Genomic DNA, 57671 nt, shown 5'->3' with positions numbered 1-57671 from the left:
CGCCGTGTTCCACCCCCAGCCCGGCCGCCGCGAGGTCCGGGTGCGCCCGGCGCACAAGGCCAAGTCCCGCCGTGTCGCCGAGGCCGTCCTGGCCGCCCTCGGCACGGCGGACGGCGGCCTGCTGGAGGTCGCCGGGGACCTGCCCGAGGGCAAGGGCCTCGCCAGTTCCTCCGCCGACCTCGTCGCCACCGTACGGGCCGTCGGGGCCGCCCACGGGCGCGCCTTCACCCCGGCCGAGACGGAGGACTTCCTGCGCGGCATAGAACCGGCCGACGGGGTCATGTACGACGAGATCGTCGCCTTCCACCACCGGGAGGTGCGCCTGGGCCGCCGCCTCGGGGTGCTGCCGCCGCTCACCGTCGTCGCCCACGACGAGGGCGGCCAGGTCGACACCGTCGCGCACAACCGGGGCGCCCGGGCCATCGACGCCGCCGACCGGGAGGAATACGCACGCCTGCTGGACCGGCTCACCGACGCCGTGGCCCGCGGCGACCTCGCCGAGGTCGGGGCCGTCGCCACCCGCAGCGCCGAGATGAACGCCCACCGCCGCCGGCGCGCCGGATTCGCGCAACTGCACGCCCTGTGCCGCGAGGTCGACGGGCTGGGCCTGGTCCTCGCCCACAGCGGCACCATGCTCGGCGTCCTCCTGGAGGCGAACGACCCCGCCCTCGCCGGCAAGACCGAGCACATCCGGGCCGGCTGCGCCGCACTCGGCGGCGAGGTGTCCGTACACCGCTCCCTCGGCGCCGACGACAGCTGGAGCCCGCAGGCCCCGCCCGCCCACCCCACCGAGCTGGAGATCTGAGCATGCTGTTCGACACCGTGACGGACGCGATCGGCGGGACCCCGCTGGTCCGGCTGCGTCTGGGCGAGGCCCGGGGCGTGGAGGTCTACGCCAAGCTGGAACTGCAGAACCTCTTCGCGATGAAGGACCGCGTCGCCCGCAACATCCTGCTGGAGGCCCGACGGCTGGGCACCCTGAAGCCGGGCGACCCCGTCATCGAGAGCTCCTCGGGGACCATGGCCCTCGGCGTCGCCCTCGTCGGCCGCTCCCTGGGCCACGAGGTGCACATCGTCACCGACCCGCGCATCGACCCCGTCACCCTCGCCAAACTCCGCGCCCTGGGCTGCCGGGTGCACGTCGTCGAGGCCATGACCAGCCACGGCTGGCAGAGCGCCCGCCTGGAGCGGCTCGCGGAGCTGCTCGCCGAACTGCCCGGCGCCTTCTGGCCGCAGCAGTACACCAACCCCGACAACCCCGGCGCCTACCGCACCCTCGCCGGGGAGCTCCTGGCGGACCTGGGCCGGTTCGACACCCTCGTCGGAGCCGTAGGCAGCGGCGGCTCCCTGTGCGGCACCGCCCGGGCGCTGCGCGAGCGGCTGCCCGCCCTGCACGTCGTCGGCGTCGACTGCGTGGGCAGCGCCCTCTTCGGCCAGCCCGACGTACCGCAGCGGCTGCAGAGCGGGCTGGGCAACAGCCTGCTGCCCAAGAACCTGGACCGCACCCTCGTCGACGAGGTGCACTGGCTCAACGACCACGAGGCCTTCGCCGCGACCTGGGACCTCGCCCGCGAGCAGCAGATCTTCGGCGGCAACACCTCGGGCTCCGTCTACCGGGTCCTCACCGGCCTCGCCGACCGCGCCGAGCCCGGGACCCGGATCGTCGGCATCCTCCCCGACCGCGGCGACCGCTACGCCGACACCGTCTACGACGACGGGCACTGGGACGCGCACCGGCTGCGCGAGGTGCCCACCGCCACCGCGCCGGCCGCCCTCGGACCCGACGGGATCGCCCGCACCTGGTCCACCGCCGCCTACAGCCCGCCCGCCGGGATCCGCCGGCACCTGCTGTTCGTGGAGTCCAACACCACCGGCACCGGCATGCTCGCGCTGGAGCGGGCGCGCGAACTGGGCACCGTACCCGTCCTGCTGACCGGCGACCCCGACCGCTACCGGGGACTCGCGGAGACCGGCGCCGAGGTGGTCCGCTGCGACACCAACTCCGACGCCGCCCTGCGCGCCGCCGTACAGGAGCGGTTCCGCCGCGAGGAGATCGCCGGGGTCACCACCACCAGCGACTTCTACGTACCGGCCGCCGCCCGTACCGCCCAGTGGCTCGGCCTGCCCGGCAACCCGCCCGAGGCGGTGGCCGTCTGCCGCGACAAGTCCGCCCTGCGCGAGAGGCTGCGGGCCGCGGGCGTCCGCCAGCCCCGTTACTCCCTCGTCCGCGAGCCGGCCGGAGCCGCGGCCGCCGTCGCCCGCACCGGACTGCCGTGCGTGGTCAAGCCCGCCGACGACTCGGGCTCCACCAACGTCCTGCTCTGCGCCGACGAGGCCGAGGTCCGCGCCCAGATCGAGCGGATCCTCGCCATCGACACCAACGTGCGGGGCATGCCCACCGCCCGCACCGTCCTCGTCGAGGAGTACCTGGACGGGCCGGAGTACAGCGTCGAGATGTTCGGCGGGGACGGGCAGGCCGTGTGCGTGGGCATCACCGCCAAGACCGTGACCACCGGCCCGCACTTCGTCGAACACCGCCACCTCTTCCCCGCCCCGCTGCCCGCCGACACCGCCCAGTCGATCATCGACACGGTGACGGCGGCCCTGGACGCGGCCGGGATCCGGCTGGGCGCCACCCACACCGAGGTCAAACTGACCGCCGACGGGCCCGCCCTCGTCGAGATCAACCCGCGCCCGGCCGGCGGCATGATCCCCGAACTGATCCGGCTCGCCACCGGCGTCGACCTCCTCGACGCGCAGCTGCGCGCCGCCCTCGGCCTGCCCCCGCACCTGAAGGCGGAGGAGGCGGGCCACGCCGGGATCCAGTTCCTCCTCGCCGACACCGAGGGCACCCTCACGGCCGTCCACGGCGCCGAGGCCGCGGCGGCCGTCGAGGGAGTCGAGTCGGTGCTGGTCACCGCCGCCCCCGGAACTCCCGTACGCACGCCCCGCAGCGCCTCCGACCGGCTCGGGCACGTGATCGCCCGCCACGCGGAGCCCGCCGGCGTGCACGCCGCCCTCGACGCGGCGCATGCCCTGGTCCGCCTCGACGTCGAGGCCGCCCCCCGCTCCTGATCCTCCGCCGTACCCGTTCCGACGACGCGCCGTACGACCCGTACGGCCGCACCCGACCCGAAAGGCGAACCGCCATGAGCAACCCCTTCGAGAACGACAACGCCTCCTACGTCGTGGTCCGCAACGACGAGCTCCAGCACTCCCTGTGGCCCGCCGCCAACCCCGTCCCGGCCGGCTGGACCGTGGTGCACGGCCCCGACGGCCGCCAGGCCTGCCTGGACCACGTCGAGCGGGTCTGGACCGACATGCGCCCCGCCTCCCTGGTGGCCGCCCTCGCCGGGAACGCGCCCCGTGGCTGAGCCCCTCCACCGCACCGGGCACCCGGCCGGACCCGACCCCGTACGGACCCTGCGCACCCTCTTCGCCGAGGTGCTCGGCCGCGCCGAGGTCGACGCGGGCCACAGCTTCACCGGGCTGGGCGGCGACAGCATCCAGGCGATCCAGGTCGTCAGCCGTGCCCGCGCGGCCGGCCTGGTCGTCAGCACCCGCGACGTGCTCCGCGCGGAGAGCGTGAGCGCGCTCGCCGCCACCGCCCGCGCCCAGGGCCGGGTGGGCGAGGACGCCGGGCCGACCACGCCCGCGCGCCGCCTGGGCCCGCTGGCACCCACCCCCATCATGGGCTGGCTCGCCGAACTCGGCGGTCCCGTCGACACCTACAACCAGTCGCTCGTCCTGCGCACCCCGCCGGGCTTCGGGGCGGCCGCCGCCGAACGCACCGTCCAGGCGCTCCTGGACACCCACGAGATGCTCCGCCTGCGACTGCCCGACGGGATCGGGGCCACCGGCGCCGAACCGGTCGTACCGCCCGCGGGCTCCGTCGCCGCGGCGGACCTGCTGGAGCACGTGGACGCCCGCGGGACCGGCAAGGCGGAACTCCCCGCCCTGACCCGGGAGCGGATGCGGGCCGCACGGCGGCTGCTCTCGCCCCGCGACGGCCACATGCTGCGCGCCGTACGCCTGGACCGGGGAGCCGGACAGCAGGGACGGCTCGCGCTCGTCATCCACCACCTCGTGGTCGACGGCGTCTCCTGGCGGATCCTCCAGGACGACCTGCGCAGCTGCTGGACGGCCCTCACCGAGGGACGCGAGCCCGTCCTGGAACCGGCGCCGACCCCCTTCGCGCACTGGGCCGACCTGCTGCGCGCGGAGGCCACCTCCGGCCGCCGGACCAGCGAGGCCGACCGCTGGGCCGCCGTCCTGCGTGAAGCCCCCCAGCCCCTGGCCGGGGTCCGCCCGGCCGGCGGCCTCGACCCCGAGAGTCCGGAGAACACCCTCACCCTGACCCTCGGGCCGGACGTGACGGGCCCCCTGCTCACCACCGCGCCCGGCCTCGTCAACGGCACCGTCAACGACGTGCTGCTGACCGCCCTGGCCCTCGCCGTGCTCGGCCGGCGCGGCGCCGACGGCGCCGACGGGGCGGACGGGGCGGACGGGGCGGACCAGGAGGGCGCCGTCCTCATCGACGTCGAGGGCCACGGCCGGGAGGACATCGTCGACGGCACCGACCTCTCCCGCACCGTCGGCTGGTTCACCACCGTGTTCCCCGTCCGCCTCGCGCTGGGCCGCCCCGACCTCGACGAGGCCCGCGCGGGCGGACCCGCGGTCGGCGCCGCCCTGCGGCTGGTCAAGGAGGAACTGCGCGCCGTACCCGACAAGGGCATCGGCTTCGGCCTGCTGCGCCACCTCAACTCCCGTACCGGGGCCGATCTCGCCGCCCGCGGCATCCCCCAGATCGGCTTCAACTACCTCGGCCGGTTCCCGATGGGCGGCGACGCCCCCTGGGACGCCGCGCCCGGCCACGCCTTCGCCCTCGACGACGCCGACGAAGGCCTCCCGATGGCCCACGCCGTGGAGGTCAACGCGGCCGCCCACGAAGGCCCGGACGGCCCCATGCTCAGCGCCACCTGGACCTGGGCGGGCAACGCCCTGCCCGGTCCGTGGGTCCACGACCTCGCGCGGGAGTGGTTCACCATGCTGCGCGCCGTCGTCACCCATGCCGCCCGCCCCGACGCCGGCGGGCTGACCCCCTCCGACGTCTCCCTCGTCCAGGTCAGCCAGGCCGACCTCGACACCTTCGAATCCCAGCTCGGAGCCCTGTTGTGATCCCTCTGTCCCACGCCCAGCAGCGGCTGTGGTTCCACGCCCGGGACGGCGCCGACGGCGCGCTCTACCACATCCCCGTCGGACTGCGGCTGCGCGGCGCCCTCGACCGCCGGGCCCTGCGTGCCGCGCTCGCGGACGTCAGCGGCCGCCACGAGGCACTGCGCACCGTCTTCCCCGACCAGGCGGGCCGCCCCCACCAGCGGGTCCTGGACCCCGCGGACGCCGCCCCGGTGCTCACCGTCACCGACTGCCCGCCTGCCGAACGCGCCCTGCGGGCCGAGGAGGCCTCGTCCCGGCCGTTCGACCTCCGCTCCGAACCACCCCTGCGCGCCGACCTGTTCACCGACGGAGCCGAGGACCCCTACCTGCTCCTGGTCCTGCACCACATCGCGGGCGACGGCCACTCCGTGAACATCCTCCTCCGCGACCTCGCCGCCGCCTACACCGCCCGCTGCGCCGGCCGGTCGCCCGAGTGGCCCGAACTGCCCGTCCAGTACCCGGACTACGCGCTCTGGCAGCGTGAACTCCTCGGCCCCGCCCAGGACCCCGCCTCCCTGCACGGCCGGCTGCTCACCCACTGGGCGGCCGTCCTCGACGGCCTGCCCGAGGAACTGCCACTGCCCGCCGACCGGCCGCGCCCGGCCGTGGCCGGCCACCGGGGCGCGCTGGTGGAGGCACGGACCGACGCCGCCGTCCACGCCGGACTGGCCGCGCTGGCCCAGGGCGCCCGCGCCACCCCGTTCATGGCCGTCCAGGCCGCTTTCGCTGCCCTGCTCACCCGCCTCGGCGCCGGCACCGACCTGCCGCTGGGCTGCCCCGTCGACGGCCGGGACGACGAAGCCCTCACCGAGCTCGTGGGCCTCTTCGTCAACACCCTGATCGTGCGCGCCGACACCTCGGGCGACCCCACCTTCACGGAGCTGCTGGGCCGGGTGCGCACCGCCGCCCTGGAGACGTACGCGCACCAGGAACTGCCCTTCGAATCGCTGGTCGAGCGCCTCAACCCGGCCCGCTCGCCCGCCCGCCACCCGCTCTTCCAGGTCGCCGTCTCCGCCCAGCGCGGCGAGCCGCTGCCCCCCGCCTTCGCGGGCCTGCGGGCCGAGGTGGAGGCGGTGCGCACCGACACCGCCAAGTTCGACCTCACCCTGGAGGTGGAGGAGCTCCACGACCCGGCCACCGGGCAGCCCCTGGGCGTGGCCCTCGGACTGGAGTACGCGAGCGACCTGTTCGACGGGGCCACGGCCCGACGCCTGCTGGACCGTCTCGTTCACCTCATCGGCGCAGTCGTCCGCGAGCCCGGCGTCCCGCTGTCCGCACTCGACGTCCTGCTGCCCGGGGAGCGTGCCGACCTGCTGGAGCACTGGCAGGGCGCGCCCGTCGACCCCGACGCCCGGACCGTCCACGGGGCCTTCGAGGAGCGGGCCGCCGCCCACCCGGGCCGCCCCGCCGTGCTCTGCGCCGGCCGGGAGACCACGTACGGCGAACTCGACGCCCAGGCGGACCGGATCGCCGGACGGCTGCGCGCCCTCGGCATCCGGCCGGGCGAGTCCGTCGCCGTACTGATGGACCGCTCCGCCGACCTCGTCGCCGCCTGCCTGGGCATCCTCAAGGCGGGCGCCGCCTACCTGCCGTTGGACGCGCGGGCTCCGCGGGCCCGTACCGAGGCCGTGCTCACCGCGGCCGGGGCCGCCGTCCTCGTCACCGACGTCCCGGACGGGCAGCCCGTACCGGCGGGTCCGCGTCACGTACTGCGGCCGGACGGACGGTCAGCCACGGAAGCCGGGACGGCCGGGACGGCTGGGACCACAGGGACCGCCGGGCCGAGCGGGCCGAGCGGGCCGAGCGGGCACGCCGACGCGCTCGCCTACCTGATGTACACCTCCGGCTCCACCGGCACCCCCAAGGGCGTGGCCGTCTCCCACCGCGAGGTCGTCGCCCTCGCCACCGACCGGCGCTGGCGCGGCGGCGCGCACGAGCGGGTGCTGTTCCGCTCGCCGCACGCCTTCGACGCCTCCACCTACGAACTGTGGGTGCCGCTCCTGAACGGCGGCCTGGTCGTCGTCGCCCCGCCCGGCGAACTCGACGTCGACGCGCTGGCCCGGCTGATGGCCGAGGAGAAGGTCACCGGGACCTTCCTCACCGCCACCCTCTTCAACGTCCTCGCCGACCGCTGCCTGCCCGCGCTCGGCACGCTGCACGAGGTGATGACCGGAGGCGAGGCCGCCTCGCCGTCCATGGTCCGCCGGGTCCGCGAGGCCTGCCCCCGCACCACCGTCACCAACGCCTACGGACCCACCGAGACCACCACCTTCGCGGCGACCTTCGCCGTCGGCCCGGGCCAGGAGGCCCCCACCGGACAGGTCCCGATCGGCCGCCCCCTCGACGGTACGCGGCTGCACGTCCTGGACGAACGGCTCGGCCTCGTACCGCCCGGCGTCACCGGCGAGCTCTACATCGCGGGCGCCGGACTCGCCCAGGGCTACCTCGGCCGGCCCGGGCTGACCGCCGAACGCTTCGTCGCCTGCCCGTACGGCCCCCCGGGCAGCCGCATGTACCGCACCGGCGACCTGGCCCGCTGGACCGCCGGCGGCCATGTCGAGTACCTCGGCCGCGCCGACCGGCAGGTCAAGATCCGTGGCCTGCGCATCGAACCCGCCGAGATCGAGCACGTCCTGGCCGGCCACCCGGCGGTGGGCCAGGCCGCCGTCACCGTCGTGGACACGGCCGCCGGCCCCGCGCTGGCGGGCTACGCCGTCCCCGCCGAGGGCACCCCCGCACCCGACCCGCGGGAACTGCGCGAGCACCTGCGCGCCCGGCTGCCCGACTACATGGTGCCCGCCACCCTCACCCTGCTCGACGCCTTCCCCGTGACCGCCAACGGCAAGACCGACCTGGCCGCCCTGCCCGTGCCCGGCCCTGCGACGACCGGCACCGCGGGGCGCCGCCAGGAGCCGCGCACCGACGACGAGCGCGCCCTGTGCGCAATCTGGGAGCAGGTCCTGGGCGTCCCGCACATCGGCGTCCACGACAGCTTCTTCGACCTCGGCGGACACTCCCTGCTCGCCACCCAGCTGCTCGCCGAGGTCCGGGACCGGTTCGGCGGTGCCGTCGGCATCCGCCAGTTCTTCACCGGCCCCACCGTCGCCGAACTGGCCGCCGCCCTGCCCGCGGCCACGGCCGCCGGAGCCGGTGCCGAGGACCCGCCGATCGTCCGCCGGGCCCGCCGCGCCCAGACCGCCTGACCACCGAAGGAACACCACCGTGAACCACCCGCTGTCCACCCCTGCCGCCGCCGCACCCGCCGACACCCCGGCCCGCGCCGCCCGCTCCCTGGTCGAGGACGTCCTGCCGCTGTCCCCGCTCCAGGACGGCATCCTCTTCCACGCCCTCTTCGACGAGGAGGAACGCGACGTCTACGTGGCCCAGCTGCTCCTCGACCTCGACGGCCCCCTCGACGCGGACCGGCTGCGCGCCGCCGCCGACACCGTCCTGGACAGGCACGCCAACCTCCGAGCCGGCTTCCTGCGCCGGGCCACCGGCGAACCCGCCCAGGTCGTCCGGCGCGGCGTACGGGCCCCCTGGCAGCAGGTGGACCTGTCCGGGCTCGGCGAGAGCGAACGCACCGCCGCCGTCGACACCCTCCTCGCCGAGGACCGGGCCACCCGCTTCGACCTCGCCCGGCCGCCGCTGCTGCGCTTCACCCTCGTCCGCACCGGCCCGCTGTCCCACCGGCTGCTGCTGACCTACCACCACATCGTGATGGACGGGTGGTCCTGGCCGGTCCTGGTCCGCGAACTCCTCGCCCTGCACCACGCCGACGACGCGCCGCTGGGACCCGTCACCCCGTACTCCGCCTTCCTGAGCCGGCTCCACAGCCGCGACACGGCCGCCGCCCAGGACGCCTGGACCCGCGCCCTGGACGGCCTGCCCGGCGGAACCCGTACCGCGCCCGTGTCCCCGCCGCCCGGCTCGGTGCTGCCCGACCGCGTGGAGACGTACCTGCCCGAGTCCCTCACCGAACGGCTCGGCGCCCTCGCCCGCGCCCACCGGATCACCTCCGGAACCCTGCTCCAGGGAGCCTGGGCACTCCTGCTCGGCCGGCAGATCCGCTCCGAGGACGTGGTCTTCGGCGCCATCGTCAGCGGCCGCGACCCCGAACTGCCCGGCGTCGCCGACATCGTGGGCCTGTGCATCAACACCGTGCCGGTCCGGGTACGGATCGACCCGGCCGAGTCCCTCGTCGCGCTGTTCGAGCGGCTCCAGGACGAGCAGGCGCGCCTGATCGACCACCACCACCTGGGCCTGGTCGAGATCCAGCGGCTCGCGGGAGCGGGCGAGCTCTTCGACTCCTGCGTCGCCTTCCAGAACTACCCGGTCGACGCGGCCGGCCTCGCCGCACTCGGCGCGGGCGGGCTCCAGGTCACCGCAGTGGACCCGTACGACGCCGCCCACTATCCGCTCTCGCTGACCGCCATCCCCGGCGACCGGCTGCGGCTGCAGATCGACTACCGGCCGGACGTCTTCGACCGCGCCACCGCCCAGGCCATGGTCGAACGCCTCGCCCGGCTCCTGGAAGCCGTCGCCGAGGACCCCACGTGCCCGGTGGGCACCGTGGACCTGCTCTCGCCCGCCGAACGGCACCGCGTCCTGGTCGAATGGAACGACACGGCCCGCGACGAGGAGTACGCGGAGGTCGTCGAGCGGGTCCGGCAGCAGGCCGTGCGCCGCCCCGACGCCGTCGCCACCACCGACGACACCGGCCGCGAACTGGGCTACGCGGACCTCGTGGCCCGCGCCGACGCCCTCGCCCTGGCCCTGCTCGCCGACGGGGTGCGCCCCGGCGACCTGGTCGCCGTACTCAGCGAACCCACCGCCCGCGTCCCCGTCGCGATGCTCGGCATCCTCGGCTCCGGTGCGGCCTACGTCCCCCTCGACCCGGAGGGACCCGTCGCCCGCACCGCCGACCTCCTGGCGAGCGGCGGGATCGCCCGCCTGCTGGCCGCCCCCGAACAGCGGGCGCGTGCCGAGGAGATCGCCGCCGCGGTCCCCGGCGGGCTGCCCGTCCTGGTGATCGACGACGCGGCCGCCGTGGCCCCGGGCGAGCGCCCGGCACCGGCCGGCGGACCCGACGCCCTCGCCTACGTCTGCTTCACCTCGGGCTCCACCGGCAAGCCCAAGGGCGCCATGGTCCACCGCCGGGGCATGAACAACCACCTCCTGGCCAAGGTCGAGGACCTCGGACTCGGCGACGGCGACCGCGTGGTGATGAACGCCCCGCTCACCTTCGACATCTCCGTGTGGCAGATGCTCGCCCCGCTGATCACCGGCGGACAGGTCCACCTGGTCACCCGCGACACCGCCCGCGACCCGGCCGCCCTCTTCGACGACGCCGCCCGCCGGGGGATCACCGTCCTGGAGACCGTGCCCTCCTTCGTCCGCGCCGCCGTCGACCTGTGGGACACCGGCGTGCTGCCGCCGGCCCTGCCCGAGCTGCGCTGGTTCATCGTCAACGGCGAGGTACTGCCGCCCGAACTGTGCACCCGCTGGTACGCGCGCCACCCGCAGGCCGCGATCGTCAACGCCTACGGCCTCACCGAGTGCTCCGACGACAACACGCACGCCTTCATCGGCCCCGACGTCCACGCCCAGCTGGAACACGGCCGGCTGCCCGTCGGACGGCCGCTGCGCAACAACTCCCTCTACCTGCTGGACGCCGCGCTCGCCCCCGTACCGCCGGGTGTGCCCGGCGAACTCTTCATCGGCGGCACCGGCGTGGGCCCCGGATACCTGCGCGATCCGCGCCGCTCCAGCGAGCGCTACGTCCCCGACCCGTTCTCCACCGTGCCCGGCAGCCGCATGTACCGCACCGGCGACCTCGCCCGGATGCGGGCCGACGGCCAGCTCGACTTCCTCGGCCGCCAGGACCACCAGGTCAAGGTCCGCGGCAACCGCATCGAACTGGGCGAGGTGGAGACCGCGCTGCGCGCCGTGCCGGGCGTCGGCGAGGCCGTGGTCGCCGTCGACCGGGACCACGCGGGCCAGCAGCGGCTCATCTGCTACTTCACCGGCACGCCCACCGCCGAGGAGGTCCGCACGGAACTGGGCCGGAACCTCCCCAACTACATGGTCCCGTCGCTGTTCCTGCACCTGCCGCGGTTCCCGCTCACCGTCAACGGCAAGCTCGACCGCAAGGCGCTCCCCGACCCGGCCACCGTGCACCGCCCGGCCGGACGGCTGCCCGCCACCCCCACCGAGAAGACGGTCTGCGAGATCTTCGCCTCCGTCCTCGGCCTCCAGGAGGCCGGGATGGACGACGACTTCTTCGCCCACGGCGGCCACTCGCTCCTCGCCACCCGGCTGGCCGGCCGGATCGGCACCGAACTCGGCGTACGGCTGAACATCCGCGATCTCTTCGAGACGCCCACCCCCGCGGGCATCGCCGCCCGCCTCGCCGAGGCCGCCACCGCCCCCGCCCGGCCCGCGCTGCGCCCCCGCTCCCGTGAGCGGGCGTAACCGGCCCCACCAGGCCTGACCAGGCCTGACAAGGTCCGACCGCGCCGCGAAGAGCCCGACCGCACCCCCAGGAGACACCACCACCATGAGCCCGACCGAGACCACCCCCGTGCCCCTGCGCATCGCGCACCGGGCGGGGCTCACACCCGAGGCCACCGCCGTCCGCGGACCCGAAGGCCAACTGACGTACCGTCAATTCGACCGGCGGGCGCGCGCGGTGGCCGAGGAGCTGCGCGCGGCCGGCGCCGGGCCGGAGGACACCGTGCTCCTGGGGGTGCGCCGCGGCGTCCACTGGGCGGTGGGGCTGCTGGGCATCTGGTACGCCGGCGCGGCGCCCCTCCTGGTGGACCTCGACGCCCCCGACGAGCGGCTGCGCACCCTGCTGCGAGCCGCCGGCACCCGGCACGCGGTCGCCCCGGACACCTACGCCGCCGCGATGCTGCAACGCCGCACCGGGAGCGAGCTGTTCTGGGCGTCCACCACGACCCCGGCCCCCACGTCGGCGGCGCCGCCCGCCGACGTCGCACCGGGGTCCCTCGCCTACGTGCTCTTCACCTCCGGATCCACCGGGCAGCCCAAGCCCGTGGCGGTCGGCCACGCCGGACTCGCCGCACAGGTCGCCACCCTGGCCGAACGCTACGGGCTGACCGAGCAGGACGTGGTCCTGCAGTTCGCGGCCCCCGCCTTCGACGTCAGCCTGGAGGAGGCCCTGCCCACCTGGTGCACGGGCGGCGCGGCCGTCTTCGTCAAGGACAACGTCCTGTCGCCCGCCGAACTGGAGCCGTTCCTGGCCGCGGAGCGGATCAGCCTCGTCAACCTGCCCACCCCGTACTGGTCGCAGTGGGCCAAGGACCTGGAGCGCGCCCCCCGGCCGCTGCCGTCCGCACTGCGCCGGGTGGTGATCGGCAGCGACGCGGGCCGCACCGCGGACCTCACGCGCTGGACGACGGCCGGCCGGCCCCCGGTGATCAGCTGCTACGGGCTCACCGAGTCCACGATCACCGCCACCTCCTACGAGCCGGCACCGGCCGAACTCGCCGGCTTCACCGGCGAGGAGCTGATCCCGCTCGGCGAACCCCTGTCCGGTGTGCGGGCGTACGTCCTGGACGAGGAACTGCGCGAGGCGCCCCCCGGCACCGCGGGCGAGCTGTACCTCGCGGGTTCCTGCCTGGCGCGCGGCTACCACGGCCGGCCGGGCCTGACCTCCGAGCGGTTCGTCGCCGACCCCTTCGCCGACTCCCCGGGCGGGCGCATGTACCGCACGGGCGACCGGGTCGTCCGCGCCTGTGGCGGCGGCCCGCTCGTCTTCCTCGGGCGCGCCGACGACCAGGTCAAGATCCGCGGCCACCGCGTCGAACTCAAGGAGGTGGAGGCGGCCGTGTCCGCCCACCCCGACGTCGTCGACGTGGTCGTGCGCGCGGTCGCGGCGGCCGACGGACCGCAGCTCGCCGCCTGGGCCGCCGTCACGGTGGACAGCCCCCTCACCCCGGACGAACTGCGCCGTCACCTGCTGGCCAAGATGCCCGGATACCTCGTACCGGCCGTGGTGACACTGATGGAGCGGCTGCCCCGTACCCCGGGCGGCAAGCTCGACCCCAAGGCGCTCCCCGCGCCCGCCCTCCGATGAACCCGCACCCCGCGGACCCCGTCCGCGACCAGACAAGGAACGCACCCGTGTCCGTCACCACCGACGAGTCCGCCGAGACCGGCCAGGCCGTGGAGCGCCGGCAGCGCAGCGACTTCCGTCTCTTCATGTCCTCGCACATCTGCAACGAGCTGGGCGGCAGCATCACGTACGTGGCCCTGCCGCTGATGGCGGTGCTCACCCTCGACGCCTCGGCGATGCAGGCGGGTCTGCTGTCCGCGGCGGAACACGCGGCGTTCCTGCTGCTGGGCCTGCCCGCCGGGGCCTGGGTGGACCGGATGCGCAAGCGCCGCGTGATGATGGCCGCCGACCTGGCGCGCGCCCTCCTGCTGACGGCGCTGCCGGTGGCCTACCTGCTGGACCTGCACTCGATGCCGCTGCTGTACGCGGTCGCCCTGCTGCTGGGCTGCGCCCGGCTGTTCGGTGACGTCGCCGATCAGAGCTATCTTCCGACCCTCATCGGCAAGAACACCCTGATCGCGGGCAACTCGAAGCTGGAGACGGTGCGTTCGGGGGCCGAATTCGCCGGCCCCGGCATCGCCGGATTCCTGGTGCAACTGCTGGGCGCGGCCGGGACGCTGGCCGGCCAGGCCGTCACCTCAGTGGTGTCCGTGGTCCTGCTGGGCCGGATCGGGGCCCGGGAGGAGAAGCCGGAACCGGCCCCGCGCCGGCACCTGCTGCGTGAGGTCCGCGAGGGGCTGAGCTACGTCCTGAGCCACCGGATCCTGCGGCTCATCGCCCTGAACACGGCCGCCGTGAACCTGTTCCTCAGTGCGGTCATGGCCATCGAGGTGCTCTTCCTGACCCGGACCGTCGGGCTGCCGCCCGCGGCCGTCGGCTGGGTGCTGACGACGGCCACGATCGGCTCGGTGCTGGCCGCCACCGCCGCGGACCGGGTGACCCGGGCCGTCGGCGCGGCCCGGCTCACGTGGCTGTCCCTGCTGGTGACCATGCCCTTCGGGCTACTGCTCCCGCTGGCCGACAAGGACTGGCGGATCGGCCTGTTCGTGCTCGGATCGCTCGTCCAGTCGGCCGGCGTCACCCTGTACAACATCTGCCAGGTCACCTACCGGCAGACGGTCTGCCCGCCCCACCTGCTCGGCCGGATGACCGCCACCATGCGCTTCCTGGTGTGGGGCGTGCTGCCCCTGAGCGGACTGCTGGCGGGACTCCTCGGTGAACTCCTGGGAGTGCGGGACGCGCTGTGGGTGTGCGCCGCGGCCCTGTCGGCGGCCCCGCTGGTCCTGCTCCGCTCCCCGCTGCGGCGGATGCGCACGTTCGAGGACGATGCCCCGGTGGTCGGGGCCGAGGCGGAGGTTACGGGCGCGCGGCCGGCTCAGTAGCCCATCCGGAAGGCGATGTGGGTGAGCTGGGTCCGGTTCGCCGCGCCGGTCTTGCTGCGCAGCCGGCGCAGATAGGTGTCGACCGTGTGCGGGCTCAGCCCCATCCGGCACGCGATCATCCGGTAGGTGTCCCCCTGTGCGAGGTAGGCGAGGACCTCCTGCTCGCGGGGGGTCAGGGAGGGCAGCTCCGGCTCCGGCGCGCGGGCGGTGAGCGTGGTGGTGTGCAGCATGTGGGCTCCGGATTCCGGATCGAAGGAGTGGGGGAGCGGCGGGGCTCGGCACCCCCGGTGGCGGTGCGATCACTTTGGGTGTGATCGCACCGTTTCGGACGTCCGGGGCCTGAAGTGGCCAAACACCCGCTGCTGTTCGTGTGGTCCAGCCTTTCGCCCTGCTTATCCTGGCGCCAGGGGGCGGGCACCTCACCAAAGTGCTTGGCAGTAAAGCGACCAGGGGCGAAAAAGGCAAAGTGGGGCAATGCAAACATCTGACGTGTCGCCGGATTCGAACAATGCCGATGTCGACATCGATGTCTACGGCTGGGTGCTCGAACACCGGACGGTGGACGTGGACGCGGTGGCCGCCGGTACGGGGCGCGAGGCGGACGAGGTCCGGCACAGTGTGACCCGCCTGCGCGCCTCACGCCTGCTGCACGTGAGCCCGAGCGACCCGGCGGTCGCCTTCGCGGTGGCTCCGGACACGGCCGCCGAGCAACTCGTCGCGCCTCTGGAGGCGCAGATCCGCGACCAGCAGCGCGCGATCAGCGAGATCCGCGAGGAGCTGGGTCGCTTCCTGCCGCATTATCTGGGCCGCCGGGCCCCGGGGGAGTCGCTGGAGGTCCTGGAGAGCCTGGAGGACGTGCGCGGGGCACTCAACCGGGCCTCCCTCAACTGCACGACCGAGATGATCAGCTCGCAACCCGGGGGCGGCAGCAGGGTGCCGGAGGCGATGCAGGAGGCGCTGCGGCGGGACGAGACGATGCTCCAGCGCGGGGTCTCGATCCGGACCCTTTACCACCACACGGCCCGCTTCAACGGGCCGAGTCAGGCCTACGTCGCGGCCGCGTCCGTACTGGGGGCGCAGTACCGCACCGCGCACGAACTGTTCGGCCGGCTCATCGTCTTCGACCGGGAACTGGCCTTCATACCGGTCTCCGACGGCAGTTGGGGCGCCGTGGTGATCCGCGAGCCGTCGACCGTCGCCTACCTGTGCAGCATCTTCGACCAGACCTGGGACCTGGCCTCCCCGTTCTCGGCCGCCGCGGGTCAGGGGCTCGAGGAGGTGGCCCGCGAGATCCACGAGACGATCATCCGGCTGCTCGCGGCGGGGCTGAAGGACGAGGCCATCGCCCGTCGCCTCGGCATGTCGCTGCGCACCGCCCGGCGCCACATCGCCGACATCATGCAGGAGCTGGGGGCGGGCAGTCGCTTCCAGGCCGGTGTGGCCGCCGCCGCGCGCGGACTGCTGGACCTCGAGGGCCAGGTGGACGGGGAACTGGTACAGCCTTCCTGACCTGGTGTCACGCGTTTTCGTGTCTGTCGCGGTCGGCGGGCGTGTCGCATGCTGCTGGGATGGGAGCTGTGGAGCCGCCGAACAAGAGGGGCACGTGATGGACATGCCGGATGAAGCCTGGGAACGGGCGGCCCCGCATCTGCGGGAGATCGTCCTGTTCCTCTCGGTCCACCTGGACCGGGCGCCGGGTGTGCTGTGGCCCGAGTACGACAACCCGGCCTTCGGTGACGTCGACGGCAATGACGCCGGTGACGACGTCGGTGACGCCGAAGAAGTCGACGAGGTCGAGGACGCCTGCGACACCGGGCGGGCGGGCTCGGCGGGCCGCGGTGTGTGCCCGGCGCAGGTGGACCGGTTCACCGCCGAACTGGCCTCGCTGACGGGCCTGTCCGTGCGGCTGGACCGGGTGGAGACGGCCGTGGCCGCCCCGGCCGTCGGTGCGGGCGCGGCCGGGACCGGGCAGCCCGGGGGCCGGGAGCACCTGCTGATCCACCAGATCGCCGGGGCCGTGACCTGGCAGCTGACCGGGACCGGCGACAGCGGCGGGCCGGAGTCCTTCCAGTGCCGGCTGCTGCCCGGCGAGCTGCTGTACGTACCGGCCGGCTGGTCGCGTCGCCGCGTCGGCGCAGCGCGGGCCCGGTACGCGGTCATCTGTCTGGGCAGCAAGGTCGGTTGACGGCGCGCGGGGTGAAAGGGGGGAGGGAGGATCGCGATGCGATCCTCCCTCCCCCCTCTTTTCCGACGGCCCTACGGGCCAGTGGGATCAGCCACCCCAGGAGCTGTCGTTCGTGTCGCGGCCCCGGCCGCCCGGCGGCGTGTTGCCGACCGTCGCCGCCCGGCCGCCCGGCAGAACGATCTGACGCGGCGTCTGCGTGGTGGTGCTGCCCTCGCTCCCGGTGGTGGTCGTCACGGTCGTCGTGGCCGTGTCGCCCTCGGCGGCCTGTGCGGCGCCGGCGGTGGGCAGCAACAGCGCGGACGCGGCTATGGACAGGGCGACGACGTAACGCTTGAGCATGGGATCCCCCCAGGGGTACGAGCGGTCGGGTCCGGGCGTGGACCACTTCGTGGGCCGTCCGCGCCGGTCGGTGCAGGACCAACCTTGCCGTGCGGAAGGTCCCCCGGTGATCGATCAGGCTGCTCATCAAGCTGCCTGGCGCGATGGTGAGGGGCTGCAAAACCTGATGGACCGGGACTATTCAGTCACAAAACCCGCGCCCACAGGGGCCGCAGACCTCTGCTCGGCCGACGGCTCCGTGCGCTCCGCCGGGCCCCGGCCGTCGAGCTCCTGCCACACCGGGAAGACCAGCGGGGCCAGGGTGACCGTGAGGTACAGCGCCCCCGTCCCCAGCAGCGCCGGCACCAGCCCCGCCGCGTCCAGGGCCAGCCCCGCACCGAGCATGCCCAGCGGCGTCGCCGCCAACGCGGCGGCGACCAGCAGACCGAACACCCGCCCCCGCACCGCCTCGGGCACCCGCTCGTAGGCGACCGACATCATCAGCGGGCCCACGATCCCCGACCCGACGCCGGACAGGGCCAGTACCGCCAGCAGTACCGCCGCCGGGGGCTCGGCGGCCAGCGCGGCACACCGCACCGCCCCGACCAGGACGAAGGCCCCGACGAACACCGCGCGCCGCGGCATCCGGTGCCCCGCCCAGCCGTACAGGGCCGCCCCGAGCAGCGCGCCGGCCCCCATGGCGGTCACCATCGCCCCGAACAGGGCGCTGCTGCGCAGCACCTGGGTTCCGTACGCCGGGTAGAGCACCCCGTTCAGCGCCCCGTCCAGGGCGTTGGTCAGCATCAGGACCCCCACCATCGCGCCGAGGAGCCGGTCCCTGCGCAACTGTCCGGTTCCGAAGCGCAGTTCCTGCGCGTAGGAACCCCGTGGTCGCCCGTTGCCGACCGGGTGCGGACGGGCCGTCGCCGGTACCAGGGTCGCCACGACGAGGGCGCACAACGCCATCGCCGCCAGGTCCGCGAACAGGGTGCGTACGGGGCCGGCGGTCGAGATGAGCAGGCCGGCCAGCGGCGCGCCCGCCATCATGCCGATCCGGCGGGCCCCCTCGACCGCTCCGGTTGCACGCTCCGCCGTGACGCCCGCGCGTTCCATCGCGCCGGGCAGGAGCAGTTGCTTGGAGGTGTCGGACGGGCCGCGGGCCGCCCCGACCAGGAAGACCAGGACGATCAGGACGGGCAGCGGCAGGGCGCCCCAGGCGTGCAGGAGCGGGATCAGGCCGATCGACGCGGCCGTCAGCAGGTCCGCTCCGACGCTGGTCGCACGGACGGGCAGTCGGTCGACCACCGGACCCGCGAGCACGGCGGAACACAGCAGCCCCAGCACCTCGGCGGTGGCGACGAGCCCCGTCCGGGTTCCGCTGCCGGTGCTGTGCAGGACGAACCAGGGCACGGCGACCAGTGTCGCCGCCATGCCGAGCGAGGAGATCCCGCAGGCCGCCACCACGGCGCCCAGTGGGGTGCGGCGGCGCGATGACGCGGAGCCGCCGGGGTACGAGCTGGTCATACGGGGTTCCTTCCGGCACCGCCGCGCCGCCCGGCAGCCCGCGGTGGGTCTGCCGGGCGGCGTGGTGCCCGGGGATCGTCGGGTCAGCCGGCCATGCTCACGCGGAGGCTGAGCGGGCGCATGTCCGTCCACACCCGCTCGATGTGCGCGAGGCACTCCTCCTTGGTGCCGTGTACGTCCTGGTCGTGCCAGCCGGGCGGGACGGGCCGGCCGGCCTCCCAGAGGGAGTACTGCTCCTCGTCGTTGGCCACGACCAGGTACTGCTGCGGGGGCGCGTCGTTCATGGTGTTCTCCTCGATGGATTGGTGGTGGAGTGGGGTGGAGCGGGTCAGGAGGGCAGGGCCGTGGCCAGCAGCCCGGCCAGCGCGGCGCAGTGCGGGGGGTCCACCAGGTCGTGGTGGTTGCCCGGGACCGCCGCCCGCAGGACGTCGCCCGCGGTGCGCGCATGCCAGGCCGCGGGGTCCACCAGCGGGGTCGCGAGTTCCGGGTGCCGCTCGTCGACGGTGAAGAGGTGCAGGCCGATGGCGAGGACGGCGTCGGTGCGGTAGGCGGCGGAGGCCGCTCCGTTCGCCTCGGCGACCCGCAGCACTCTGCGCAGGGCCTCCGTGGGGGCGGTACGGGGGAGGGTGCCCTCCGCGCGGCCCCGGCGCACCAGGACGTCGAGCAGTTCCTCCTCGTCCAGTTCGCGCGCCGAGTCGGCGTCGATCCCGGCGGCGATGCCGTACCGCAGCAGGTCCGGATCGCCCGGCCCCGCATCCGTACCGGCCCGGTTGCCGGGAGCCGCCCCCGGCGCGGCCGTGTCGATCAGGCCGAGGAAGGCGACCTCCTCGCCGGCGGCCTCCAGCCGGGCGGCCATCTCGTAGGCCACCGTCCCGCCGAACGACCAGCCGGCCAGCAGGTACGGGCCGTGCGGCTGCTCCTCGCGCAGGGCGGCCAGGTAGCGCTCGGCCATCTCGGGCACCGTCTCCAGCGGCCTCTCGCCGGTGTTGTAGCCCACCGACTCCAGACCGAGGATCCGCCGGTCGCCCCCGGGACGGGCGGACAGGTCCCGCACCAGGTCCCGGTAGCAGACGACATCGCCGCCCCGCGGGTGGACGAGGACCAGCGGCGGCCTGGACGGGTCACCATCGGCCAGCGGCACCAGCAGCCTGGTGGCGGCCGCCCCCGCGTCCGGCAGCGCCTCGCACAGCAGCTCCACGGTGCGCCGACGGAACACCAGGTTCAGCGGCAGCTCCACCCCGAACTCCCGGCGCACGGCCGCCATCAGGGCGAACGCCTTGAGCGAGTGGCCGCCGAGCGCGAAGAAGTCGTCACGCACCCCGATCGGGGCCGTGCCCAGGGTCTGCTCCCACAGCCGCGCCATCCGCAGCTCGGTCGTGTCGCGCGGAGGGATCCGGCCCGCGCCGTCGCCGCGCGCCGCGTCCGCCGACGGCGCCGGCAGCGCCTTGCGGTCGAGCTTGCCGTTCGGGGTGAGGGGGAGCCGCTCCAGCGCGGTGAGGACCGCCGGGACCATGTACTCGGGGAGGTCCTGGCGCAGGAAGTCGCCGAGCTCGCGCACGTCGCCCTCCTCGTCCCGCCAGGTCACGTAGCCGGCCAGGACGGCGTCCACCCCCGTGCCGTGGACGGCCACGGCCGCCGCCAGCACCCGCGGGTGGCGGGCGAGCGCGGACTCGATCTCGCCGAGCTCCATGCGGTGGCCGCGCACCTTCACCTGGCCGTCGGCCCGGCCCCGGTACTCCAGCGTGCCGTCCGCGAGCCGGCGTACGAGGTCACCGGTGCGGTACAGCCGCTCGCCCGCCCCGTACGGATCGGGTACGAACCGGTCCGCGGTCAGCCCCGGCCGCCCGTGGTAGCCGCGGGCCACGCCGTCACCGCCGATGTAGAGCTCGCCGAACACACCCACCGGCACCGGGCGCAGCGCCGCGTCCAGTACGTGCAGCCGGGTGTTGGCGAGCGCCGTGCCGATCGGCACCGGCCCGTCGCCGACGGGCCCGGACAGCCGGTGCGCCGTCGACCAGACGGTGGTCTCCGTCGGCCCGTACACGTTCCGGACGGTGCCCAGCGCCGTACGCATCCGCTCGGCCAGGGCCGACGGCAGCGCCTCGCCGCCGCACAGCGCCCGTACGTGGGGGGCCCGCCACCCCGACTCCATCAGCTGGTGCCAGGTGGCCGGAGTGGCCTGGACTACCGTGACCGGCGCCGCGTCGAGCTCCTTCGCGAGCAGGGTGCCGTCCCGCGCGGTCTCGCGGTCGACGACCCGTACGGTCGCTCCGCACACGAGCGGGACCAGGAGCTCCAGCACGGCGATGTCGAAGGAGGCGGTGGTGACGGCCGCGACCGTGTCACCGGCCGTCAGCTCCAGCCTGCGGACCATGTCCCGGGTGAAGTTGGCCAGCGCCCGGTGCGGGACGGTGACCCCCTTCGGGCGTCCCGTCGAGCCCGAGGTGTAGAGGGCGTACGCCAGCTGCTCCGGCTCCAGCCGAACGGGTGCGGGGTCGGCCGGCGCGCTGCCATCCGCGGCCAGGGCGTCGAGGTCCACCACGGCGACCCCGTCCGGGGCCTGCGCGGCTTCGGACAGGCCGGACACCACCATGACCCGGGCGCCGCTGTCCGCGAGCATGTAGCCGATGCGGTCGGCCGGATAGCCGGGGTCCACGGGCACGTACAGGCCGCCGGAGCGCAGCACGCCCAGCAGCGCCGCCGGGAGCAGTACCGAGCGCTCCGCGCAGACCGCCACCGCGGCCTCCGGACCGACACCGAGGCGGGTCAGCTCCCGGGCCAGCCGGCCCGAGACCTCCCACAGCCCGGCGTACGTCAGGCTCCGGTCGCCGTCGTCCACGGCGACCGCCCGCGGCGTACGGCAGGCCTGCTCGCCGACGAGCACGGGCAGCGGCCGGTCGGTGGCGGGCTCGGCGGAGCCGGTGCCCTCATCCAGGAGCCGGCGCTCCTCGGCCGGCCCCATCAGGGGCATGGAGCCCAGCGGGCTCGTGGGATCGGCCACCGCGGCCGTGAGCAGTTCGGTCAGCGCCGAGGTCATGCGCTCGACGGTCGCCCGGTCGAAGAGGTCGGTGGCGAACACGGCCTCACCGCGCAGCGCGCCCCCCTCCTCGACGAAGTACAGCGAGAGGTCGAACTTCGAGGCACCGCTGGCCAGCGAGAGCGGTTCGACGTCCAGGCCGCCCGGCGCGGGCGGCGCGGCGGCCTCCTCGTCGAGCACCAGCATCACCTGGAACAGCGGGTTGCGGCTCAGGTCGCGCTCCGGCCGCACCTCCTCCACCAGGCGCTCGAACGGCACCTCCTGGTGGGCGTAGGCGCCCAGCGCCGTGTCCCGGGCGCGGTCCAGCAGCTCGCCGAAGGCCGGGTCGCCGGACAGGTCGGTGCGCAGCACCAGGTTGTTGACGAAGAAGCCGATGAGCGGCTCCAGCTCGGTGCGGTCACGGCCGGCGATGGGGGAGCCCACGGCCACGTCCTCGCCGCCCGACCAGCGTGCCAGCAGGGCCTGGAAGCCCGCCAGCAGCACCATGAACAGCGTGGCGTCGTGCCGGCGCCCCAGGTCACGCAGCTGCCGCAGCAGCGGCTCGGGCAGCTCGAAGGAGAGCTGCTCGCCGCGCCCGGACGGGGTGGCCGGCCGGGGCCGGTCGGTGGGCAGGTCCAGCGGGGCCAGGCCGCCGAGGCGCCCGCGCCAGTACCCCAGGGCGTCCGCGAGGGCGTCGTCGCCGAGGCGGTCGCGCTGCCAGGAGGCGAACTCGCGGTAGGAGACGGCGAGTTCAGGCAGCGGCTCGGCCCCTTCGACGGTGCGGGCCCGGTATGCGGCGAAGAACTCCCGCCAGAACACCCCCACCGACCAGCCGTCGAAGGCGATGTGGTGGGCCACGATCACCAGCAGGTGCTCCCGCGCCGCGATCCGCACCAGCCGGGCCCGCAGCGGGCCCGCGGCCGTCAGGTCGAAGGGCAGCGCGGCGTCGTGCGCGGCCAGCTCCCGCGCCCGCTCCTCGGCCGCCGGCGCCCCGAGCTGCGAGAGGTCGGTGAAGTCGGGGGCGAACAGGGAGGCCGGGCCGGGCACGACGCGGGCCGCGAAGGCCCCCTCGTCGCCGCTTTCCCCGGTCTCCTCGATCCGGGAGCGCAGCACCTCGTGCCGGGCGACGACGTCCGTCAGCGCGCCCAGGGCGGCGGCGGTGTCGAGCTCCCCGGTCAGCCGTACGGCACCGGGCATGTTGTAGTCGGGCCGGCCCGGCTGGAGCCGGTCCAGCAGCCACAGCCGCTGCTGCCCGAAAGACAGCGGGCCGGGCCCCTCGGGCAGCGCGGGGATCGTCGCTCCCGGCGCGTCCGCCGCGACCGGTGAGGTCAGCGCCCGGGCCAGGTCCTCGGCCACGGGGTGCCGGAAGAGCAGCTGCATCGGGATGTCCAGGTCCAGCAGGGCGCGCAGCCGGGAGATGACCCGGGTGGCGCGCAGGGAGTGCCCGCCGCGCTCGAAGAAGTGGTCATGGACACCGATCGGGCCCTCGCCGAGCACCTCCTCCCAGACCTCGACGACCGTCCGCTCCAGCGGGGTGCGCGGCGCCACGTACGCCCGGTGCCCGCCGGTCGCGCCGGCCTCCGGCGCGGGCAGCGCCCGGCGGTCGGTCTTCCCGTTCGGGGTCAGCGGCAGCGCGTCCAGCACCACCAGCGCGGACGGCACCATCGCCGCAGGCAGGGCCGCGCGGACGAAGTCCAGCACGGCGGCCGGATCACCGCCGCCCTCCCGCCACACCACGTACCCGGCGAGCAGCCGGTCGGCGCCCTCGCCGTGCGCGGCGGCCACGGCCCGGGCCACGTCCGGATGCCGCAGCAACGCGGCCTCCACCTCGCCCAGTTCGATCCGGTGGCCCCGGACCTTGACCTGGTTGTCCCGGCGGCCGTGGAACTCCAGCACCCCGTCGGACCGCAGTCGCGCCAGGTCACCGGTACGGTACATGCGCGCGCCGGGCGGCCCGTACGGGTCCGGCGGATAAGCCTCGGCGGTGCGCGCCGGATCGCCCAGGTAGCCGCGGGCCACCCCACGGCCGGCGATGAACAGCTCGCCGATCGCGCCCCGGGGGAGCGGTTCGAGGTGCTCGCCGAGCACGAGGACCCGGGCGCCGGGCAGCGGCCGTCCGATGGGGATGTGGCCCGCCTCGATGTCGGCGTCCGTCACCACGTGGTACGTGGTGGTGTTCGTGCACTCCGTCGGACCGTACTGGTTGACCAGCCGCAGCCGGCCGGGTACGCCCAGGGTGCGGGCGGCGCGCGCCAGTCCGGGCGTCAGCGCCTCGCCGGTGGTCATCACCAGCCGCAGTGCGGCCGCGGGTTCGGTGACGGCGGCGACCAGCGGTTCCAGCATCGACGGGACGATCGACAGCAGCGCCGTCACACCCTCGCCGTGCAGCAGCCGGGCCAGCGCCTCCGGATCCCCGGCCTCGTCCTGCGAGGCCAGTACGATCCGCCCGCCGGTGGTCAGCGGGGCGAACAGGTCACGCACCGAAGGGTCGAAGGTCAGCGCGGTACGGGCGAGCACCGCGTCCCCGGGGCCGAGGCCGAAGGTGGCGGTCAGCGCCGCCAGGTAGCCGGTGATCGCGGCGTGTGTGACGGCCACGCCCTTGGGGCGGCCGGTGGACCCGGAGGTGTACAGCAGATAGGCCAGGTGCGCGGGGGAGGCGGGGACGGGCGGCTCCGTGGCGGGCAGCGTGTCCACCACGTGCTGCTCGGCGTCCAGGTCCAGGACCGGTACGCCGCCGGTCAGGTCCGAGGGCGGCCCGGCGGGCAGGCCCGCCGTCAGCACCAGGTGGGCGCCGCTGTCGGCGAGGACCGTACGGACCCGCTCGGCCGGGTGTCCCGGGTCGAGCGGCACGTAGGCGCCGCCGGCCTTCAGCACCGCGAGGACGCACACCAGCATCCGCGGGTCCCGGGCGGCCAGTACGGCCACCCGGGTCTCGGGGCCGGTGCCGAGCTCCCGCAGGCGGTGGGCCAGCCGGTTGGCGGCCGCGTCGAGCTCCGCGTAACCGAAGGTGCGGCCCTCGCAGGTCACGGCCGGGGCGTCCGGCCGCAGCCGGGCCTGTTCCGCCACCAGCGAGTGCAGGGTCCGGTCCGCCGGCCCGTCAGCCCGGGGACCCGGGTCCTCTCCGAGCAGGGCGGCGTGCTCCCGCGGGGACAGCACGTCCAGCCGGGACAGCGGCGTGTCGGGCGTCTCGGCCGCACTGGCCAGCAGCCGCAGGTAGTGGGCGCCGAACCGCTCCACGGTGGCCCGCTCGAAGAGGTCCGTCGCGTACTGCACGGTGCCGGTGAGACCGCCGGGGTGCTCGGTCATCGCGAGACTGAGGTCGAACTTGGCCGTCCCGTTGGACGTGTCGAGGCTCTCGACCTCCACACCGTCCAGCGGCAGGGCGGCGAGCTGCTCGGGATGGAGCTGGAACAGCACGTCGAAGAGCGGGTTGCGGCTGAGGTCGCGCTCCGGCCGCAGCTCCTCCACCAGCCGGTCGAAGGGAACGTCCTGGTGCTCGTACGCGGCCAGCGCGGTCCGGCGCACCCGGTCCAGCAGTTCACCGAAGGCCGGGTCGCCGGACAGGTCGGTGCGCAGCACGAGGGTGTTGACGAAGAAGCCGATGAGCGGCTCCAGTTCGGTGCGGTCGCGGCCCGCGATGGGTGAGCCCACCGCGATGTCGACCTGGCCCGTGTAGCGGGCCAGCAGCGCCTGGAAACCGGCCAGCAGCACCATGAACAGGGTGGCGCCGCGCTCCCGGGCCAGCGCGCCGAGCCGCTGGGCGAGCTCGGCCGGGACCTCGAAGACGAAGGAGTCGCCCGCGCCGGAGCGCACCTGCGGCCGCGGCCGGTCGGTGGGCAGCTCCAGGGCAGGGAGCCCGCCGAGGGCCGCCCGCCAGTGCATGATGCCCGCGTCGGCCTCGCCGTCCGCCAGCCGGCGCTGCTGCCAGTACGCGAAGTCCCCGTACTGCACCGGCAGTGCCGGCAGCACCGGACGCTCGCCGCGGCGCAGGGCCGCGTAGGCCCCGGACAGCTCGCGCCACAGCACCGGCATCGACCAGCCGTCGCCGACGGTGTGGTGCAGGACCAGGACGAGGAGGTGCTCGTCGTCGGCGACGCGCACCACGCGGGCCCGCAGCAGGGGCGCCGAGCCCAGGTCGAAGGGTGCGGCGGCGTCGGCGTGGGCCAGGCCGAGCGCCCGCGAACGGGCCTCCTCGCGGGGCCGGTCCCCCAGGTCGGTGCGGACGGGGACGAAGACCTCCGGCGCCTCCACGACCTGTACGGGGCCCGACGGGCCCTCGGCGATCCGCGAGCGCAGCACCTCGTGCCGGGACACGACGGCGCACAGCGCGGCGGCCAGCGCGTCGGCGTCCAGCGCGCCCCGCAGCCGGGCCGCGACGGGAATGTTGTAGTCGGGCCGGCCGGGCTGGAGCTGGTCCAGGAACCACAGCCGCTGCTGCGCGAACGACAGCGGCGCGGGCTCCCCGGCCGGCCGTGCGCCGATCGCGGTGACGGGGGTCGCCTGCGCGGCGTCGGGGCCGTCGCCGCGCAGGGCGTCCAGCGCCGAGGCGAACCGCTCCAGCGTCGGGTGTTCGAACAGCAGCCGCAGCGGCACGCCCGTGCCCAGGCGGGCGCCGAGGCGCGACACGGCGCGGGTGGCCCGCAGCGAGTGGCCTCCGAGGGCGAAGAAGTCGTCGTGGCGGCCGATCCGCCCGGTGCCCAGCACCTCGCCCCACACGGCCGCGGCGAGTTCCTCGGTCGCGGTCGCCGGCGCCGCGAACTCGGCCCGGAGCAACCCCTCCTCGGGGGGCGCGGGCAGCGCGCGCCGGTCCAGCTTGCCGTTCGGCGTCACCGGCAGCGCCGTGAGCGACACGATCGCCGAGGGCAGCATGTACGCGGGCAGCCGCTCGGTCAGCGCCCGGCGCAGCTCCGCCGGGTCCGCCACCTGGCCCTCCGAGGGCACCACGTAGGCGACCAGCCGCTGCTCGCCGGGGGTGTCCTCGCGGACCACCACCGCGGCGTGTGCGACCCTCGGGCCACGGGCCAGCTCGGCCTCGATCTCGCCCGGCTCGATCCGGTGGCCGCGGATCTTGACCTGATGGTCGCTGCGGCCGAGGTAGTCGACGGTGCCGTCGGGGCGCCGCCGGGCCAGGTCGCCCGTGCGGTACATCCGGGCGCCCGGAGCGCCGTACGGGTCGGGGGTGAACTGCCGCGCGGTCAGGCCGGGCCGGCCGAGGTAGCCGCGTGCCACGCCGGTACCGCCGACGCACAGTTCGCCGACGGCGCCCTGCGGCACCGGGCGGCCGCGCCCGTCCAGGACGTACAGGCGGGTGTCGTCCAGGGCGGTGCCGATGGGGACCCGGCCGTCGACGACGGCGCCGGCGCGGGGGTCCAGCCGGTGGCGCGTGGCGAAGGTGGTGGTCTCGGTGGGCCCGTAGGCGTTGACGAGGACGGTGTCCGGAGCCCGCTCCAGGGCCCGGGCGAAGGAGTGCGGGGAGGCGGCCTCGCCGCCGGTCCACACCTCCCGCACCCGTGTCAGCAGCTCCACGCACTCCTCGACCACCAGGTTGAACAGGGCGGCCGTGAGGAACATCGAGGTGATCCGGTGCTCCTCCACCAGCCGGGCCAGGGCGGCGGTGTCCACCCGGCCGGGCGGCGCCATGACGACCAGCCCGCCGGACAGCAGGGGCGCCCACAGTTCGTACGTCGAGGCGTCGAACGACAGCGGGGAGTGGGCCAGCACCCGCCGGTGCGCTGTGCCGAAGGCGGTGTCACGGGCGAGCGCCGCGACGTTGGCGTGCGTGACGCCGATGCCCTTCGGCTCGCCCGTGGAACCGGAGGTGTACATCACGTACGCCAGCTGGTCCGGCGAGCACGGCGGGTACGGGACCGGTGCGGCGGGCGGGGCCCCGTCCGCCGGCGCCGTGGCGTCGAACACCGGAACGGGCGAGGTGCGGACCGCCTCGTGGCCGGCCGTCGCGGGATCGGCGAGCAGCAGGCGGGCGCCGGTCCGCTCCAGCATCCAGTGCAGCCGGGCGACGGGGAACCCCTCGCCGAGCGGGACGTAGAGTCCGCCGGCCTTCAGCACGGCCAGGATCGCCACCGGGAGGTGGACCGAGCGCTCCATCAGCAGGGCGACCGGGGTCTCGCGGTCCACCCCGGCGGCGGCCAGCCGAGCCGCCAGCAGGTCGGACCGGGAGTCGAGTTCGGCGAAGCTCAGGCGGTCGGCGCCGCAGACCACGGCCTCGGCGCCGGGAGTGCGCCGGACCTGCTCGGCGAACAGCTCCACCAGGGAGGCCGGGGCCAGGTCCGGGCGGGCCGTGCCGTGCCCCTCGGCCGCGAGCCGGGCCGCGGTCGGGGCGGAGGGCAGCAGCTCGGCCAGGGGACGGTCGGGCTCCTCGGCGGCGGAGGCCAGCAGCTCCAGGTAGTGACCGAGGACGAGTTCGGCCGTGGCCCGGTCGAACAGGTCGGTGTCGAAGACCAGCGAGCCGGAACAGGTCTCGGCGCCCTCGGAGACGAAGACGCTCAGGTCGAAGAGGGAACCGCCGAAGTCCATCCGCACGGCCCGCGCGTCCAGCCCCGGCAGTCGCAGCCCGGCCGTCTCGTCCTGGGCCGAGGCGAACATCACCTGCACGAGCGGGTTGCGGTCACCGACCCGCTCGGGGCTCAGGTGCTCCACCAGCCGGTCGAAGGGCACCTCCTGGTGGTCGTACGCGTCCACCGTCGCCCGGCGGACCCGCCCGAGCAGCTCACGGAAGCCCACCTCGCCCGACAGGTCGGCGCGCAGCACCACGGTGTTGACGAAGAACCCGACGAGGGGCTCCAGTTCCACCCGGTCGCGCCCGGCCACCGGGGTGCCGACGGCGATGTCCGTGCTGCCGGCGTAGCGGGCCAGGGTGGCCTGGAAGCCGGCCAGGAGCGTCATGAAGAGGGTGGCGCCGGCGCCCTCGGCGATCCCGCGCAGCCGGGCGGTGAGGCGGGCGTCGAGGGTGAACTCCAGGCTCGCGCCGTCGCCGCTGCGACGGGTGGGACGGGGCCGGTCCGCGGGGAGTTCGAGAGCCTCCAGCCCCGCCAGGGACCTCTCCCACCAGCGCAGCGATCCGTCCATCGCACCGCTCGCGAACCGGTCGCGCTGCGTACGGGCGTACGCCTGGTAGTCCAGGGGCAGCGGCGCCTGCGCCGGGGGCCGCCCCGCGAGCAGGGCCGCGTAGCCCTCGGACAGCTCCCGCCACAGCAGACCCATGGACCAGCCGTCGGTAGCTATGTGGTGGACCACCAGCACCAGCAGGTGGTCCTCGGCGCCGAGCCGGATCAGCAGGGCGCGCAGCAGCGGGCCGGCCGCGAGGTCGAAGGGTCTGCGGACCTCCTCCCGAGCCAGGCCGTGGGCCCGCTCCTCCAGTTCGGCGAGCGGGGCGTCACCCAGGTCCAGCACCGGCAGCGGGACCGCCGCCGGGGCGGGCAGGACCACCGGGTGCGGGGCGCCGTCGCGCTCCTCGAAGACGGTGCGCAGCGGTGCGTGACGGGCCACGACGGCCGTCAGGGCGCGGCGCAGCTGCTCCGGATGGAGGCAGCCGCGCAGCCGCACGACCTCGGGGATCGCATAGCCGGGGGTGCCGTCCGCCATCCGGTCCACCAGCCACATGCGCTCCTGGGCGAACGAGGCGACGGGCTCGGTGTCCGGACCGTCGGCGGCCGCAGCGGGGACGGGCGCCGGCGCGGCGGCCGGACCGGCCGCCGTGTCGTCCAGTGCGGCGCGCACCCGGCGGCGCAGCAGTTCACGGGCGGCGGCCAGGCGGCCGTCCGTGCCGGTGGCCGGCAGGCTCTCCTGGGTGGTCACGAGGTCTCTCCCTGAAGTACGAGTGAAGGAACGGCGGCGTCGGTGGCGGCGAACGGGGCCGGATCGGCCTCCAGTTCGGCCAGCAGCACCGTTTCGACGGCGATGGCGAGGGCGGCGACGGTCCGCTGCTCGAAGAGGGTGTGCAGGGGCAGGTCCAGGCCGAGGGACTGGCGCAGCCGGGCCGCCACCCGGGTGGCGCTCAGCGAGTGCCCCCCGAGGGCGAAGAAGTCGTCGTGGCGGCCGATCCGCGGCGCGTCCAGTACGGAGGCCCACACCATGGCGACCAGTTCCTCGGTCTCCCCGGCGGGCGGCTCGTACCCGGTGGCGGCCGCCGCGGCGGGCGCCGGGAGCGCCCTGCGGTCGAGCTTGCCGTTCGGCGTGACGGGCAGCCCGTCCACGACGACCAGCACCGGCACCATGTACTCGGGCAGGGAGCGGGCCAGTTCGGCGCGCATCGGCTCGGTGTCCGGGGCCGGGTCCGCCCCGGCCTGCGGGACGACGTACCCGACGAGCCTGCGCTCGCCCGGCACGTCCTCGCGGACGACGACCGCGGCCCGGCCCACGCCGTCGAGATGGCCCAGTGCGGACTCGATCTCGCCCAGTTCGATCCGGAAACCGTGGATCTTCACCTGGTCGTCGGTACGGCCCAGGTACTCCACCGAGCCGTCGGCCCGGTGGCGGGCCAGGTCACCGGTGCGGTACATGCGCGAGCCCGGCGGGCCGAACGGGTCCAGCGGGAAGCGCTCCGCGGTCAGCGCCGGGCGCCGCAGGTATCCGCGGGCCAGGCCCGCGCCCGCCAGGAACAGCTCGCCGGCGACCCCCACCGGGACGGGCCGGCCCCGCGGGTCGAGCACGTACAGCGAGGTGTTCCAGATGGGCCGGCCGATCGGCACGGGCCCGGCGTCCTCGCGGCGGCAGTCCCAGTGCGTGACGTCCACGGCCGCCTCCGTGGGCCCGTACAGGTTGTGCAGGGGCACGTCGAGCACATCGAGGAACCGGTTCTTCAGCTCCTCGGGCAGGGCCTCACCGCTGCACACGACCCGCCGCAGCGACCGGCAGCGGCCCGCCCCGGGATCCTCGACGAACGCCGCCAGCATGGACGGGACGAAGTGGACGGTGGTGACCGACTCCTCCTGGATCACCCGGCTGAGGTAGGCGGGGTCCTTGTGCCCGCCTGGCTCTGCGACCACCAGGGCCGCGCCGGTGATCAGCGGCCAGAAGAACTCCCACACCGACACGTCGAAGCCGAACGGGGTCTTCTGCAGCACCCGGTCGTCCGCGCCCAGCCGGTACCGGTCCTGCATCCACAGCAGCCGGTTGACGATGGCCGAGTGCTCCACGACCACGGCCTTGGGCCGCCCCGTCGACCCGGACGTGTAGATCACGTACGCGGGGTGCCCGGGCAGCGGCGCCGGCCCCACCGCACCGGAGTCCACGTCGTGGACGGCCCCCGGATCCAGCCGGGGCAGGTCCGCCGAGACCGGCAGCCCCGCCGCCACCCCGTCGTCCGCGAGCAGCAGCACCGGCTCGGCGTCGGCCAGCAGGTACGCGATCCGGTCGGCCGGCAGCGAGGGGTCCACCGGAAGGTAGGCCGCCCCCGACTTCAGCACGGCCAGCAGCGAGACCACCATGTCGGTGGAGCGGTGCAGGGCGACGGCGACGATCTCCTCCGGACCGGCGCCCCGGCCGCGCAGGGCCTGGGCCAACCGCTCTGCGCGGGCGTCGAGTTCGCCGTACGTCAGGCGCTCGCCACGGAAGACGGTCGCCGTGGCCTGCGGCGTCCTGGCCACCTGCCGCTCGAACAGCTCCACCAGCGTGGTGTCGGGGACGGGCACGGCGGTGCCGTTCCACTCCCGGATCAGCCGGTGCTGCTCCGCGGACAGCAGGTCCACCTCCCCGACCGCGGTGGCGGGGGCGTCGGCGACGGTCGTGAGCAGCCGCTCCAGCGCCTCGCCCACGCTGCGCGCCGTCCGCGCGTCGAGGACGTCCGTGCGGTGGTCGAGGTGCAGCCGCAGCCGCTCCCCGGGCAGCACGATGAGGTTGACGGTGTAGTGGGTGGCGTCCGAGCCCTCCACCCCGGTCAGCCGCGGTCCGCCGGCCAGTTCCCGCATCGACTCCAGGTCGAGCGGGTAGTTCTCGACGACGACCGTGGTGTCGAAGAGGGTGCCCAGCCCGGCCGCCCGCTGGATGCCGGCGAGCCCGGCGTGCTGGTGGTCCATCAGCTCCGTCTGCTCGTCCTGGAACCGGGCGAGCGCGGCCAGCAGCGGCTCGTCCTCGCGGACCCTGAACCGCACGGGCAGCGTGTTGATCAGGAGTCCGACCATGTCCTCGATGCCCGCGACGTCCGCGGTCCGCCCGGAGACGGTCCCGCCGAACACCACGTCGTCCCGCCCGGTCACCCGCCCCAGCAGGATCGCCCAGACGCCCTGGACCACACTGTTGAGGGTCACGCCCGCGCTGCGGGCCCGCGCGGTGAGCCGGGCCGTCAGCTCGGCCGACAGCTCCAGCGGGACCCGCTCGGGCAGCGCGTCGATCCGGTTCGGATCGGCCGCGCCCAGCAGGGTCGGCTCCTCCAGCCCGGCCAGCGCGGCGCTCCACGCGGCCTCGGCGGCGCCGTCGTCCTGGCGGGCCAGCCAGTCCAGGTGCGAGCGGTACGGGACCGCTTCCGCGACCGCACCGGGCTCGGCGCCCGAGGTCTGTTCGGCGTATCCGGTGAGCAGTTCGCGCAGCAGCACCGCCGAGGACCAGCCGTCCCAGACGATGTGGTGGTTGGTCATGACGAGGCGGTGCTCGGCCGCACCGAACCGGACCAGGGTGAAGCGCACCAGCGGCGGCCGCTCCAGGTCGAAGCGTCGGGCCCGGTCGGCCGCGAGGAGCCGCTGCCACTCGCGCTCCCGGTCCGCGGATCCGAGTCCGCCCAGGTCCACGGCCTCCCACGGCACCTCGACGGACTCGACGACGATCTGCGCCGGCCCGTCCAGACCCTGGTCGGTGAAGGCGGAGCGCAGCGCGGTGTGGCGGCGCAGCAGCCGGTCGCAGGACGCCCGCAGGGTGTCCTCGTCCAGGCCACCGTCCAGGGTGAGGACGATCTGGCCGGTGTAGGCGTCCATCGCGCCCGTGTCGAAGGCGGAGTGGAAGAAGAGCCCCTCCTGGAGCGGCGAGAGCGGCAGCACGTCGCAGAGCCCGGCGTAGCGCGCGGCCAGGGCGTCCGTCTCCGACTGCGTCAGCCGGACCAGCGGCAGGTCACGCGGGGTGAGGCGGCGCGGCCGGGGGGCGCCCGTCCAGCCGGCCAGCAGGCGCAGGGCATCGCCCCAGGCCGCCACCAGGGCGTCCGCCTCGGCCTCGGTCAACAGCTCCGCGGGATGGGTGACGACCGCGGTGAAGACGGGACCGGCGGCGCCGTCCACGGCGACGGCGTCGATCTGCAGGGCGTGCTCGACGGGCATCGCCGGATCCACCTCGGCCCGCAGGCCGCCCGCCTCGGGGGCGGGGCTCCACGGGGCCTCGTCCCCGCCGGCGAACCTGCCCAGGTAGTTGAACAGGATCCGGGGGCGCGGGACGCCGGACAGCTGCGCGGCGGTGCGCGGATCGAGCCTGCTCAGCAGCCCGAAGCCCGTGCCGTGGTCCGGTACGGAGGCGACCGTCGAGTGGATCCGCGCGACCAGGTCGGCGAGCGCGTCACCGCCCTGGGCCGCCGCGTCCAGGTCGAGGTCGGCCAGGTCGAACCGGACCGGGTACTGGGTGGTGAACCAGCCCACGGTGCGCGCCAGGTCGTGCCGGCCGGTGCGGTCGACGCGGCCGTGGCCCTCCAGGTCGACCAGCAGCGAGCCGGGGGAGCTGCCGGGGGAGCGCAGGCGGTGCGCCGCGAGGACCAGTCCCGCGAGCAGCACCTCGGCCGGGCCGGTGCGCAGCGCACCGGGCACCCCGGCCAGCAGCGGACCGGCGACCTCGGCGGGCAGGCCGAGCGTCAGCGTGCGCGTGGCGCCGGCGGTGTCCCGCACCGGGTCGGGGATCCGCTGCCAGGGCTCCCGCGGGTCCGGGGCGTCCCCGGAGCCCTCCAGCGTCGAGCGCCAGAAGGGGAGCTCGGCCTGCACCTCCGGGGAGCCCGCCTGGAGTTCGAGATGGTGGGCCCACGCGCGGAACGAGACCTCCCCGTCCGTCCCGTCCGTGGTCGGCAGTGGACGCCCGGTGGCGGCGGCCTCCCAGGCCGTGGCCAGGTCGGCCGTCAGGATCCGCCAGGAGACCCCGTCCACGGCCAGGTGGTGCACGCACAGCAGCAGCCGGTCCGGCGCCGCCCCACCGCTGTCGAAGCGCACCGCCCGGAGCATCACCGAGGCCGCGGGGTCCAGCTGTCCGGCCGCCTCCCGGGCCGCCTCCGCCATGATCGCGACGCGGGCGGGTTCGTCCGCCCCGGCCACGCCGACGGTGCGGTACAGCCGGGACACGTCGACCGAACCGGGCTCGCCGACCGTGCACAGCCGGCCCTCCGGGCCGCCGGTCACGCCGAGGCGCAGCGCCCCGTGCCGGTCCACGACCGACTGCAGGACCCGTACGAGCGTCGCGTCGTCCGCGCCCTCGGGCAGGGTCAGCACCATGGACTGGCTGAACCGGCCGATGGGACCCGGCCCGTCGAGGAGCCAGCGCATGACCGGGGTCGCGGGGAGCGGACCGCACTCCGCGACGGCCGGAACGGCGGCGGCCGGGGAGGTCCCGTGGCCGGGCTCGCCGACGGCCGCGGCGAGGGCGGCCGGGGTCTTGTGCGCGAACACCTCGCGCAGGGTGAAGGAGAAGCCGCGGGTCCGCGCCCGGCTGGTCAGGCCGAGGGCGGTGATGCTGTCGCCGCCGAGCTCGAAGAAGTTGTCGTCCGGGGTCGCGGCGGTGCCGAGGGCCTCGGAGAACAGATCCGCTAGCGCCAGCTCGGTGGCGCCGTACACGCGCTCGGGGTGCTGCGGACGGGCCGCGGCCTCGGGTACGCGCAGCCGCGCGCGGTCGACCTTCCCGCCCGTGGTGAGGGGCAGCCGGTCCACCGCCACGAACGTGCGGGGCACCATGTAGCCCGGCAGGACCCGGCCCAACTCCGCTGCCAGCGCGTCCGGTTCGGGCGCCGGGCCGCCGTCGGCCGGCGGTGCCACGAAGGCGACGAGCCGACGGGCTCCGCCCGCGGGGGCGTGCACGACGACCGCGGCCTGCCCCACCGAGGGCTGCCGGCCGAGCACCGCCTCGATCTCGCCCAGTTCGATCCGGTGGCCATTGATCTTGACCTGGCGGTCCACCCGTCCCAGGAACTCCAGTTCGCCCCGTGCCGTCCAGCGCACGAGGTCGCCCGTCCGGTACATCCGCGCACCGGGCACACCGCAGAAGGGGTCCGGCACGAAACGGTCGGCGGTCATGGCGGCGCGCCCCGCGTACCCCTGGGCGAGACCCGCACCGGCCACGCAGAGCTCGCCGGTCGCTCCCGGCGGCAGCAGCCGCAGCCCCCGGTCGACCACGTACGCACGGTGGTTGACCATCGGGCGCCCGATCGGCGGGATCCGGCCGTGCGAGGGGGGAAGCACCCGGTGCATGGTCACGGACACGGCCGCCTCGGTGGGCCCGTACGCGTTCCAGACCTCGCGGCCGTCCGTCGCCCAGCGGTCCACGGCGTCCCCGGACGGGGCCTCACCGCCCGTGGACAGGAACCGCAGCGCCGGCAGTCCCGCAGGGTCCAGCAGCGGCAGGAGCGCCGGCGGCAGGTCGGCGACCGTCACCGCGTGCTCGGCGAGCAGCGCCTGGAGCCGGTCGACGTCGACCCGCTCGGCGTCGGTGGCGAGGACCAGGGTGGAACCGCTCAACAGGGAGCCGAACACGTCCAGGACCGACACGTCGAAGGACAGCGAGGCGAACCCGAGGAACCGTTCCGCACGCCCGGAACCGGCGAAGTCCCCGTACCCGGCGCCGTCACCCGCCCCGCACAGCGCGAGGTGGCCGCGCACGAAGTCGACGGCCGCCGCGTGCGGGACGACGACACCCTTCGGCTCGCCCGTACTGCCCGACGTGTACAGCAGGTACGCGGCGGACGCGCCCGGCACCGGCACGGACCTCCGGGCGACGGCGGAACCGTCCGCCGGCGCGCTCGCGTCGACCACGCCCGGCAGGTCGTGCGGCAGCCGGTCGCGGCTGCCCGGCCCGGCGACGACCGTGCGCAGCCCGGCGTCGCGCACGATGTACGCGATGCGCTCGGGGGGCAGGCCGGGATCGAGCGGTACGTAGCAGCCGCCCGCCTTCAGGACGCCGAGCAGGGCCGCGACCATCGACGGGGAGCGCTCCACGCAGACACCGACGGGGGTGCCCGGTTCGACGGCCGTCCGCAGCCGGTCCGCGATGTCCTCGGCCCAGGTGTCGAGCTCCTGGTAGGTGACCTCCTGGCCGGCGCAGATCACGGCGGCCCGCTCGGGGGTGCGCGCCGCCACCTCCTCGAAGAGCGTGTGCAGCGACGCGTCCCCCGCCACGGGGTCGACGCCGCCCTCGGCGAAGACGGCGAGCCGCTCCTCGTCCTCGGTGGTCAGGAAGGGCAGCGAGCCGACCGGAGCCTCGTCCTCGGCCGAGGCGAGGGCGACCAGGAAGCGGGTGAACCGCACACGCAGCGCGTCGAGTTCGGCCAGATCGAGGTCCGCGGCGTCGCCCTCGGCCTGCACGGTCAGCGGGCTGTCGCCGCCGCGGTCGTAGACGTTGAGGGAGACGTGCTCCACCGGGCCTACCGAGAGGTTGTGCGCGGAGGCGGGAGCACCGGCGAAGGACAGCTCGTAGTCGAAGGACATGAGGTTGACGGCGGCGTCCCACAGCCGGGGGCCGGTCCCGGTGAACTCCTCGATACGGTAACGCTGGTGTCGCAGGGCTTCCTTGATGCCGGCCGAGGTGTCGCGCAGCAGGTCGCCGACCGTCGTGTCCGCGGTGACCGTCAGCCGCAGCGGCAGCACCTTGGAGAACATGCCGGGCGTCCGGCGGGCGTCCGGGGTGGTGCGGCCGGTGACCGGGAGACCCAGGACCACGTCCTCGGTGCCGCCCGCGCGGTGCAGGTGGGCGGCTGCCGCGGCCATCACCAGCGCCGACCAGCGCGTGCCGTGCCGGCGGGCCGCCTCGCGCAGGGTGCGGGCCTCGGCGGGGGCGAGGTCGCCGCTCACCCGCACCGGCGTACCGGAGGGGGGCGCCGGGACGCTGCCGGTGAAGGAGACGGGCTCGGGTGCCCCGTCCAGGCGGGCCCGCCAGAACTCCCGGTCCTGCGCGCACCGTTCGGAACCTGCGTACTCCTCCTCCTCGGCCACGATCCGCTGCCACGGCGCGCTCTCGGCGGCCGGCACGGGCTCGCCCGCGGCCAGCGCCGAGTACACCCGCGCGGTCCGCCGCGCGAGGATCGAGCCGGTGACCCCGTCCGCGACGAGGTGGTGGTAGCCCTGCATCCAGCGGTAGGTCGCCGGACCGGTCCGCACCAGGAGGTACCGGCACACGTCCCCGGACGCCAGGTCCGTCGGCCGGGCCAGCTCGGCACGCATCAGCCGCTCGGACTCGGCGTCCGGGTCCGGGTGGCTGCTCACGTCGACCGTCTCCATCCGCAGCGGCGGCGGCCCGGCGGGAATCTGGTGCACCACCGCGTCCACCTCGGCGAACCGGACGCACAGCGTCTCGGTTCCGGCCACCGTCGTGCGCACCGCCTCGGCGAGCAGCTCCGGATCCACCGCCCCGCGGATCTCCAGGTACTCGGCGATGGTGTAGTCGAGGCGGGTGGGGTCGAGCTGCTGTGCGAACCAGACGCCGTTCTGCGGCGGGGTCAGGGGCAGCGGCCCGCGGTCGTGAGTGGCCATGCGGTGGTCAGTCTCCTCAGTCGGATCGGTCGATCAACGACGACGTGAGGCCACTGTCCGCGACGGCCGGACGGTCCCGAAAGTCCCACTAATACGCCTCTTGACGACCCCCGATCCGCCCGGAGAAATCCTCGGTACCGCGATCCCGTGACAGGTGGATCCAGGTCCGACGAGGGCAGGCAGCGGCAAGCCATGAGCCGCACCCCCGTGATCCGGACGCGGCCGCGCCGATGGCCGCCGAGACGGAACACGCCGGCCGGCTCGGCTTACTGCGCGGCGCGGCGCGGCGTGGCGTGGGGCGTGGCCCTGGAGGTGACGCCGCTCGGAATCACCGTCCACGCCGTCCTGCCGGGCAACGTCCGCCTTTCCGGGCCTTGCTTGGCGCGCCAGGTCAGGGGAGGTCCGGGAGGGATACTGCGGGGGGCTGGGGCGGAAGCGGGTTCTGCCGCCGGTAGCGGTCGAACTGCCAGGCTGTGAAGGCCGAGAAGGCGGCGGCGACCGCGGGGACCACCCACCACGGGATGCCCAGCATGTAGGCGGGGACCGCCACGGCCGCGCAGATCGCCGCCATGGCGACGAGCAGCGGCCGCCCGAGTCCGCGCCAGGTGTGGCGCCCGTACAGACGTCGCCGGCCGGTCAGCCGTACGGCTCCGAACCACAACCCCAGGGCCGCCGCCAGACCTCCGTAGGTGCCGATGCCGGCAATGATCTGGGCTTCGTCGCGGGGCTCTTCGGCAGTGCTCTGGCGTACGTCCCCCCGGGCGAGGGCCATGACCTGGCCCCGCCAGACGGTACCGGTCACCTGGTCGCCTACGTCCAGCCGCTCCAGCAGCGGTCCCGGATCGCCGAAGAACAGCTTCCCGTTCCAGTACGGCCCGCCCGTCACGGTCGCGGTGAAGCGGTATCCACGTGGCCCCTTCAGCTGCACGTCGTCGACGGTGAAGGGGACCGTACGCACGCAGCGCTCCCACTCCCGCGCCGTGCTGTCGTCCGGGCAGGGCCGGGCGGCCCTGTAGTCCCCGAGGCGTCCTGTGTCGTACGGCACTTGTACGGCGAGCAGGAACCAGCAGAACAGCGCCGGTATCAGGGACGCCACGAGCAGTGCCGCGCCCGTGCCCCGCCCCCCGGCCGCGGGCGCCTCTGCCCGCGCCACCCTCTCCGTTTCCGCCACCACGTCCTCCCCCTGGTCGTCGGTACGGCCTCATTTAGCCACAGGGGCACACGTGTTGAGCGGCGCGGGTCGCACGGAGGAACTCTGAACAACAGGATCGCGCGCTGTGCACCGCCGTTGCACTCCGGCCCGCAGGCGGCAACACGGAGAATCACCCAACACAGAGCGATCCCGGGACCTTGGCGGCCGGGCCCAGCTCAACACCTGCGAGGTGTTCGTCGAGACGCTGCCCGAGGGCGAGACGCCCCCGGCGGCTGGCGAAAGGACGGCAAGATCGTGCTGTTCGGCCGGCTCCCCGTCATGACCCCGGCCAAGTCCAAGCCGGCGTTCGCGTACCCGAGCCTTCTGCGCCATCCCTCGGGGCCGGGTGGAACCGTCCTGGGGCGGTTCGCGTGTTTCCTCCCGTAGCGATGATCAACAGTGGGGAGACGATGTGAAGCGCGTGGCAAGCCGCCCGTCCCGGCGTACGGTCCTGGCCCTCGGCGCCGGGAGCTTAGCCGCCCTCGGGATCGGCGCCGCCGGCCCGGCGTCCGCGGACAGCCGACCGGGCGTCGACCCGGGAACCGTGCGCCGACTGCGGGACATGGAGCGGGAGCACGGCGCCCGCATCGGCGTCTACGCCCGCAATCTGGTCACCGGCCGCACGGTGGTCAACCGGGCGCAGGAGCTCTTCCCGGTCTGCTCGGTGTTCAAGCCGCTGGCCGCGGCGGCCGTCCTGCGGGACCTCGACCGCGACGGGGAGTTCCTGGCCCGCCGGATCCACTACACCGTGGCCGAGGTCGAGGCGGCCGAGTGGGCCCCGGTCACCAGGGACCACGTGGCCGACGGGATGACGGTCGAGGCCCTGTGCGCGGCCGCAGTGAGCCAGAGCGACAACCTCGCAGGCAATCTGCTCCTGCGCGAGCTGGGCGGGCCGACCGCGATCACCCGCTTCGCCCGGTCCCTCGGCGACCGCGTCACCCGGCTCGACCGCTGGGAACCGGCCCTGAACTCCGCCGAACCCTGGCGCACCGAGGACACCACCAGCCCGCGAGCCATCGGCGAGACCTACACCCGGCTGCTGCTCGGCGACGCACTGCCCCGCACGGACAGGGACCGGCTCACCGACTGGCTCCTCGCCAACACCACCAACACCCAGCGGTTCAAGGAAGGCCTGCCCGGCTGGAGGCTGGCCGACAAGACCGGCGGCGGCAGCGCCTACGGCGTCGCCAACGACGTGGGCGTGGTCTGGAGCCCGGCCGGTGTGCCGGTGGTGATGGCGGTCCTGACGACCAGGCCGGAGGCACCGCAGGGGCCGAACGACAGCAAGCTCGTCGCCGACACGGCTCGTCTGCTGGGCGAGGCCGTCCTGGGCTGACCGCTCCGGCTCCGGGACGAGCCGACCGGGCGCGGGCCGTGACGGGGAGGGGGCAGCGGTGTCGGCGGGACAGGCGGCGACGATGGGTTCGCCTACGCAGGTGAGCCGGACGAAGGCAGCCGGGACGAGCGCGGTCACCGCCCACCAGCCGAAGCCACGGCTGTGTGCGCGGAGAGCGCTTGCTGGCAACCCTCTGCCGGGGGTGCGGCGCCCGGCTCCTGATCACAGCAGAAGCCGGCCGCCCCCAGAGCCTGCCGTCGAGGGGCCCTCTGGGCTTCTCCGGCGCGCCGGACCGCGCCCGGCCGGCGACGCTGGGGGCCAGGCCGGATCGCGGGGGTGGAGGAGGCCCGCCCCGAGTGGTCCTAACCCCTCCCCTCGACTTGCGGTTTTCGCGCTGTGCGTCGCGATCAAGGGCGACGCACAGCGGAAGCTCAATGACGAGCTCCCGAAGAAGATCACCTCGCGACGTCACTGCGGCCCGCGCCACCGAGGCTGTGATCCTGGTCGTGCCCCACTTCCTGCGCCGACACGGATCCAAGCCCTTCGCCGTCTCCCTCGTTCACTGACCCCGGGACCGGGAACGGAGCCGTCACCGATCACCCGCCCGTACGGCGAGGGTCCGCCGCCGACCAGTGCTTGTGGGCGTCAGAGCGAGCCCAGGTACGCCTTCGTGGAGCGTGCCTCGGTCAGGACGATCGCCGCGGCCGAGAGTACGAAGGCCACGATGAAGCCCGTCAGTTGGTTCTGCGCTTGGCTGGTGGCCAAGTCCGCCTGGGCCACCATGGAACCGATGGCGATGCCGGACAGGCTGGCCGGCACCACCAGCAGCTGGCTCAGCCGAGGGCCCGCCTGCGGCTCACCCGACAGCACCCTGGCCCCGTTGCGCACCAGCGCGACGCCGAACGGGATGACGAAGGCACAGAGGAAAACCAGCCAGCCCACCTCGCCGAAAGCGCTCAATCCCCACACCATCCCGGACACTCCGGCGCACCCCACCACCAGTCCGTACGCGATGCCGAGACTTCCCGCCGCTGTAGCGGTACCAGGGCGCCGCCGCGCGGGCGGACCGGAACGACCGCCACGACGCGGCGGAACGGGCGAGTGTGTCATGGACCAACCTCCTGATGATGAGCAAGTACTTGAGGGCCGGCAGCTCTCCACGCCGCCCCCAGAAGAAGACAACGGAGCGACCTCGGCAGCTTGTTGGCCGACCGAACCGTCGACTGCGGCCTTTCGGCCAGGACCACGGCCTTCAATGGCGCCACGCGATCACCACGATGAGCAGGATGAGGGCGCCCGCAGCGAGCAGCAGACAGCCCTTGTGCGCGGCCGGGCCGTGCCTTCGGGTTTCGATTTGGCCGGCCGGCTGTACGCCCGGGTGTTTGCGGGCGTAGTGCTCCCTCTGCCGGCGCAGCCCTTCGGAGCGGTCGACCCACGGCGTCTTGAATGTGCACTCTCCGCACCAGAAGCGGTTGGCCACGTCGCCTCCTTGCTGTGACGTCCGTAGGGGGAGCGATCCCAACGGTGGTCTCGGCCATGGTTCTTGTACAGGCCAGACACCCGGCCATTGGTGACCGGCGGCCACGGGTAGGCTCGCGCCGTTCGTACTGGTTGATCAAGGGAGATGCCGGATGACAGAGGACCTCGGCACGTTGCTGCGTAGACTGCGCGACAAAGCGAACCTGACGCAGGAACAGGTGGCCGATCGGTCCGGGGTCAGCGTGCGCACCATCCGCCGGCTGGAGAACGGCGGATCGACGAACCACCGGATGGGGACGGTGAACCTGCTCGCGGACGCGCTCGGCCTGGAAGACGCAGACCGTCTGCTCTTGGCGGCTGCGCTCACCAGCTCGTCCACGGCGCTCCACGATGCCGGTGCGGACAACCACCCCGACCGGGGCCGCGGCCACGGCAACGGCGAGGGCGAGGGCGAGGGCCAGGGCCAGGGAGTGTCCATACCCGCGCCTGCGCGCCCGCCTGCACCCGAACCCGAACCCGAGCCCGCACCGCCCGCCGGACCGCCCGTCCCCCCGATGCTCGCCGACGCCGCGCGCGAGCTGGCAACGGAGGTCCGGCGCCGTTGGCGTCGTGAGGAGGCGCAACGTCGCGTCCACGACCCGTTCCCCCTGCCCGTACGGTGGAAGCCGGCGCCCGCCGCACTGACCGACCGGGCGGAGAACATCCAGCGGCTGGGGCCGGGCGGGACTGCGCGCGAGGTGGATCTGGGCGGCGACCTGCGGAGCACGGCCGAGGTCTACCTCAAGATCCCCTCCGGGCGGCTGGTGATCCTCGGTCGGGCCGGCTCGGGCAAGTCCATCCTCACCATCAGGCTCGTCCTGGACCTCCTGGAGACCCCGGCCCCGCACCGCCGCATGCCGGTCATCTTCAGCATCGGCTCCTGGGACCCCTCGACCACCGCACTGCGCGACTGGCTGATCGGCCGACTGCTGCGCGACCACCCGCACCTGGCCCGGCGCAGCTCCGGCGGAGCGACCCTGGCCGCCGTGCTGGTCGACGCCGACCTCATCCTGCCGGTCCTGGACGGGTTCGACGAGATCGCCGAGGGGTTGAGGCGCGAGGCCCTGGACGCGCTCAACGCGACCTCCTCCCCGCTCGTCCTCACCAGCCGGCGTGACGAGTACGCCGAGGCGGTACGAGCCGCGCACGCGCCGCTCGTCTGGGCGGGGGGCATCGAGCTGACCGACCTCACCCTCGAGGACCTCGCCGACTACCTGCCCCGCACGACCCGTCCCGTCCCCGCGTCCGGCGCGATCGCCGCCCACGACACCGGCGTGCCCGGCTCGCCGTGGGACGCGGTCATCACGCAACTGCGCACGGGCCAGGGGCCGGAACACGCCAATCTCGCCGCCGTGCTGACCACCCCGCTCATGGTCATCCTCGCCCGCACCCTGTACAGCGAGACGCCCGACCGGGATCCCGCCGAGCTCCTGGACGCCACCCGGTTCCCCTCCGTGAAGAGCCTGGACGAGCACCTGCTGGCGGGCTTCGTGCCCGCGCTCTACCGACGCCGCGCCCCGGAACGGGATGCGGCCGGCCGACAGCCCAGGGCGCCGTACGCGGACCCCGCTCGGGCAGAAGGCTGGCTCGGCTACCTCGCCCACCACCTGGTCCGCCTCGACCGCGAGCGCCAGGACCTCGCGTGGTGGCAGCTCGGCGATTCGCTGTCGCGCTCGACGCGGACCATGGTCTTCGCCCTGGCCACCGCCGTGAGCATCACCCTGATCGACTGGGTGGTCGGCCTGCTGCTCACCCCACTCTCCGTCGGCGAACTCCTCCTGCGGGGCGGCCTCATGGGACCCGCCGCAGGTCTCTGCTTCGGAGCCGTCTACGCGATGGCGGACAGATCCGGCGGCGCAGCGGCCTTCGAACCGGCCCGCGTACGGCTGACACTGCGCCCCGCGCACGACGGCCTCGGCCGCAGACCCCTGCGCACCTTCACCTTCCGTGCCGGGCAAGGCCTGATCGGCGGAACCGTCCTGGGCGTCGGATGCGCCTGCGCCCTCACCCTCCAACGCGCGCTGGTCTCCGGGACCGCGCTCACCGATCCGCACGTGGTGGAGGCCACCTTCATCAACATGCTGGTCCTCGGGCTGATCTTCGGCTCGGCCGGCGGTCTCGTCTTCGGTCTCATGGCCGCGCTCGAAGCACCCGTGGACGTCACCGCGGCGGCCACCCCGGTCAGTCTGCTGGCCTCGAACCGCACGACGGCCGGCCGGCAGTTCCTCATCCTCGCTCTAGCGTTCACCGTAGCCATCGCCTTCGGCGGGCACCTGATCGTCCATCTGCTCCGGGGTGCGTTGGGACCGCTCAACTGGGGCGTTGGGGAGAATCTCTTCATGGGTGCGGCCGGCGGGCTTGGCGGGGCTGCCTCCTACGTGCTCACCTTCACCGCCTGGGGCCAGTGGATCGTGCTCGCACGCGTCTGGCTGCCCTTGACCGGACGGCTCCCCTGGAACCCCGCCGCGTTCCTGGACGACGCCTACCACCGAGGGGTACTGCGCCAGACCGGAGCCGTGTACCAGTTCCGCCACGTCCGGCTGCAGCACCACCTCGGACGTACGTTCCGCGGTCGGCACCGGGACTTCGCCCCGGCCACGTTCACACCGCCGCCGACCGGCGCCCCCTGACCACGCGAACACGACATCGGCGCCCCCGGAACGGCACGGACCGGGGGCCGTTCGATGGCCGGTCACCAATGGCCGGTGGCTTGGCCTGTTGGCCGGGCGGATGGGGACACCACCATCGAGGCGTCCGGCTCGCGGCAGCTCAGCACGCCGCGAGCCTCCTCGACGAAGGATTTGCTCATGACGTCCCTGCGCCTCACCTCACTCGGCGCGGCCCTCGCGCTCACCGTCCTGGCGGGCGCCGGCGCGGCACACGCCGCCGTGCCGGCCTCAGTACCGGCCGCATCGGCCACCGGGCAGACCTCCGCCCCGCTGGCCGCCGCCTCCCCGGCTTCCGCTGCCGTCCCCGGCTTCAGCGACGGCTACGGTCTGTCCGTGCTCCGCGAAGAAACGCAGGTGCACAGCCCCACAGACTTCACCCTCACCGTCACCACCCCGCAGCTCTCCGGGAAGCACCAGATCCGCATCCTCCTCCCGGCCGCCTACGACAACACCCCCGGCCGCCGTTGGCCGGTCACGTACTTCCTCCACGGCGGTGGCGGCAACGTGAACGACGTCGCGGCCGCCCCGGCGCTGCACTCGGACTCGATGATCACCGTGGTCCCGGACGGGGGAATGAAGGGCTGGTACGCCGACTGGCTGATGCAGAACACGGCCGAAGGGAAGGCCAACTGGGAGACCTTCCACCTCACCCAGGTCGTCCCGTTCATCGACGCCAATCTCCGTACGCGTGCCGACCGCGCACACCGCGCCGTCGTCGGACTGTCCATGGGCGGCTACGGCTCCCTGCACTACGCCCAGGCCCGGCCCGACCTGTTCGGCCACGTGGCGGCCCTGTCCGGGGGCGTCGACTTCGGCATGTGGGAGGTCCGCGGGGCCGTCCTGGCCACCGAGCTGAACCTCGCCGGTGCTTGGTGCGCCGCGAGCAGCTCGTCCGGATCCGGTTCCGGCAACTGCGCGGGTCACGGCCCCTATGTGGACAGCGACGCGATCTTCGGCTCCCCGTACCCGTTCTTCGACGCCGACCGCGTCTGGAAGGCGGTCGATCCGGCCGCGCCCGTCAACCTCGCCAAACTCTCCGGAACCGGCGTAACGCTCTACACGGGCAACAACGACCTCATCGACGTCCACACCGCGACGGCTTCCCACACCGTCAAGGCCCGCCTCGACCAACTGGGCATTCCCAGCCGACTCGTCGACTACGGCAACGGCTCGTCGCTGGCCCCGAGCTGCGACGGCGGCCACAACTACGGCTGCTGGGCCCCGGCCTTCGCGGACTACGTCCCGCGCCTCGAAGCCGCCTTCGCCGCGGCGGGCTGACCGGTCGGGCACGGCCACCGGGCCGCAGCCGGGCCCCCGCGGGCACAGCGTCAGGCGATTGAACAGGCGCAGTGACAGCGCGTATCAGACATATGGGAGAAGAAGGGTGCGCTCATGGTGAAGTCCCGTACCGGTCTCCGCCTCACCACCGACGGGTTCGTACACAAGTGGAAGGGCGCCGATCGAGAGCCCTTTTCGGAGATCACAGAACTGGCGTCCGGCAACACCGCGCCGCACGGCGCGCAGCGGCTGTCCGCCCGCACGGACAGGGGGCAGTGTCGATGAGCCACGACCAGCCCGGACCGTACGACCAGCCCGGAGCGTTCGGGCCGCCTGAGGCCCCCGGGCCGCAGCCGTTCGGCCAGCAGGGCTGGGGCCCGCCCCAGCAACCCCACCCCTTCGGGCGGCAATCCCCGTACGGCGGCGCACAGGCCGGCTTCCCTGTCGGCTTCCCGCCGCCGCAGCCGGCGCAGGGGAAGAAGACCGGCCTGATCGTCGCCGGAGTGATCGCCGCCCTCGCGGTGATCGCGGGCAGCGTGTACTTCGCGCTCGGCCGCGACAGCGGCGGCGTGAGCAACGGTGACATCACCGTGGACAGCAAGGGCTACGAGCTCGTCGCCCCGGAGTCGGTCGACGCCTACAAGAAATCGAGTCCGGGCACCGCGCCCGGCGAGTTGAGCGCCGAACAGAAGAAGGAGGCGGCGGGTGCAGGCGTGAACAACGCACAGGCGGTGTCCGGCATTTACAACGCGGCCGGCACCGACCCCAGCGATCCCGCGAAGGTGGGCGGCAAACGCCTGACCTTCGACGGCCTCTACGGCGACATCCCCGACCCCGCCACGGCGCTCGACAACTACTTCGCCAACGTCACCAAAAAAGGCTTCAAGGGCGACGGCAAGGCGCGGGGCCTCAAGATGGAGCGCCTGGGGAGTCCAAGGACCGTGAAGCCCGCCGGATTCGAGGGCGCGCTCATGAAATGCCAGGACGTGAAGGTCACCCACGACAAGGATGCGGGCGCCCCCAAGGGCGGTGCAGCGGAGTTCCAGTTTCCGGTCTGCGCCTGGTCCGACCACTCCACTCTGGGAGCCGCCAACGTCTTCGAGCTGGCGCAGGCGAAGACCGGCGGCAAGGGCGCCTCGCAGGAGGAGGTCGCCGCCCTGGCCGCCGAGCTCTACAGAACGGCCCGCCGGAAGGCCTGACACACAGGAGGGACGGGCCCCGGCCGAAGCGATCGGCCGGGCCCCGTTCGTGGAGTCCGGCGGACGGTCACCAGGGCGGCCCATCCGAGACGTGCCTGAACGCCATCGGCGTGCCCAGGCGCAAGCGCATGCCGCGGGCGATGCCGAGCGGCCCGTGTCGGCCGAGACCGGGCCGGCCGCGGATGCGGCCGGGCAACGGCGGCCGCCTGCGCGGCGCCTCAGTCGGCGTTGTACCGGATCAGCGTGCGGGCCAGATCGGCGCGGGCCGGAGCCAGTTCGGCCGCGATCGACTCTGCTCGTACCGTGTCGCAGAGGACCCTGGCGGACTGCGGTTCGGCTGTGGCGAGGCAACGGCGGCGCAGGTGGGTCGGCGGGTGGGTGTCGTCGATGCTGTGTCCGCGCCGGGCCGAGACGCGGCGCCGCCGCTCGTACTCGCTCTCGGGTATCGAGCCGATCCGCTCGGCGAGTCCCTCCCACAGGTCCCGCTCGATGGCTTCGCGCGTCTCGCGGCCACGCGAGCCGCCGTCGGCCCGGGTCGCCGCGATCGACTCGCGCCGCAGATGGGCCTCGACCGCGTCGCCGATCAGCAGCCGGTCCAGCAGCGTGACGGCCGCAGCGCTCGAACCGGCCCGGGCCGCGCCCGCGTCGGCCAGGTACTCGGCCCGTTGCGAGGCCCGCATCGTCAGGCTGTCGAGCAGGAGAAACAGCCCGTAGACCAAGCAGCGCGGCAGGAACACCAGCATGTTCGAGAACACATGCGCCAGGCTCGACAAGGGCTGCGGGAGCAGGAAGGAGTACCACTGGCCCAGGGACCGCAGCGCTCCCCGCGTCACGAACGAGGAGCGGACGTCGCCGTTCGCGAAGTGCCCGAGCTCGTGACCCAGCAGCGCCACGCGTTCCTGCGGCGAGAGGACCTCCCACAGACCGGCTCCCAGGCACAGCACCCGCCGATTGCGGATCCCGTAGGTGGATACCCCGGCGTTGTGTGCGCCGTCCATCACCACCGCGTGCACGCCGGTCGTACCCACGGCCGCCGCCACCTCGTCGATCAGCTCGAAGAGCCGGGGCGCGTCCGCGCGGTACAGCACCGGTGCGTGCCGCGGCAGCCGGCCCGGCCGGGGTGCCAGCCCCGCGGCGGCCACCAGGAGCACGGCGCCGAGGACCGGCAGGACGCCGCTGTGCCACCCGCCCACGATCAGCAGCACCCCGGCCAGGAGCAGGCCCGCGGTGACCGCGTGCACCAGCAGGGAAACGACGAAAGCCAGGACGGTCGAAGTGTCCGGTCCGACCGTTCCGGCCTTCTGCCCGCTCCGCTCGATCTCCTCCGCGAGCTGCTGCCCGTGGCGGGCGGCCAGGCGCCGCCGGAACGCCGCGAGGCGCCCCCGGTCGGGGTCCGGTGCGCTCGGATCCACGTTCCAGTCACAGGCGGCGCACCAGGTGACGAACCGCGGGTTCACTGAGATGGTGGCTCCGCACCCAGGGCACTGCCGCACCTGAGGCGCCTCCACTTCGGCGACCGTTTCCATGCCTCATATCCCCTCCCTGCCGCGGACCGGCTGTGATCCGCGGCCCGGACAGGATAGGAGCACCCGCCGCGGGTTCCGCTTCCACCCCGGGCCGGACGGATATCGGCTTCACCGCCCCATGGGACTCCTCGGCCTCACCCTCACCGGCCTTCAGGACGAACTGGACGAACCGCACGGGGGTCCGCGTCGTGGTAGTTGGTGCAGTGTGACGTCGGACAGGACCCCGTCAGCGGCGAGCGCGGTCATGAATGTGCAGAACGGCTGCCGTCTGCGATCGGTCGGTGAGCCGGGGTTGAGCAGCCGTAGCCCGTTGGGAGCGGTGGTGTCCCATGGGATGTGGCTGTGTCCGAACACGAGCACGTCCAGATCTGCGAAGCGCTCGGCGCAGCGCCGCTCCCGCCCCGCGGCGCCGCCTGTCTCGTGCACCACCCCGAACCGCACGCCTTCCAGGCAGGCCCGGGCCACTTCCGGCAGGCGCCGGCGCAGCGCCGGGCCGTCGTTGTTGCCGTACACGCCGATCAGCCGCCGGGCCCTGCTTTCCAGCAGGTCCAGCGTCGCCTCGTCCGTCCAGTCCCCGGCGTGGATGACGACATCGGCCGCGTCGGCCTCGTCCAGCAACGCCTCCGGCAGGTTCTTGGCACGCGTGGGCAGATGTGTGTCGGAGGTCAGCAACAGCCGCATGCCCCCACGGTAGACGGCCCCACCCCGTGCGGCGGTCCGACGTTCCCTTACGGGCGGGCTACGTGGCCCGAGGGGATGCAGGCCCCTGCGCAGGCGTGTGCCGCCGCGCACGCGATACCTACGGGGCTTCGAGCGCGCGCCCTGAGCCCGAGCGGGAATCGACCGAGCTGTCAGCGCAGGCCGAAGCCCCACGAGCGGCCCGAGCCGGAAGCACGCCGCTGCTCCCGCACGGCCTTGCGGAACTGCTTGCGGGCCTCCGTCGCCTGCCGGGTCAGCCAGTGGCTGCCGCCGAAGGCGGTCTCCACTCGGTCCAGCAGCGGCTGGATCATGGCCAGGGCCTGCTCCGTGTCGCCCGCCTCACCGATGCTGAGGGCCACCCGGTACGCCACCTCCGCGTCGCCCCGCTCCGCCAGCTCGTCCAGGTCCACGTAGAGCTGGCGGTACAAGGCGGCGGCGGTGTGGAAATCGCCTGTCAGCCAGGCGTTGTGAACCACCCGGTGGCGCAGGTCGTCCGACGCGCCCCGGAAGGTGTCCGCCAGCAGCAGATCCGGCACGAGGGGCGCCAGCAGTGCGTACTGCCGGGCCGCTTCCTCGGGAGTGCGCCGCGCCCACGTCTCGTCCAGAACTCCGGAACCGCGGTACGAGGCGCAGGCCAGGTAGTAGCGAGCCGCCAGGGTGACGGAGTTTGAGGCGCCGAGCACCCGGGTGGCCCGCTCGATGATCTCAAGGAGCTCGCCCTCGTACCGCAGGCCGTCGCCGGGGCCGTATGCCGCCGCCTCGCCGACGCACACGACACGTGCGGTGATGGTCTCCCGGTGGTCCACTCCGAAGACCCGCATCATGCGCGGAAGGATCCGTTCCAGCTCGTCCGGCATCTCGCGGCGGACGTCCCACGCCCACAGGGTCGTGGCCTCCACGGTCAGCCAGTCGTCGGGGCCGAGCTCTGCGGTGAGGTCCTGCGCCAGCCTGCGCAGCCGGTCGCCGTAATCGTCCGGACTGTCGTGACGGGTCGCCACGAGCTGCTCGAGACGCCGGTCGAGCAGGAGGCGGACCGGGTCGCCTGCCGGGTCGGCCGGGGTGCGTATGTCGAGTACGGCCTCGTGCACCGTCGGAAGGTGGGAGGGGCGCGGCGGGATCGGTCCGGGAGCGTCCACAACGGTCGCGGGCGGGATGCCGGCCGCAGCCATGGCCGGGGCGGCGGCCTGCGCGTGCGCGATGTCCCTCAGGCGGCGGACCACCTCCCCCGCGTCGGCGGGACGCTGCCGGGGGTCCTTGGCGAGCAGGTCCAGGACCAGCCGGTCGAGCGCGGCGGGAATCCCGGGACGCAGGCCGCTCGGGGCGGGCGGCGGGACCTGGAGGTGCTGGGCCAGCAGCTCGTGCAGCTCACCACCGGTGAACGGCAGCCGTCCGGTGAGCAGTTCGGCCAGGACGCAGCCCAAGGCGTAGAGGTCGGCCCGCCCGTCCACCGGCACCCCGTCCGCACCGCCGGTCCAGCGCTCCGGGGCCATGTAGGGGAACGAGCCGATGATCATGCCGGTGGCCGTCAGGTTCGTGAAGGCCGGCGCCGATCCGCCCTGCGCCTTGGCGATGCCGAAGTCGAGGACCTTCACGACCCCGCTCTCGGTGACCATCACGTTGGCGGGTTTGACGTCCCGGTGCACGATGCCCGCCCGGTGTGCGGCGCCGAGCGCGTCGGCGATGTGCACGGCCCACTCCAGGACGTCCGCGACCTCGGGGAGGCCGGCCCTCAGGACGGTGGCGAGGGTGTCTCCCTGGACGAGCTCCATGACCAGGAAGACCATGTCCTGGCCGGCCCGCAGGCCGCGGCCCACGTCGTGAACGGTGGCGATGTTCGGGTGCGAGAGGTTCCCCGCTAGGTTCGCCTCCCGCTCCAGGCGGCGGACGTCATCGGCGTTACCCGGGTATCCGATCTTGACGGCGACCCACCGGCCGACCCGGTTGTCCCAGGCCCGCCACACCTCCCCGAAGCCTCCGCGGCCGAGCAATTCCTCCAGCTCATACCGGTCTTCGATCCGTTCCCGTACCCGCACCCGACGCCTCCTGTTCTGCGGCCCCGTCATTATGCGGGAGGGATCACGGCCGGATGGAGGCGGCCTGACACCCCTTCAGCGACCGTGCTCGCCGCCCTCGACCGGGCCGGAACGCGGCAGTTCCCGGGCCACTGCGGCCCGCTTGGGGTCGATCAGAACGCGCAGGCGCGGATCGGCGTGCTGGATCCACCACGTGGTCAGGCCGAGGGTCGGTTCCAGGCGCAGCTGCTCCCACGCGAGCCGGAGTGCGGACAGCCGGGCCCCCGCCTCGGGGTGTTCCCACCAGCGCGGGCACCATGAAGTCCGTGACGAAGGCGAAGACGTCGGTGAAGTACAACGGGACTTCGCTGCCCGGGAGGTGGCTCTCCGCCGGCGGTACGGGGAACAGTGGACGCGCCTAGCGCTGCGGCTTGGGCGGGGGGTACGCCTTCAGCAGCGCGTCCAGGGCGTTGCCGCGGTACCGCAGCTCCTTCAGTATCCAGCCCTGGAGCTGCTCCTGCAGTTCGGCGACCTCGGCGTAGGCGTCCGCCTCCAGGCAGTCGACGAGTTGCTTCCTCCAGATGTCCAACTGCCGGGCGTGGTGGTCTTCCTCGTGCGAGGACCGGGCGCCGGCCAGGAAGAAGGTCATGGTCATGTGGTCGCGCTTCCACGCCGTGTCACCTGCCGCCCCGGCCGTGACCTGCGCTGCCACCCGCTGTGCGTGCCCGGCTGCTGAGCCGTCCGTGGAGCCGGGGTTCTCGCTCGGTTCTTTGTTCATGCGGCGACGATACCCCATTATCGTCGCCTCGACGATAATGGTCCAGCGGGCATCTGTCGTAGGAGCCGAGGCTGCGGGCGCGGGAGTTGGCCGGCCGGGCGGCTGGGTCCGGAAGCGGTGCCGTCGAAGGCAGAACGGTGCGATCGAAGGCGAAGCGGCTGGTGGAGCGGGGCTGGCTGGCCGAGGAGCGTTCCGGGGTGGTCCACGCCGAGGCCGGGCTGCCGGGTGACGTTTCGGCTCCGATGGCGGGCGAGGCGGCGTCCCAGAACGTGGTCATGGACCACGTGACGGCGACTTCGCTGCTTTCGGGCCGGGTCTCGTAGTCCCGGGCAAGGTGCCGCGAGCGCATGCATCAGCCAGCTCAGCGTCCTCTCCACCACCCTGCGTGGACGCACCACGAACCGCTCATGTCGTCAGTGCGTCTGATGCTCTGGAGGGGAGCCGCCCTGGAGGTCCCCTTGACCCACGTTTCCTTTCGCGTGACCGTCTCCAAAGGTGCAGCGCGAGAGGAGAAGGCCGGATTCCGGGGCCAGGTGGACGTCGGGGTCCGTCAGACGAGGTGGATCGTGAAGCGCCTCACGACCTTGGGGGTCGTGCGGATCGTTTCGGAGTGGACCCAGCCGCGAGCCTTCTTGTACTCCCCGGTGCCGCCGGTGATCGCGCTGTCGAAGGGACCCTGGTCGAGGTAGTTGAAGTACACCCCCTGCGTGGTGAGCTGGCCGCCCGGGAGGGTGTAGGTCACGAGGCACTGCTCCGCTTCATCGGTGCCGCCCCGGGTGGTGACGCAGCTGCCGTGGGTTTCGCCGACCTTGTTGTGCGCCTCGTCGAAGAGGTCCGAGCGGACGACGACCCAATCGCCCTGCGTGGCGGTGCCGGGGGGGACGGGGGGGACGACGGGGACGGGGAATCGGGTCAGCTGCTGCACCTCGGCCTCGACTGTGATGGTCCGGCCTTTACCCGTGGCCTGGGCGGAACCGGTGTCCGTCGCGGCGGCCGCGACGGGGGTGCAGGCGAGGAGGGTGACCAGCGTGGCCGTGCCGAGGCAGGCCGCTCTGATGGGGCGCATCATGCGACTCCTGAGGTTGATGTTGGGGGATGACCGGATGGCGAACTTCGATCCGATCCGGTCGATTCCCTTCATAACCTCGACTCCGCCGCCGCACGGAGCATCCCGGCACGAACCACCGGCACATCCAGCCGGTCGGACCAAAGTGAGGCGGCGGAGCTCGGCACGAAGCCGAACGGCAGCTCAAAGGCGATGCCGGTCCATGAGCCCCTGCGTTGGCGACGATCCCGCCCGTCGGCCCGTCGGCCCGTCGGCCCGTCGGCCCGTCGGCCCGTCGGCCCGTCGGCCCGTCGGCAACGATGACGCCCTGGCGAGGATGACCGAGCGCGGGCAGAGCTCCAGGGCGTACGGCCGGCCGTGGGTGGCACCCGCTCACCGGTGCCGGGGCGGGGGCTCCATGCGGCGGGCCCGCCGCATCGAGCCCCGCCGCATTGAGCCCCGACGTGCGCCTCTCAGTTCACCGGGATGATGTCGGGGGCACCCAACCGCACGGCGTCGGCGGTCAAGTCGTCCGGCTGCTGCTGGGCCTCGCGCTCGGCGGCGACGCGCTTGAGGTAGTGGTCGACCTCGCGGTCCTGGTGCGCCCTGTCCCATCCCAGGTGGGGCGCCATCAGACCGGCCACGGTCGGCGCCGCGTCCACCCCGCGGTCCCAGGACTCGATGGAGATCCGGGTGCGCCGGGCGAGGACGTCCTCCAGGTGGCGGGCCCCCTCGTGGGTCACCGCGTACACGGCCTCGACCCTCAGGTAGTCGTCGGAGCTCGGCAGTGCCTCGCCGAGCGCCGGGTCGGCGGCCACCAGGGTGAGCAGTTCGGGCGCCAGCGAGCCGTAGCGGTTCAGGAGGTGCTCGACGCGGGCGACATGGAGACCGGAGCGCTCGGCGAGCCGTTGCCGCGAGTTCCACAGCGCCAAGTAGCCGTCGGCGCCCAGCAGCGGAACGCGGTGTGTGACGCAGTCGGGTACCTTCCCGTCCAGGCCTCGGACGGCCTCGTCGACCGCGTCCTTGGCCATCACCCGGTACGTGGTGTACTTGCCGCCCGCCACTACGACGAGTCCGGGTACCGGATGGGCGACGAGGTGCTCCCGGGACAGCTTGCTGGTCTCCGCCGCCTCGCCGGACAGCAGGGGGCGCAGGCCGGCGTAGACGCCCTCGACGTCTTCGGGGGCCAGGGGGGTGGTCAGGACGCTGTTGACGTGGTCCAGCAGGTAGGTGACGTCCTTGGAGCTGAGGGCCGGGTGGGCCTTGTCGAGCGTCCAATCGGTGTCGGTCGTCCCGATGATCCAATGCCGGCCCCACGGGATGACGAACAGCACGCTCTTCTCGGTGCGCAGGATCAGACCGGTGCGGGAGTTGATCCGGTCACGGGGGACTAGCAGGTGGACGCCCTTGGAGGCGCGGACGTGGAACTGGCCGCGGGTGCCGGCCATGGACTGGGTGTCGTCCGTCCACACCCCGGTCGCGTTGATGACCTGCTTGGCGCGGACCTCCGTCTCGTCGCCGCTCTCCAGATCCGTGACGACGGCGCCGACCACCCGCTCGCCCTGCCGCAGGAACCGGCTGACGCGGGCCCGGTTGGCCGCCAGCGCCCCGTACGAGGCGGCCGTGCGGGCGAGGAACATGGTGTGCCGGGCGTCGTCGACCTGGGCGTCCCAGTACTGGATGGCGCCCACCAGGGCGTCGGAGCGCAGGGCCGGGGCCTCCCGCAGCGCCCGGCCCCTGCTCAGGTGCCGGTGGTGGGGCAGGCCGCCGGAGGTGCCGGAGGCCCTGGCCATCGCGTCGTACAGCAGCACCCCGCTGCCCACGTACGGCCGCTCGGTGACGCGGTGTTGCAGCGGGTAGAGGAACGGCACCGGACGCACCAGGTGAGGGGCGAGGTACCGGAGCAGGAGGCCCCGTTCCTTGAGGGCTTCGGCGACGAGGCGGAAGTCGAGCATCTCCAGGTAGCGCAGGCCGCCGTGGATGAGTTTGCTGGAGCGGCTGGACGTGCCCGACGCCCAGTCTCGGGCTTCGACGAGCCCGACGCTCAGGCCCCGGGTGGCAGCGTCCAGGGCGGCGCCGCCGCCGACGACGCCGCCCCCGACCACGAGCACGTCGAGTTCGCCCCGTCCCATGTCGGCGAGGGCCTGTGTGCGGGCCTGGGGTGAGAGGGCCACCGGTTCGACCATGGTCTCCTCCTCTGTGCAGCGGGCGCGCGGCCGGTACCTATTCGACCTTGGCCCAGTCCAGGGTGCGCTCCACCGCCCGCTTCCAGCCCTCGTACCCTTCCGTGCGACGTTCCTCCGACCACTCGGGGGTCCAGCGCTTGGACTCCTGCCAGTGGGTGCGCAGTTCGTCGGTGTCCCGCCAGAAGCCGGTCGCGAGTCCGGCCGCGTAGGCGGCGCCGAGCGCGGTGGTCTCGGCGACGACGGGACGGCTGACCGGTACGCCGAGGATGTCGGACTGCGTCTGCATGCACAGGTCGTTGGCCGTGACGCCGCCGTCGACCTTGAGCACGTCGAGGTGTACGCCCGAATCCTGCTCCATGGCTTCCACGACGTCCCGGCTCTGGTAGCAGATGGCTTCGAGGGTGGCGCGTGCCAGGTGGCCGTTGTCGTGGTAGCGGGCGAGGCCGACGATCGCGCCGCGGGCGTCGGAGCGCCAGTACGGGGCGAACAGGCCGGAGAAGGCGGGGACGAAGTAGATTCCTCCGCTGTCCTCGACGGTGGCGGCCAGGCGCTCGCTCTCGGCGGCGTCGCCGATGATCTTCAGCTGGTCGCGCAGCCACTGCACGGCGGAGCCGGTGACCGCTATGGATCCTTCGAGTGCGTAGATCGCGGGGCTGTCGCCGAACTGGTACGCGACAGTGGTCAGGAGGCCGTGCTGCGAGCGGACGAGTTCCGTCCCGGTGTTGAGGACCAGGAAGTTGCCGGTCCCGTACGTGTTCTTCGCCTCGCCGGGCGCGAAGCAGACCTGGCCCACGGTGGCCGCCTGCTGGTCGCCGAGCACGCCCGTGATGGGGATGGCCTCCCGCAACGGCCGGGAGGTGCGGGTCCGTCCGTACGCCTCGGGGTGGGAGGACGGGTTGATGGTGGGCAGCATGGACCGGGGAATGTTGAAGAACCCGAGCAGTTCGTCGTCCCAGTCGAGGGTCTCCAGGTCCATGAGCATGGTGCGGCTGGCGTTGGTGACGTCGGTGGCGTGGATGCCGCCGTCGGGTCCGCCCGTGAGGTTCCACAACACCCAGCAGTCGGTGTTGCCGAAGAGGGCATGGCCCTGCTCGGCCGCCTCCCGCACGCCGTCGACGTTCTCCAGGATCCACTGGATCTTGCCGCCCGAGAAGTACGTGGCCGGTGGCAGCCCCGCCTTGCGGCGGATGACGTCGCCCTGGCCGCCGCGTTCCAGCGCGGCGGCGATGGAGTCGGTACGGGTGTCCTGCCAGACGATGGCGTTGTAGTACGGGCGCCCGGTGCGGGGGTCCCAGACGACGGTCGTCTCGCGCTGGTTGGTGATGCCGACGGCCGCCAGGTCGGAGGCATCGAGGTTGCCGTGCCGGAGGGCGTTCTGGATGACCGAGTTGGTGCGTTCCCAGATCTCCACCGGGTCGTGTTCGACCCACCCCGAGCGCGGGAGGATCTGGGAGTGCTCCAGCTGGTGCCGCGCCACCTCGTTGCCGGCGTGGTCGAAGATCATGAAACGAGTGCTCGTGGTGCCCTGGTCCACTGCGCCGACGAAGTCAGCCATGGGGTGCCGCCTCCTCTTGGGATGCCGTGTGTGGGGCTGTCATCCGCGACGGGAGGGGACGGGACGGGAGACGCATCGCGCCGTGTCCGTCCCGCCCGCCGAGGATGCGATCAGCTCTCCTCCGGTGCCGGTACGCGTCCGGGAGGCTCCGGTTCCGCGGTGGGCAGGAACCGGCCGATGAGGAGCTTGTAGATACCCGCTCCCAGCACCCCGCCGATGAACGGGCCGATGATGGGCACCCAGAAGTAGAGGTTGCCGTACTGATCCCTCCATGCCCCGCCGTACCCGGTGAGGAAGCTGGCCAGGCGGGGGCCGAGGTCACGGGCCGGGTTGATCGCGTACCCGGCATTGGTGCCCCAGGCCATTCCGATCGCCACGACGATCAGGCCGACGATGAACGGTGCCAGGTTGGCGCCGGGAGGCGTGCCCAGCAGGTCGGTGACCGCGAAGATCAGCATCAGGAGGATCGCGGTGCCGATGATCTGGTCGCGCAGTGCGCCCCACTCGGTCACCGGCAGGTTCGGGTTTCCGTTGGCCGGCAGCGTGGAGAAGACACCCTGCGTCTTGATGGTGTGGCCGGGGTCGGCCTTCGCCAGCGCCTCCGTGTAGTTCCAGCGGACGATCAGGGCCGCCACGAAGGCTCCGGCCAGCTGGGCCAGCGCGTAGGGGGCCACCCTGCTCCAGGGGAAGCCCTTGAAAGCGGCCAGGGCGACGGTCACCGCGGGATTGAGGTGGGCGCCGCTCAGCCTCGCCGCGACGTATACGCCCAGGGTCACACCGAGACCCCAGGCCCACGCGATGCTGTCGTGGTTCCCTAGGCCACCAGCCGGGTCGGTCAGGGCTCCACCGGCGACGACCTGGGCCACGACACCACAGCCGAAGAGGATGAGGATCATGGTGCCGGCGAATTCGGCCGACAGTTCGCCGGCCAGCCCATGTGCTTTGAGGCGTTCTTTCATGGGTGCCCGCTTCCCGCCGGTCCGAAGACCGGCATTCGACTGCCCCGAGCCCCCGGTTCAGAGTAAGACGGGTCGCCCGTATCGGAAAGGCGAGGCCGGTCCGGACGCGTGGAGGCCAGTGCCGCTGCGGGTTCTCCGATCCTTCTCCTGGGTGGTTCCCCGAGTCCTCGTGTCCGCGGGATCCGCGGGATGGCCGCACACTGTTCGTATGGCGTGCCCTCGCGGACGCGCCCGCCCGGCGCGCGGTCATCGGTGCTCCGTGACGGCGCCGGACGTACACCCGTCGGCTCCGACCGGGAGGCACACGATGAAGATGCTGATCAACAGTCCCGGGACCGTGGTCG

General features: G+C 73.8%; 34 protein-coding genes (2 of these 34 cut by a window edge). 16 read left to right on the top strand and 18 right to left on the bottom strand.

The features are described from left to right. The 8 genes from ACZ6Y1_RS28390 to ACZ6Y1_RS28355 form a co-directional block, all read left to right on the top strand. Positions 1 to 805, top strand: the 3' portion of a protein-coding gene (locus ACZ6Y1_RS28390) for a GHMP family kinase ATP-binding protein (protein WP_469635880.1). It extends 176 nt beyond the left edge of the window; only the last 805 of its 981 coding nucleotides appear in the window; the start codon falls outside the window, past its left edge; the stop codon is at positions 803 to 805. 2 nt (positions 806 to 807) lie between these two features. After that, on the top strand, positions 808 to 3075 hold the full coding sequence (locus tag ACZ6Y1_RS28385) for a pyridoxal-phosphate dependent enzyme (protein ID WP_469635878.1): 2268 nt from the start codon (positions 808 to 810) through the stop codon (positions 3073 to 3075). 74 nt (positions 3076 to 3149) lie between these two features. Further along, positions 3150 to 3374, top strand: a complete 225-nt coding sequence (locus ACZ6Y1_RS28380; RefSeq protein WP_366451758.1) for an MbtH family protein — start codon at positions 3150 to 3152, stop codon at positions 3372 to 3374. Next, positions 3367 to 5178, top strand: a complete 1812-nt coding sequence (locus tag ACZ6Y1_RS28375) for a condensation domain-containing protein (protein ID WP_469635874.1) — start codon at positions 3367 to 3369, stop codon at positions 5176 to 5178. The genes ACZ6Y1_RS28380 and ACZ6Y1_RS28375 overlap by 8 nt, the downstream gene beginning before the upstream one ends. Then, positions 5175 to 8420, top strand: a complete 3246-nt coding sequence (locus tag ACZ6Y1_RS28370) for a non-ribosomal peptide synthetase (protein ID WP_469635871.1) — start codon at positions 5175 to 5177, stop codon at positions 8418 to 8420. Before ACZ6Y1_RS28375 ends, ACZ6Y1_RS28370 begins: the two co-directional genes overlap by 4 nt. Positions 8421 to 8439: 19 nt before the next feature. Further along, positions 8440 to 11691, top strand: coding sequence for a non-ribosomal peptide synthetase (locus ACZ6Y1_RS28365; protein WP_469635870.1), 3252 nt, complete (start codon positions 8440 to 8442; stop codon positions 11689 to 11691). Positions 11692 to 11776: 85 nt separating this feature from the next. Next, positions 11777 to 13318, top strand: a complete 1542-nt coding sequence (locus ACZ6Y1_RS28360) for an amino acid adenylation domain-containing protein (RefSeq protein WP_469635865.1) — start codon at positions 11777 to 11779, stop codon at positions 13316 to 13318. 47 nt (positions 13319 to 13365) lie between these two features. Beyond that, positions 13366 to 14679 carry an MFS transporter gene (locus tag ACZ6Y1_RS28355; RefSeq protein WP_469635863.1) on the top strand — a complete coding sequence of 438 codons (1314 nt, stop codon included), beginning with the start codon at positions 13366 to 13368 and terminating at the stop codon, positions 14677 to 14679. On the opposite strand, the gene ACZ6Y1_RS28350 is transcribed toward ACZ6Y1_RS28355, so the two are convergent. Further along, on the bottom strand, positions 14673 to 14909 hold the full coding sequence (locus tag ACZ6Y1_RS28350) for a response regulator transcription factor (RefSeq protein WP_469635860.1): 237 nt from the start codon (positions 14907 to 14909) through the stop codon (positions 14673 to 14675). The genes ACZ6Y1_RS28355 and ACZ6Y1_RS28350 overlap by 7 nt on opposite strands. A gap of 244 nt (positions 14910 to 15153) precedes the next feature. On the opposite strand from ACZ6Y1_RS28350, the gene ACZ6Y1_RS28345 reads away from it, so the two are divergent. Together ACZ6Y1_RS28345 and ACZ6Y1_RS28340 are read left to right on the top strand one after the other, a co-directional pair. After that, positions 15154 to 16188 carry a helix-turn-helix transcriptional regulator gene (locus tag ACZ6Y1_RS28345; protein WP_469635857.1) on the top strand — a complete coding sequence of 345 codons (1035 nt, stop codon included), beginning with the start codon at positions 15154 to 15156 and terminating at the stop codon, positions 16186 to 16188. Between the two features lie 97 nt (positions 16189 to 16285). After that, entirely contained in the window at positions 16286 to 16864 is a 579-nt protein-coding gene (locus tag ACZ6Y1_RS28340; protein ID WP_469635854.1) for a hypothetical protein, read from the top strand. 87 nt (positions 16865 to 16951) lie between these two features. Here ACZ6Y1_RS28340 and ACZ6Y1_RS28335 read toward each other — a convergent pair whose 3' ends face one another. The 6 genes from ACZ6Y1_RS28335 to ACZ6Y1_RS28310 form a co-directional block, all read right to left on the bottom strand. Next, entirely contained in the window at positions 16952 to 17203 is a 252-nt protein-coding gene (locus tag ACZ6Y1_RS28335; protein ID WP_469635851.1) for a hypothetical protein, read from the bottom strand. Positions 17204 to 17380: 177 nt separating this feature from the next. Beyond that, complete coding sequence (locus ACZ6Y1_RS28330; RefSeq protein WP_469635849.1) at positions 17381 to 18706, bottom strand: MFS transporter; 1326 nt, start codon at positions 18704 to 18706, stop codon at positions 17381 to 17383. An 83-nt stretch (positions 18707 to 18789) separates the two neighbouring features. Continuing rightward, positions 18790 to 18990: an MbtH family protein gene (locus ACZ6Y1_RS28325; protein ID WP_469635844.1), complete on the bottom strand. Its 201-nt coding sequence runs from the start codon at positions 18988 to 18990 to the stop codon at positions 18790 to 18792. A gap of 44 nt (positions 18991 to 19034) precedes the next feature. Further along, positions 19035 to 29537 (bottom strand): non-ribosomal peptide synthetase, encoded by a 10503-nt coding sequence (locus ACZ6Y1_RS28320; RefSeq protein WP_469635841.1) that lies wholly within the window; start codon positions 29535 to 29537, stop codon positions 19035 to 19037. Then, a complete protein-coding gene (locus ACZ6Y1_RS28315; RefSeq protein WP_469635838.1) occupies positions 29534 to 37375 on the bottom strand; it encodes an amino acid adenylation domain-containing protein in 7842 nt (2613 codons plus the stop codon). The genes ACZ6Y1_RS28320 and ACZ6Y1_RS28315 overlap by 4 nt, the downstream gene beginning before the upstream one ends. 391 nt (positions 37376 to 37766) lie before the next feature. Further along, complete coding sequence (locus ACZ6Y1_RS28310) at positions 37767 to 38546, bottom strand: hypothetical protein (RefSeq protein WP_469635834.1); 780 nt, start codon at positions 38544 to 38546, stop codon at positions 37767 to 37769. Positions 38547 to 39111: 565 nt separating this feature from the next. Between ACZ6Y1_RS28310 and bla the strand changes: the two genes are divergently transcribed. Beyond that, positions 39112 to 39903, top strand: a complete 792-nt coding sequence (gene bla, locus ACZ6Y1_RS28305) for a class A beta-lactamase (protein WP_469635831.1) — start codon at positions 39112 to 39114, stop codon at positions 39901 to 39903. 645 nt (positions 39904 to 40548) lie between these two features. Here the strand turns inward: bla and ACZ6Y1_RS28300 are convergent. Beyond that, on the bottom strand, positions 40549 to 40884 hold the full coding sequence (locus tag ACZ6Y1_RS28300; RefSeq protein WP_469635828.1) for a hypothetical protein: 336 nt from the start codon (positions 40882 to 40884) through the stop codon (positions 40549 to 40551). Positions 40885 to 41155: 271 nt separating this feature from the next. Continuing rightward, positions 41156 to 41383 (bottom strand): hypothetical protein, encoded by a 228-nt coding sequence (locus ACZ6Y1_RS28295; RefSeq protein ID WP_469635825.1) that lies wholly within the window; start codon positions 41381 to 41383, stop codon positions 41156 to 41158. A gap of 151 nt (positions 41384 to 41534) precedes the next feature. Here ACZ6Y1_RS28295 and ACZ6Y1_RS28290 point away from each other — a divergent pair, with 151 nt between their 5' ends. The 3 genes from ACZ6Y1_RS28290 (at position 41535) to ACZ6Y1_RS28280 (ending at position 46567) form a co-directional block, all read left to right on the top strand. Beyond that, the gene (locus ACZ6Y1_RS28290; protein WP_469635822.1) at positions 41535 to 44051 is read left to right on the top strand and encodes a helix-turn-helix transcriptional regulator; all 2517 of its coding nucleotides are present in this window, start codon (positions 41535 to 41537) and stop codon (positions 44049 to 44051) included. 177 nt (positions 44052 to 44228) lie between these two features. Beyond that, positions 44229 to 45368, top strand: a complete 1140-nt coding sequence (locus tag ACZ6Y1_RS28285) for an alpha/beta hydrolase (RefSeq protein ID WP_469635819.1) — start codon at positions 44229 to 44231, stop codon at positions 45366 to 45368. Between the two features lie 281 nt (positions 45369 to 45649). Then, the gene (locus ACZ6Y1_RS28280; RefSeq protein ID WP_469635816.1) at positions 45650 to 46567 is read left to right on the top strand and encodes a hypothetical protein; all 918 of its coding nucleotides are present in this window, start codon (positions 45650 to 45652) and stop codon (positions 46565 to 46567) included. Between the two features lie 218 nt (positions 46568 to 46785). Here the strand turns inward: ACZ6Y1_RS28280 and ACZ6Y1_RS28275 are convergent, their stop codons facing one another. From ACZ6Y1_RS28275 to ACZ6Y1_RS28255, 5 genes are all read right to left on the bottom strand, one after another. Beyond that, the gene (locus ACZ6Y1_RS28275; protein WP_469635813.1) at positions 46786 to 48024 is read right to left on the bottom strand and encodes a M48 family metallopeptidase; all 1239 of its coding nucleotides are present in this window, start codon (positions 48022 to 48024) and stop codon (positions 46786 to 46788) included. Between the two features lie 219 nt (positions 48025 to 48243). After that, entirely contained in the window at positions 48244 to 48774 is a 531-nt protein-coding gene (locus ACZ6Y1_RS28270) for a metallophosphoesterase family protein (RefSeq protein WP_469635811.1), read from the bottom strand. 170 nt (positions 48775 to 48944) lie between these two features. Beyond that, the gene (locus ACZ6Y1_RS28265) at positions 48945 to 50825 is read right to left on the bottom strand and encodes a serine/threonine-protein kinase (protein WP_469635808.1); all 1881 of its coding nucleotides are present in this window, start codon (positions 50823 to 50825) and stop codon (positions 48945 to 48947) included. A 75-nt stretch (positions 50826 to 50900) separates the two neighbouring features. Next, the gene (locus ACZ6Y1_RS28260) at positions 50901 to 51080 is read right to left on the bottom strand and encodes a DUF4913 domain-containing protein (RefSeq protein ID WP_469635977.1); all 180 of its coding nucleotides are present in this window, start codon (positions 51078 to 51080) and stop codon (positions 50901 to 50903) included. A 142-nt stretch (positions 51081 to 51222) separates the two neighbouring features. Beyond that, complete coding sequence (locus ACZ6Y1_RS28255; RefSeq protein WP_469635805.1) at positions 51223 to 51582, bottom strand: hypothetical protein; 360 nt, start codon at positions 51580 to 51582, stop codon at positions 51223 to 51225. A 137-nt stretch (positions 51583 to 51719) separates the two neighbouring features. On the opposite strand from ACZ6Y1_RS28255, the gene ACZ6Y1_RS28250 reads away from it, so the two are divergent. Next, positions 51720 to 51905, top strand: coding sequence for a hypothetical protein (locus ACZ6Y1_RS28250; protein ID WP_469635802.1), 186 nt, complete (start codon positions 51720 to 51722; stop codon positions 51903 to 51905). A 227-nt stretch (positions 51906 to 52132) separates the two neighbouring features. On the opposite strand, the gene ACZ6Y1_RS28245 is transcribed toward ACZ6Y1_RS28250, so the two are convergent. The 4 genes from ACZ6Y1_RS28245 to ACZ6Y1_RS28230 all read right to left on the bottom strand — a co-directional run bounded on the left by ACZ6Y1_RS28245 (position 52133) and on the right by ACZ6Y1_RS28230 (position 57327). Continuing rightward, positions 52133 to 52651 (bottom strand): allene oxide cyclase barrel-like domain-containing protein, encoded by a 519-nt coding sequence (locus ACZ6Y1_RS28245; protein ID WP_469635799.1) that lies wholly within the window; start codon positions 52649 to 52651, stop codon positions 52133 to 52135. A gap of 449 nt (positions 52652 to 53100) precedes the next feature. Further along, a complete protein-coding gene (locus ACZ6Y1_RS28240) occupies positions 53101 to 54813 on the bottom strand; it encodes a glycerol-3-phosphate dehydrogenase/oxidase (protein ID WP_469635796.1) in 1713 nt (570 codons plus the stop codon). A 37-nt stretch (positions 54814 to 54850) separates the two neighbouring features. After that, positions 54851 to 56368 carry a glycerol kinase GlpK gene (gene glpK / locus ACZ6Y1_RS28235; RefSeq protein ID WP_469635793.1) on the bottom strand — a complete coding sequence of 506 codons (1518 nt, stop codon included), beginning with the start codon at positions 56366 to 56368 and terminating at the stop codon, positions 54851 to 54853. A gap of 110 nt (positions 56369 to 56478) precedes the next feature. Beyond that, positions 56479 to 57327 carry an MIP/aquaporin family protein gene (locus ACZ6Y1_RS28230; protein ID WP_469635791.1) on the bottom strand — a complete coding sequence of 283 codons (849 nt, stop codon included), beginning with the start codon at positions 57325 to 57327 and terminating at the stop codon, positions 56479 to 56481. A gap of 307 nt (positions 57328 to 57634) precedes the next feature. Between ACZ6Y1_RS28230 and dhaK the strand changes: the two genes are divergently transcribed. Beyond that, positions 57635 to 57671, top strand: the beginning of a protein-coding gene (dhaK, locus tag ACZ6Y1_RS28225; protein ID WP_469635788.1) for a dihydroxyacetone kinase subunit DhaK. 971 nt of this gene lie beyond the right edge of the window; the window shows 37 of its 1008 coding nt (coding positions 1-37); the start codon lies at positions 57635 to 57637; the stop codon falls past the right edge of the window.

The sequence above is a fragment of the Streptomyces sp. NPDC053432 genome (genome assembly GCF_055585365.1).
This window is presented reverse-complemented; position numbering and strand designations above follow the sequence as displayed.

Bases quoted from the DNA above. Each gene is read 5' to 3' on its own strand.
- ACZ6Y1_RS28240 (WP_469635796.1), bottom strand. From the start codon at position 54,813: ATGGTCGAACCGGTGGCCCTCTCACCCCAGGCCCGCACACAGGCCCTC.
- ACZ6Y1_RS28255 (WP_469635805.1), bottom strand. From the start codon at position 51,582: ATGAACAAAGAACCGAGCGAGAACCCCGGCTCCACGGACGGCTCAGCA.
- ACZ6Y1_RS28345 (WP_469635857.1), top strand. From the start codon at position 15,154: ATGCAAACATCTGACGTGTCGCCGGATTCGAACAATGCCGATGTCGAC.
- ACZ6Y1_RS28380 (WP_366451758.1), top strand. From the start codon at position 3,150: ATGAGCAACCCCTTCGAGAACGACAACGCCTCCTACGTCGTGGTCCGC.
- glpK (WP_469635793.1), bottom strand. From the start codon at position 56,368: ATGGCTGACTTCGTCGGCGCAGTGGACCAGGGCACCACGAGCACTCGT.
- ACZ6Y1_RS28350 (WP_469635860.1), bottom strand. From the start codon at position 14,909: ATGCTGCACACCACCACGCTCACCGCCCGCGCGCCGGAGCCGGAGCTG.
- ACZ6Y1_RS28340 (WP_469635854.1), top strand. From the start codon at position 16,286: ATGGACATGCCGGATGAAGCCTGGGAACGGGCGGCCCCGCATCTGCGG.
- ACZ6Y1_RS28330 (WP_469635849.1), bottom strand. From the start codon at position 18,706: ATGACCAGCTCGTACCCCGGCGGCTCCGCGTCATCGCGCCGCCGCACC.
- ACZ6Y1_RS28315 (WP_469635838.1), bottom strand. From the start codon at position 37,375: ATGGCCACTCACGACCGCGGGCCGCTGCCCCTGACCCCGCCGCAGAAC.
- ACZ6Y1_RS28385 (WP_469635878.1), top strand. From the start codon at position 808: ATGCTGTTCGACACCGTGACGGACGCGATCGGCGGGACCCCGCTGGTC.
- ACZ6Y1_RS28290 (WP_469635822.1), top strand. From the start codon at position 41,535: ATGACAGAGGACCTCGGCACGTTGCTGCGTAGACTGCGCGACAAAGCG.
- ACZ6Y1_RS28360 (WP_469635865.1), top strand. From the start codon at position 11,777: ATGAGCCCGACCGAGACCACCCCCGTGCCCCTGCGCATCGCGCACCGG.
- ACZ6Y1_RS28325 (WP_469635844.1), bottom strand. From the start codon at position 18,990: ATGAACGACGCGCCCCCGCAGCAGTACCTGGTCGTGGCCAACGACGAG.
- ACZ6Y1_RS28245 (WP_469635799.1), bottom strand. From the start codon at position 52,651: ATGATGCGCCCCATCAGAGCGGCCTGCCTCGGCACGGCCACGCTGGTC.
- ACZ6Y1_RS28270 (WP_469635811.1), bottom strand. From the start codon at position 48,774: ATGCGGCTGTTGCTGACCTCCGACACACATCTGCCCACGCGTGCCAAG.
- ACZ6Y1_RS28335 (WP_469635851.1), bottom strand. From the start codon at position 17,203: ATGCTCAAGCGTTACGTCGTCGCCCTGTCCATAGCCGCGTCCGCGCTG.
- ACZ6Y1_RS28280 (WP_469635816.1), top strand. From the start codon at position 45,650: ATGAGCCACGACCAGCCCGGACCGTACGACCAGCCCGGAGCGTTCGGG.
- ACZ6Y1_RS28230 (WP_469635791.1), bottom strand. From the start codon at position 57,327: ATGAAAGAACGCCTCAAAGCACATGGGCTGGCCGGCGAACTGTCGGCC.
- ACZ6Y1_RS28285 (WP_469635819.1), top strand. From the start codon at position 44,229: ATGACGTCCCTGCGCCTCACCTCACTCGGCGCGGCCCTCGCGCTCACC.